53 protein-coding genes and 1 pseudogene (1 of these 54 running past the window's edge) are annotated in these 56,911 nt (G+C 61.8%); 28 read left to right on the top strand and 26 right to left on the bottom strand.

The genetic code is table 11. The features are described from left to right. From accB to coq7, 9 genes are all read left to right on the top strand, one after another. On the top strand, positions 1–314 hold a 314-nt coding region (gene accB / locus OQE62_RS09995; RefSeq protein ID WP_265721885.1), incomplete at its 5' end, for an acetyl-CoA carboxylase biotin carboxyl carrier protein. A gap of 15 nt (positions 315–329) precedes the next feature. After that, entirely contained in the window at positions 330–1,670 is a 1,341-nt protein-coding gene (gene accC / locus OQE62_RS09990; RefSeq protein ID WP_265721884.1) for an acetyl-CoA carboxylase biotin carboxylase subunit, read from the top strand. A gap of 265 nt (positions 1,671–1,935) precedes the next feature. Next, positions 1,936–2,817: a 50S ribosomal protein L11 methyltransferase gene (prmA, locus tag OQE62_RS09985; RefSeq protein WP_265721883.1), complete on the top strand. Its 882-nt coding sequence runs from the start codon at positions 1,936–1,938 to the stop codon at positions 2,815–2,817. 106 nt (positions 2,818–2,923) lie between these two features. After that, positions 2,924–4,048, top strand: a complete 1,125-nt coding sequence (locus OQE62_RS09980; RefSeq protein ID WP_265721882.1) for a DUF3426 domain-containing protein — start codon at positions 2,924–2,926, stop codon at positions 4,046–4,048. A 202-nt stretch (positions 4,049–4,250) separates the two neighbouring features. Continuing rightward, complete coding sequence (dusB, locus tag OQE62_RS09975) at positions 4,251–5,243, top strand: tRNA dihydrouridine synthase DusB (RefSeq protein WP_377535390.1); 993 nt, start codon at positions 4,251–4,253, stop codon at positions 5,241–5,243. Next, entirely contained in the window at positions 5,240–5,548 is a 309-nt protein-coding gene (gene fis, locus OQE62_RS09970; protein WP_250461435.1) for a DNA-binding transcriptional regulator Fis, read from the top strand. The genes dusB and fis overlap by 4 nt, the downstream gene beginning before the upstream one ends. Before the next feature lie 338 nt (positions 5,549–5,886). Next, a complete protein-coding gene (gene purH / locus OQE62_RS09965) occupies positions 5,887–7,461 on the top strand; it encodes a bifunctional phosphoribosylaminoimidazolecarboxamide formyltransferase/IMP cyclohydrolase (protein ID WP_265721880.1) in 1,575 nt (524 codons plus the stop codon). A gap of 131 nt (positions 7,462–7,592) precedes the next feature. Further along, positions 7,593–8,888 carry a phosphoribosylamine--glycine ligase gene (gene purD / locus OQE62_RS09960; RefSeq protein WP_265721879.1) on the top strand — a complete coding sequence of 432 codons (1,296 nt, stop codon included), beginning with the start codon at positions 7,593–7,595 and terminating at the stop codon, positions 8,886–8,888. Between the two features lie 52 nt (positions 8,889–8,940). Next, the gene (coq7, locus tag OQE62_RS09955; protein ID WP_449288956.1) at positions 8,941–9,585 is read left to right on the top strand and encodes a 2-polyprenyl-3-methyl-6-methoxy-1,4-benzoquinone monooxygenase; all 645 of its coding nucleotides are present in this window, start codon (positions 8,941–8,943) and stop codon (positions 9,583–9,585) included. 28 nt (positions 9,586–9,613) lie between these two features. Here the strand turns inward: coq7 and OQE62_RS09950 are convergent, their stop codons facing one another. Next, entirely contained in the window at positions 9,614–10,021 is a 408-nt protein-coding gene (locus OQE62_RS09950; RefSeq protein WP_265721877.1) for an OsmC family protein, read from the bottom strand. Positions 10,022–10,351: 330 nt separating this feature from the next. On the opposite strand from OQE62_RS09950, the gene crp reads away from it, so the two are divergent. Continuing rightward, complete coding sequence (crp, locus tag OQE62_RS09945) at positions 10,352–10,987, top strand: cAMP-activated global transcriptional regulator CRP (protein WP_265721876.1); 636 nt, start codon at positions 10,352–10,354, stop codon at positions 10,985–10,987. A 156-nt stretch (positions 10,988–11,143) separates the two neighbouring features. On the opposite strand, the gene OQE62_RS09940 is transcribed toward crp, so the two are convergent. The 3 genes from OQE62_RS09940 to OQE62_RS09930 all read right to left on the bottom strand — a co-directional run bounded on the left by OQE62_RS09940 (position 11,144) and on the right by OQE62_RS09930 (position 14,418). Next, positions 11,144–12,139 (bottom strand): beta-ketoacyl-ACP synthase 3, encoded by a 996-nt coding sequence (locus tag OQE62_RS09940; protein ID WP_265721875.1) that lies wholly within the window; start codon positions 12,137–12,139, stop codon positions 11,144–11,146. Positions 12,140–12,240: 101 nt separating this feature from the next. Continuing rightward, positions 12,241–13,833 (bottom strand): AMP-binding protein, encoded by a 1,593-nt coding sequence (locus tag OQE62_RS09935; protein WP_265721874.1) that lies wholly within the window; start codon positions 13,831–13,833, stop codon positions 12,241–12,243. Positions 13,834–13,938: 105 nt separating this feature from the next. Next, entirely contained in the window at positions 13,939–14,418 is a 480-nt protein-coding gene (locus OQE62_RS09930; RefSeq protein WP_265721873.1) for a lipocalin-like domain-containing protein, read from the bottom strand. Positions 14,419–14,651: 233 nt separating this feature from the next. Between OQE62_RS09930 and OQE62_RS09925 the strand changes: the two are divergent. Further along, a pseudogene (locus OQE62_RS09925) lies at positions 14,652–14,771 on the top strand (transcriptional regulator Crp); the annotation flags it as partial. Between the two features lie 139 nt (positions 14,772–14,910). On the opposite strand, the gene trpC reads toward OQE62_RS09925, so the two are convergent. From trpC to OQE62_RS09885, 8 genes are all read right to left on the bottom strand, one after another. Next, positions 14,911–15,705, bottom strand: coding sequence for an indole-3-glycerol phosphate synthase TrpC (gene trpC / locus OQE62_RS09920; protein WP_265721872.1), 795 nt, complete (start codon positions 15,703–15,705; stop codon positions 14,911–14,913). Then, positions 15,705–16,793, bottom strand: a complete 1,089-nt coding sequence (gene trpD / locus OQE62_RS09915; RefSeq protein ID WP_265721871.1) for an anthranilate phosphoribosyltransferase — start codon at positions 16,791–16,793, stop codon at positions 15,705–15,707. Before trpD ends, trpC begins: the two co-directional genes overlap by 1 nt. 39 nt (positions 16,794–16,832) lie before the next feature. Next, entirely contained in the window at positions 16,833–17,411 is a 579-nt protein-coding gene (locus OQE62_RS09910; protein ID WP_265721870.1) for an anthranilate synthase component II, read from the bottom strand. 12 nt (positions 17,412–17,423) lie between these two features. Next, a complete protein-coding gene (locus tag OQE62_RS09905) occupies positions 17,424–18,278 on the bottom strand; it encodes an ion transporter (RefSeq protein ID WP_265721869.1) in 855 nt (284 codons plus the stop codon). Further along, entirely contained in the window at positions 18,265–19,794 is a 1,530-nt protein-coding gene (trpE, locus tag OQE62_RS09900; RefSeq protein WP_265721868.1) for an anthranilate synthase component I, read from the bottom strand. The genes OQE62_RS09905 and trpE overlap by 14 nt, the downstream gene beginning before the upstream one ends. Before the next feature lie 340 nt (positions 19,795–20,134). Further along, the gene (rpe, locus tag OQE62_RS09895; protein ID WP_265721867.1) at positions 20,135–20,800 is read right to left on the bottom strand and encodes a ribulose-phosphate 3-epimerase; all 666 of its coding nucleotides are present in this window, start codon (positions 20,798–20,800) and stop codon (positions 20,135–20,137) included. A gap of 16 nt (positions 20,801–20,816) precedes the next feature. Next, positions 20,817–21,530, bottom strand: a complete 714-nt coding sequence (locus OQE62_RS09890) for a nucleotidyltransferase family protein (protein WP_265721866.1) — start codon at positions 21,528–21,530, stop codon at positions 20,817–20,819. Next, positions 21,527–22,594 carry an aminoglycoside phosphotransferase family protein gene (locus OQE62_RS09885; protein ID WP_265721865.1) on the bottom strand — a complete coding sequence of 356 codons (1,068 nt, stop codon included), beginning with the start codon at positions 22,592–22,594 and terminating at the stop codon, positions 21,527–21,529. The genes OQE62_RS09890 and OQE62_RS09885 overlap by 4 nt, the downstream gene beginning before the upstream one ends. A 259-nt stretch (positions 22,595–22,853) precedes the next feature. Here OQE62_RS09885 and OQE62_RS09880 point away from each other — a divergent pair, with 259 nt between their 5' ends. The 5 genes from OQE62_RS09880 (at position 22,854) to OQE62_RS09860 (ending at position 29,565) form a co-directional block, all read left to right on the top strand. After that, positions 22,854–25,430: an LPS-assembly protein LptD gene (locus OQE62_RS09880; RefSeq protein WP_265721864.1), complete on the top strand. Its 2,577-nt coding sequence runs from the start codon at positions 22,854–22,856 to the stop codon at positions 25,428–25,430. Between the two features lie 8 nt (positions 25,431–25,438). Further along, positions 25,439–26,779 carry a peptidylprolyl isomerase gene (locus OQE62_RS09875; protein ID WP_265721863.1) on the top strand — a complete coding sequence of 447 codons (1,341 nt, stop codon included), beginning with the start codon at positions 25,439–25,441 and terminating at the stop codon, positions 26,777–26,779. A 51-nt stretch (positions 26,780–26,830) separates the two neighbouring features. After that, positions 26,831–27,817 (top strand): 4-hydroxythreonine-4-phosphate dehydrogenase PdxA, encoded by a 987-nt coding sequence (gene pdxA, locus OQE62_RS09870; protein WP_265721862.1) that lies wholly within the window; start codon positions 26,831–26,833, stop codon positions 27,815–27,817. A gap of 111 nt (positions 27,818–27,928) precedes the next feature. Further along, entirely contained in the window at positions 27,929–28,753 is an 825-nt protein-coding gene (gene rsmA, locus OQE62_RS09865; protein WP_265721861.1) for a 16S rRNA (adenine(1518)-N(6)/adenine(1519)-N(6))-dimethyltransferase RsmA, read from the top strand. After that, entirely contained in the window at positions 28,753–29,565 is an 813-nt protein-coding gene (locus OQE62_RS09860; protein WP_265721860.1) for a symmetrical bis(5'-nucleosyl)-tetraphosphatase, read from the top strand. The genes rsmA and OQE62_RS09860 overlap by 1 nt, the downstream gene beginning before the upstream one ends. Here the strand turns inward: OQE62_RS09860 and OQE62_RS09855 are convergent, their stop codons facing one another. Together OQE62_RS09855 and OQE62_RS09850 are read right to left on the bottom strand one after the other, a co-directional pair. Continuing rightward, the gene (locus tag OQE62_RS09855; RefSeq protein WP_265721859.1) at positions 29,566–30,309 is read right to left on the bottom strand and encodes an anti-sigma factor family protein; all 744 of its coding nucleotides are present in this window, start codon (positions 30,307–30,309) and stop codon (positions 29,566–29,568) included. It lies immediately after the preceding gene. Next, positions 30,306–30,821 (bottom strand): RNA polymerase sigma factor, encoded by a 516-nt coding sequence (locus OQE62_RS09850; RefSeq protein WP_265721858.1) that lies wholly within the window; start codon positions 30,819–30,821, stop codon positions 30,306–30,308. The genes OQE62_RS09855 and OQE62_RS09850 overlap by 4 nt, the downstream gene beginning before the upstream one ends. 187 nt (positions 30,822–31,008) lie before the next feature. On the opposite strand from OQE62_RS09850, the gene OQE62_RS09845 reads away from it, so the two are divergent. Both OQE62_RS09845 and OQE62_RS09840 read left to right on the top strand, forming a co-directional pair. Then, the gene (locus tag OQE62_RS09845) at positions 31,009–31,413 is read left to right on the top strand and encodes a DUF4168 domain-containing protein (RefSeq protein ID WP_265721857.1); all 405 of its coding nucleotides are present in this window, start codon (positions 31,009–31,011) and stop codon (positions 31,411–31,413) included. 271 nt (positions 31,414–31,684) lie between these two features. Continuing rightward, a complete protein-coding gene (locus tag OQE62_RS09840; protein ID WP_265721856.1) occupies positions 31,685–32,071 on the top strand; it encodes a DUF4168 domain-containing protein in 387 nt (128 codons plus the stop codon). A gap of 1,034 nt (positions 32,072–33,105) precedes the next feature. Here OQE62_RS09840 and OQE62_RS09835 read toward each other — a convergent pair. From OQE62_RS09835 to galE, 7 genes are all read right to left on the bottom strand, one after another. Beyond that, complete coding sequence (locus OQE62_RS09835; RefSeq protein WP_265721855.1) at positions 33,106–33,909, bottom strand: CPBP family intramembrane glutamic endopeptidase; 804 nt, start codon at positions 33,907–33,909, stop codon at positions 33,106–33,108. Between the two features lie 294 nt (positions 33,910–34,203). Then, positions 34,204–34,611: a hypothetical protein gene (locus tag OQE62_RS09830; protein ID WP_265721854.1), complete on the bottom strand. Its 408-nt coding sequence runs from the start codon at positions 34,609–34,611 to the stop codon at positions 34,204–34,206. 53 nt (positions 34,612–34,664) lie between these two features. Next, a complete protein-coding gene (locus OQE62_RS09825; protein ID WP_265721853.1) occupies positions 34,665–34,862 on the bottom strand; it encodes a class IIb bacteriocin, lactobin A/cerein 7B family in 198 nt (65 codons plus the stop codon). A 34-nt stretch (positions 34,863–34,896) separates the two neighbouring features. After that, on the bottom strand, positions 34,897–36,501 hold the full coding sequence (locus OQE62_RS09820; protein WP_265721852.1) for a peptidase domain-containing ABC transporter: 1,605 nt from the start codon (positions 36,499–36,501) through the stop codon (positions 34,897–34,899). Between the two features lie 57 nt (positions 36,502–36,558). After that, positions 36,559–37,023: a cysteine peptidase family C39 domain-containing protein gene (locus tag OQE62_RS09815; protein WP_265721851.1), complete on the bottom strand. Its 465-nt coding sequence runs from the start codon at positions 37,021–37,023 to the stop codon at positions 36,559–36,561. 5 nt (positions 37,024–37,028) lie between these two features. After that, positions 37,029–38,249: an HlyD family secretion protein gene (locus tag OQE62_RS09810; protein WP_265721850.1), complete on the bottom strand. Its 1,221-nt coding sequence runs from the start codon at positions 38,247–38,249 to the stop codon at positions 37,029–37,031. A gap of 435 nt (positions 38,250–38,684) precedes the next feature. Next, a complete protein-coding gene (gene galE / locus OQE62_RS09805) occupies positions 38,685–39,713 on the bottom strand; it encodes a UDP-glucose 4-epimerase GalE (protein ID WP_265721849.1) in 1,029 nt (342 codons plus the stop codon). 362 nt (positions 39,714–40,075) lie between these two features. Here galE and OQE62_RS09800 point away from each other — a divergent pair, with 362 nt between their 5' ends. The 3 genes from OQE62_RS09800 to OQE62_RS09790 all read left to right on the top strand — a co-directional run bounded on the left by OQE62_RS09800 (position 40,076) and on the right by OQE62_RS09790 (position 45,023). Then, positions 40,076–41,998: a PrkA family serine protein kinase gene (locus OQE62_RS09800; RefSeq protein ID WP_265721848.1), complete on the top strand. Its 1,923-nt coding sequence runs from the start codon at positions 40,076–40,078 to the stop codon at positions 41,996–41,998. A 155-nt stretch (positions 41,999–42,153) separates the two neighbouring features. Next, positions 42,154–43,434 (top strand): YeaH/YhbH family protein, encoded by a 1,281-nt coding sequence (locus tag OQE62_RS09795; protein ID WP_265721887.1) that lies wholly within the window; start codon positions 42,154–42,156, stop codon positions 43,432–43,434. Beyond that, positions 43,434–45,023 (top strand): SpoVR family protein, encoded by a 1,590-nt coding sequence (locus OQE62_RS09790; RefSeq protein WP_265721847.1) that lies wholly within the window; start codon positions 43,434–43,436, stop codon positions 45,021–45,023. The genes OQE62_RS09795 and OQE62_RS09790 overlap by 1 nt, the downstream gene beginning before the upstream one ends. A 61-nt stretch (positions 45,024–45,084) precedes the next feature. On the opposite strand, the gene OQE62_RS09785 is transcribed toward OQE62_RS09790, so the two are convergent. Further along, on the bottom strand, positions 45,085–45,651 hold the full coding sequence (locus tag OQE62_RS09785) for a helix-turn-helix domain-containing protein (protein ID WP_265721846.1): 567 nt from the start codon (positions 45,649–45,651) through the stop codon (positions 45,085–45,087). A 492-nt stretch (positions 45,652–46,143) separates the two neighbouring features. Here OQE62_RS09785 and OQE62_RS09780 point away from each other — a divergent pair, with 492 nt between their 5' ends. The 3 genes from OQE62_RS09780 to OQE62_RS09770 are packed head-to-tail and all read left to right on the top strand — an operon-like array spanning position 46,144 to position 49,978. After that, on the top strand, positions 46,144–47,379 hold the full coding sequence (locus OQE62_RS09780; RefSeq protein WP_265721845.1) for a multifunctional CCA addition/repair protein: 1,236 nt from the start codon (positions 46,144–46,146) through the stop codon (positions 47,377–47,379). Beyond that, positions 47,372–48,100: a pteridine reductase gene (locus OQE62_RS09775; protein WP_265721844.1), complete on the top strand. Its 729-nt coding sequence runs from the start codon at positions 47,372–47,374 to the stop codon at positions 48,098–48,100. The genes OQE62_RS09780 and OQE62_RS09775 overlap by 8 nt, the downstream gene beginning before the upstream one ends. Before the next feature lie 57 nt (positions 48,101–48,157). Then, a complete protein-coding gene (locus OQE62_RS09770) occupies positions 48,158–49,978 on the top strand; it encodes a serine hydrolase domain-containing protein (protein ID WP_265721843.1) in 1,821 nt (606 codons plus the stop codon). A gap of 173 nt (positions 49,979–50,151) precedes the next feature. On the opposite strand, the gene OQE62_RS09765 is transcribed toward OQE62_RS09770, so the two are convergent. The 4 genes from OQE62_RS09765 to tsaD are packed head-to-tail and all read right to left on the bottom strand — an operon-like array spanning position 50,152 to position 52,475. Next, positions 50,152–50,523 carry a hypothetical protein gene (locus tag OQE62_RS09765; protein ID WP_265721842.1) on the bottom strand — a complete coding sequence of 124 codons (372 nt, stop codon included), beginning with the start codon at positions 50,521–50,523 and terminating at the stop codon, positions 50,152–50,154. Positions 50,524–50,562: 39 nt separating this feature from the next. Continuing rightward, the gene (folK, locus tag OQE62_RS09760; RefSeq protein WP_265721841.1) at positions 50,563–51,054 is read right to left on the bottom strand and encodes a 2-amino-4-hydroxy-6-hydroxymethyldihydropteridine diphosphokinase; all 492 of its coding nucleotides are present in this window, start codon (positions 51,052–51,054) and stop codon (positions 50,563–50,565) included. Positions 51,055–51,056: 2 nt separating this feature from the next. Then, on the bottom strand, positions 51,057–51,437 hold the full coding sequence (gene folB, locus OQE62_RS09755) for a dihydroneopterin aldolase (protein WP_265721840.1): 381 nt from the start codon (positions 51,435–51,437) through the stop codon (positions 51,057–51,059). 3 nt (positions 51,438–51,440) lie between these two features. Further along, positions 51,441–52,475, bottom strand: a complete 1,035-nt coding sequence (tsaD, locus tag OQE62_RS09750; protein ID WP_265721839.1) for a tRNA (adenosine(37)-N6)-threonylcarbamoyltransferase complex transferase subunit TsaD — start codon at positions 52,473–52,475, stop codon at positions 51,441–51,443. Between the two features lie 172 nt (positions 52,476–52,647). Here tsaD and rpsU point away from each other — a divergent pair, with 172 nt between their 5' ends. From rpsU to rpoD, 4 genes are all read left to right on the top strand, one after another. Further along, entirely contained in the window at positions 52,648–52,863 is a 216-nt protein-coding gene (gene rpsU, locus OQE62_RS09745) for a 30S ribosomal protein S21 (protein WP_265721838.1), read from the top strand. Between the two features lie 212 nt (positions 52,864–53,075). Next, positions 53,076–53,522, top strand: coding sequence for a GatB/YqeY domain-containing protein (locus OQE62_RS09740; RefSeq protein WP_265721837.1), 447 nt, complete (start codon positions 53,076–53,078; stop codon positions 53,520–53,522). Between the two features lie 30 nt (positions 53,523–53,552). Beyond that, a complete protein-coding gene (gene dnaG, locus OQE62_RS09735) occupies positions 53,553–55,514 on the top strand; it encodes a DNA primase (RefSeq protein WP_265721836.1) in 1,962 nt (653 codons plus the stop codon). A gap of 200 nt (positions 55,515–55,714) precedes the next feature. Then, positions 55,715–56,911, top strand: the 5' portion of a protein-coding gene (gene rpoD, locus OQE62_RS09730; RefSeq protein ID WP_265721835.1) for an RNA polymerase sigma factor RpoD. 666 nt of this gene lie beyond the right edge of the window; only the first 1,197 of its 1,863 coding nucleotides appear in the window; the start codon lies at positions 55,715–55,717; its stop codon lies off the right edge, out of view.

Here is a 56,911-nt window from a genome sequence, read left to right as displayed (position 1 = left end):
CCGCTCCGGCGCCGGCCCCGGCGGCGAGCGCCCCGGCCCCCGCCGAGCCCGCCGAATCCGAGTCGGTACCGGCAATAACCGGCCACCCGATCAAATCGCCCATGGTGGGCACCTTCTACGCCGCCTCCAGCCCCGGCGCCGAGCCCTTCGTCAAGGCCGGCCAGCAGGTCAAGGTGGGCGATGTGGTCTGTATCGTCGAGGCGATGAAGATGATGAACCAGATCGAGGCGGACAAGGCCGGCACCATCGACCAGGTCCTGGTGGAGGACGGACAGCCGGTAGAGTTCGACCAGCCGCTCGTGACCATCGTCTGAGCGGGGTGATTCAGTATGTTTGACAAGATCCTGATCGCCAACCGCGGCGAAATCGCCCTGCGCGTGCTACGCGCCTGCAAGGAGATGGGTATCTCCACCGTCGCCGTGCACTCGCAGGTGGACCGCGACCTGAAACACGTGCGCCTGGCGGACGAGGCTGTCTGTATCGGCCCCAACCCGTCGCCGCAGAGCTACCTGAACATCCCCGCCATCGTCTCGGCGATGGAGATTACCGACGCCGTGGCCGTACACCCGGGGTACGGCTTCCTGTCCGAGAACGCCGACTTCGCCGAGCAGGTGCAGAAGAGCGGCTTTACCTTCATCGGCCCGGACGCCGACACCATCCGCCTGATGGGCGACAAGGTGTCCGCGATCGAGGCGATGAAAAAGGCCGGCGTCCCCACGGTGCCAGGCTCCAACGGCCCACTGCCGGAAAACAGCGACCGCTGCCTGGAGATCGCCCGCGAGATCGGCTACCCGGTGATTATCAAGGCCGCCTCCGGCGGCGGCGGCCGCGGTATGCGCGTCGTGCACACCGAGGCGGCGCTGCTGAACGCCATCTCGGTGACCAAGTCCGAAGCGGGTGCCGCCTTCGGCGACAGCACCGTGTACATGGAGAAGTTCCTGCAGAACCCGCGCCACGTGGAAATCCAGGTGATGTCCGACGGCCAGGGCAACGCCGTACACCTGGGCGACCGCGACTGTTCCCTGCAACGCCGCCACCAGAAGGTACTGGAAGAGGCGCCCGCGCCGGGCATTCCCGACAATGTGCGCCGCGACGTGCAGGAGGCCTGTACCCAGGCCTGTGTCGAGATGGGCTACCGCGGCGCCGGTACCTTCGAATTCCTGTACGAGGACGAGCGCTTCTACTTCATCGAGATGAATACCCGCATCCAGGTGGAGCACCCGGTCACCGAGATGGTCACCGGCATCGACCTGATCAAGGAGCAGATTCGCGTCTGCGCGGGCGAGAAGCTGTCCCTGAAACAGGAAGATATCGTCGTCCGCGGCCACTCTTTCGAGTGTCGCATCAACGCCGAGGACCCGAAGACCTTCTTCCCCTGCCCGGGCAAGGTGAACAACTTCCACACCCCCGGCGGCCTGGGCGTGCGCGTGGATTCGCACCTGTTTTCCGGCTACACCATCCCGCCCAACTACGACTCCATGATCGCCAAGGTGATCACCCACGCCGAGGACCGCAAAGCGGCCCTGGCGCGGATGCGCGTGGCACTGTCGGAGCTGATCGTCGACGGCATCAAGACCAATATCCCGATGCAGGAAGAATTGGTCCGGGACGAGGCCTTTGCCGAGGGCGGGGTGAACATTCACTATCTTGAGAAGAAGTTGGGGATTTAGCTCGGGATCACGGAACCCGGGTCCGAAAAGAATACCCATGTCCGATGCGAAGGCCCTACTACCGGGGACTGTCTGCGAGAGGGACCTCGCGGACAAGCCTCCAGGGATGGATTAACGGGGGGACGCCTAGTCCGTGTCCCGCAAACAGCCCCCGGTAGTAGGGCCGCCACCCCATCTGCTTACAGGCACTTGCCAGACAAGGCCCGGCGGCCCACAGCGGCCACAATCCGCCCCTACACACACCACAAACCACCGATCACCCCCTATGCCCTGGCTCCAACTCCGAGTAGACACCGACCGCGAACACGCGGACAAAATCGAGGACGCGCTGCTGTTCGCCGGCGCCGTGTCCGTCACCCTGCAGGACAACGCCGACCAGCCGATCCTGGAACCGGGCCTGGGCGAGATGCCGCTGTGGGACCGGACCCGCGTCACCGGCCTCTTCGACGCCGAAGTGGACACCGCCGTGGCGGAGGCCAGGGCCGCCTCCTTTCTCTGCGAACTGCTGCCCAATGCCCGCTGGGAACAGCTCGAGGACAAGGATTGGGAACGGGAGTGGATGAGCCACTACAGACCCATCCAGTGCGCCGACAACCTCTGGATCTGCCCCAGTTGGTGCGAACCGCCGGACCCGCAGGCGGTCAACCTGCTGCTGGACCCCGGCCTGGCCTTCGGCACCGGCACCCACCCCACCACCTTCCTGTGTCTGCAGTGGCTGGCCGGTGAGGACCTGGCCGGCAAGAGCGCGATCGATTTCGGCTGCGGCTCCGGTATCCTCGGCATCGGCGCCCTGCTGCTCGGCGCCGAACGCGCCCTGGGTACCGATATCGATCCACAGGCTTTGATCGCCAGCCGCGACAACGCCGCCCGCAACGGCCTGGACCCGGAGCGCTTCCCGGTCTATATGCCAGACAGATTGCCACGGGAGCCGGTGGACCTGATGCTGGCCAACATCCTCGCCGGCCCGCTGGTGGAGCTGGCGCCGCAACTGGCCGGGCTGACCAAACCCGGCGGCCGCATCTGCCTCTCCGGCATTCTCGCCAGCCAGGCGGAAACGGTGAAAGCGGCCTACCGCCAGTGGATCGAGTTCGACGAGGACGGCCGGCGCGAGGAGTGGGTGCGCCTCAGCGGCACTCGCGTACACTAGCTCCCTGTGTGCCGTACGGAATTGCCCCAAACTGAGTGCCAATCAGGTTCGCCTGCGTACAGAGGGCTGATAAACTTGTCCGTCCGATAAACGCAAGCCAAATCGAATGTCGCAACTGGTCACCCGCTGCCCCCACTGCAGCACCTCATTCCATGTCAACGAGCAACAGCTGCGCGCGGCCCGCGGCGCCGTGCGCTGTGGCTCCTGCCTGCAGGTGTTCCGCGCCGATGAGAACATCGTCTTTACCGAGAGCGATCCCGGCGCAAGCCAGGATCTCGAGGCGCTGCTGGAAGACGACGACTTCCTGATTCACGACGATATCGATCTCGGCAGCGGCGACGGGGAACCGGCCCCGCCCACGATGCCGGTAGAGGAAGCCACCACCGAAGCCGGCCCGGACACGGGAAAGATTGAAGACGAGCCGCTGATCGGCGAGGCCTTCGGCGAAGAGCAGTGGCAGGAAACCAGCACCGCGACGCGGGCGGCCGCCAGCGGCGACGACGATATCGATGAGCTGATAGTGGACCCGGACGATCCCTGGGCCAACGAATCCCCGGATCCACCGGCCTCCACCCACGCCAATCCGTGGAGCGACGAGCCGGCCCGGGACGGAATGTCCGAGCGGCTGCAGCAGATCGGGCCCCAAGCCGCGCCCAGGGAGGACGGCGACATTTCCCCCCGGCACGAACGCAATCACCTGATCAGCGCCATCGAGCCGGCACCGCTGGAGGTGTCCTGGCAGCCGAAACGCGACAGGCGCGTGCCCGGCTGGCTCTGGACCCTACTGGCACTGGTACTGCTGGCGGGCCTGGCGGCACAAGTGGGCTATTTCCGCTTCGACAGCCTGAGCAAACAGCAGCCCTGGCGCCAACTCTACGCCGCGGCCTGCCCGACACTCGGCTGTGAGCTGCCGCCACTGCTGGATCGGCAGGCGATCCGTACCTCCAACCTGGTGGTGCGCAGCCACCCGGAACTGGCCGGCGCGCTGGTGGTGGATGCGGTGCTGTTGAACACGGCCCCCTTTGCGCAGCCCTTCCCCAGCCTGCAGCTCAGTTTCACCGACCTCAAGAGCCGACCGGTCGCCGGTCGCCGCTTCACCCCGCGGGATTACCTGCGGGGCGAGCTGGCCGGCAGCGAGCGGATGCCCAGCGGCAGCCCGGTGCATATCGCCATCGAGATCATCGACCCGGGCAGCGAAGCGGTGAATTACGAACTGCATATCGTCAGGTAGCGCTCACAGACGCGGCGAGACAGCAACGCCAATTGGCGCTTAAATCAGCAAAAATTGCCCAATTGACACACTAAACGCGCACTCCGCAACCAATTTGCGCGCTTTTTCGCTTTTCCAACGCCGGGGCAGCCGCTATCATAGGCGGCTCATTTTTGCGCAGGCGGAGCGTCACAACGCCCGCTGACTATCCACCGGAGCGACTGTGTCCACAGCCATTGGCCCCTACATTATCGGCACCCCGGTAATCCTGGCGCCGATGGCCGGCGTCACCGACCGGCCCTTCCGCCGGCTGTGCCGGCGCCTGGGCGCCGGGCTGGTGGTATCGGAGATGGTGACCTCGGACACGCGCCTGTGGAACAGCCGCAAATCGCGACTGCGCCTGGATCACGGCGGTGAGGCGGAGCCCGTTTCCGTGCAGATCGCCGGCGGCGATCCGGAAATGATGGCGGAGGCGGCGCGCGAGAACGAACGCCGCGGTGCCCAGATCATCGATATCAATATGGGTTGTCCGGCGAAGAAAGTCTGCAGGAAGGCGGCGGGATCGGCCCTGCTGCGGGACGAGAAACTGGTCGCGGATATTCTGGAAGCCGTGGTCCGGTCCGTCTCAGTACCTGTGACCCTAAAAATCCGCACCGGCTGGTGCCCGGATTCGCGCAACGGGGTCGCGGTGGCCAGAATGGCTGAAGACATAGGTATCTCGGCCCTGGCCGTACACGGGCGCACCCGCGCCTGCGGGTATCGCGGTCAGGCCGAATTCGATACCATTGCCGATATTGTATCCAGGGTGAAAATTCCGGTTTTCGCCAATGGTGACATCGCCGATGCAGTGCGGGCCCGCGAGGTGCTCGACTACACAGGCGCAGCTGCAGTGATGATTGGCCGTGCAGCACAGGGACGGCCATGGATATTTCGGGAGATCGGGCACTTCCTCGCCACGGGGGAGAGGCTGCCGGAACCCGCACTGGGAGAAGTCAGGGATATTTTGCTCGCCCATCTGGGCGAATTGCACCGTTTCTACGGTGAAATGATGGGGGTCCGTATCGCCCGCAAGCATGTGGGCTGGTACCTGAAGACACTCGCGGGGAGCGAGTCCTTTCGCAAGACCTTTTTCCAATTAGAAAGCGCTCGAGCACAACATGCCAGCGTTCAAGAGTGGTTTGAACGCCGAATAACGAGAGGGGCACAAGCGGCATGAATAATGAAGCACTGATTCCGGATGCCGGCAACGAAGAGGTATCCACCGGGGGGCAGACGCAACTGGCGCAGCCGCAGCAGCAGTCGCTGCGCGATGCGGTCGAGCAGGCGATGGAAAACTACTTCCGTCACCTGGACGGACAGATGGTCACCGATGTCTACGACATGGTGCTGTCCGAAATCGAGGCGCCGATGCTGGAAGTGGTAATGAAGTACACCCGCCACAACCAGACCCGCGCGGCACAACTGCTGGGCCTGAACCGCGGCACCCTGCGCAAGAAACTGAAGCGTTACGGGTTGCTGTAATTCAGCCGATTAAATTCTGACGATAGAAAGATAGAGCCGCGCGCAGCGCGGCTTTTGTGTTTCGGGCTTTGCTGCTCGTAAATAGAACCGGGGGCGGCCGTACTGCCGGGAGCCGTTTGCGGGACACGCCGTGAACCCATCCATGGGGGCTTGTCCGCGAGGTCCCTCTCGCAGACAGTCCCGCAAACGGCTCCCGGCAGCACGACCTTCGCATTAAGCCTCGGTATTCTTATCAGGCCCCGAATCGTAGGGTGCGCCGTGCGCACCATTGGCGCCCGAACACAAAACCACCCGACCACCACTAAACTCCTACCAATCTCAAACTGGAACGGAACCCAATGACCGACCAAACTCCCATCCGCCGCGCGCTGATCAGCGTTTCGGACAAAAGCGGTATTGTCGATTTTGCCCGCGCCCTCTCCGAACTGGGCGTGGAGATTCTGTCCACCGGCGGCACCCACCGCCAGATCAAGGAAGCCGGTATCCCGGTAGTGGAAGTCTCCGACTACACCGGTTTCCCGGAGATGATGGACGGGCGGGTGAAAACCCTGCACCCGAAAGTCCACGGCGGCATCCTCGGTCGCCGCGGCACCGACGACGGCGTCATGTCGGAGCACGGCATCACACCCATCGATATGGTGGTGGTCAACCTGTATCCCTTCGCCCAGACCGTCGCCAAACCGGACTGCACCCTGGAAGACGCCATCGAAAATATCGATATCGGCGGGCCCACCATGGTGCGTGCGGCGGCCAAGAACCACAGAGATGTGGCGATCGTTGTCAACGCCGGCGACTACGACGGTATCATCGAAGAAATGAAAGCCAACGACGGCGCGCTGAGTCATAACAGCCGCTTCGACCTGGCAGTGAAGGCGTTCGAGCACACCGCCGGTTACGACGGCGCTATTGCCAATTACCTGGGCTCAATCTCCGCAGACGGCGAGAAGCAGGCCTTCCCGCGCACCTTCAACAGCCAGTTCGAGAAGAAACTGGATCTGCGCTACGGCGAGAACCCGCACCAGAGATCCGCTTTCTATGTGGAACCGACCCCGGCGGAGGCCGGCATCGCCACCGCCGAGCAGTTTCAGGGCAAGGCGCTGTCCTACAACAATATCGCCGATACCGACGCGGCGCTGGAGTGCGTGAAGGGTTTCGATGAACCCGCCTGCGTGATCGTCAAGCACGCCAACCCATGCGGCGTGGCCATCGCGGAAGATCTGCGCAGGGCCTACGACCTGGCCTTCGAGACCGACAGCGAATCCGCCTTCGGCGGCATCATCGCCTTCAACCGCGAGCTGGACGGCGAGACCGCCAGGGCTATTGTCGAGCGCCAGTTCGTCGAGGTGATTATCGCGCCGTCCGTCTCCGACGAGGCGAAAGCGGCCGTGGCCGGCAAGAAAAACGTGCGGTTGCTGGCCAGCGGCCAGTGGGGCGGCGAGCGCGCGCCGGGCCTGGACTACAAGCGCGTCAACGGCGGGCTGCTGGTGCAGGATCGCGACAGCGGCCTGATCGCCGAGAGCGACCTGAAGGTGGTCAGCAAACGCCAGCCGTCGGAAGACGAAATCCGCGATCTGCTGTTCACCTGGAAGGTGACCAAGTTCGTGAAGTCCAACGCCATCGTCTATGGCGCGGGCGGCCGTACCATCGGTGTCGGCGCCGGCCAGATGAGCCGCGTCAACTCGGCGCGTATCGCCGCCATCAAGGCCGAGCATGCGGGCCTGGAGGTGAAGGGCTCGGCGATGGCGTCCGACGCCTTCTTCCCCTTCCGCGACGGTATCGACAACGCCGCCGCGGTGGGTGTGCGCGCAGTGATCCAGCCGGGCGGCTCCATGCGCGACGAGGAGACCATCGCCGCCGCCGACGAGCACGATATGGCCATGGTGTTTACCGGCATGCGCCATTTCCGCCATTAACAGGCGGCACTGACCACAAATCGGTCACAAAAGCCGGCGCACAATGGGCCGGCTTTTTTCTTGTCCGGTGGGCAATCGGGCTAGAATAGGCCTCCAACAGGAACCACCGGCCGACTGAGGGGAAATAAAGAATGAATGTACTGATTATCGGCGCAGGCGGTCGCGAGCACGCCCTGGCCTGGAAAGCGGCCCAGAATCCCGCCGTCGACACCGTATTCGTGGCGCCGGGCAACGCCGGTACCGCGCGCGAGCCCAAGCTGAAAAATGTCGCCATCGGCGTCGACAACTTCTCCGCGCTGTCGGATTTCGCCGAGGAAAACAGCGTCGAGCTGACCATCGTCGGTCCGGAAGCGCCGCTGGTCGACGGTATCGTCGACTTCTTCAACGGCCGCGGCCAGGCCATCTTCGGCCCCGACAAGGCGGCGGCGCAGTTGGAGGGCTCCAAGGCCTTCACCAAGGATTTCCTCGAGCGCCACGACATCCCCACCGCCGATTACCGCAATTTCACCGAGGTGGAGCCGGCGCTGGAGTACATCCACAAGATGGGCGCCCCCATCGTGGTCAAGGCCGATGGCCTGGCCGCTGGCAAGGGCGTGATCGTCGCCGAGACGGAGCAGCAGGCGGAGCTGGCGGTGCGCGATATGCTGTCCGGCAACGCCTTCGGCGACGCCGGCTGCCGGGTGGTGATCGAGGAATTCCTGACCGGCGAGGAGGCCAGCTTCATCGTCATGGTGGATGGCGAGCATATCCTGCCGATGGCCACCAGCCAGGATCACAAGCGTGTCGGCGACGGCGATACCGGTCCCAATACCGGCGGCATGGGCGCCTACTCGCCAGCACCGGTGGTCACCGGTGACGTCCACCAGCGCATCATGGCCGAGGTGATCGAGCCCACGGTCCGGGGCCTGGCATCCGAGGGCATACCCTACACCGGTTTCCTCTACGCCGGCCTGATGATCGACGCCAAGGGCGCGCCCAGGGTGATCGAGTACAACTGCCGCTTCGGCGACCCGGAAACCCAGCCGATCCTGATGCGCCTCAAGTCCGACCTGGTGGACCTGTGCGCCGCGGCGGTGGAGAAGCGCCTGGACGAGAAGACGGTCGAGTGGGATTCGCGCCCGGCACTGGGTGTGGTGCTGGCGTCGAAGGGCTACCCCGGCAGCTACCGCAAGGGCGATGCCATCTCAGGCCTGGAGCGGGCCGATAGCGAAGATGCCAAGGTCTTCCACGCCGGTACGGCGCTGGACGGCGAGCGGGTGGTCACCAGCGGCGGCCGCGTACTCTGCGCCACCGCTCTGGGCGACACTGTCGCCGAGGCCCAGGCCAACGCCTACAAAGCCGCCAGGGCCATCTACTGGGACGGTGTATTCTTCCGCAAGGATATCGGCTACCGCGCCATCGCGCGCGAGGAAGCCGCCACCAGCTGACCCGGCGTAGGGTGCGCCGTGCGCACCCTAGTCGACAATGAAGGACAAACTCGTGAGTGAACGCAAACTGACCGGTATCGACCGCCTGCTGCTACAGGCGGACCGCGCACTGCGCACCCTGAGCCCCGGTGCGCCCTGTCACGGGCGGCCCTCGCCGGCCCGGGACGAGCGGGACGCGGCGCTGGACGAGGCCGAGCGCCGCCGCGCCGCGGGCCTGATGCGGGTCAACCACAGCGGCGAAGTCTGCGCCCAGGCCCTCTACCAGGGCCAGGCGCTGACCGCGAAACTGCCGGAAGTGCGCGGCGAGATGGAGCAAGCCGCGGACGAGGAAATCGATCACCTGGCCTGGTGCGAGCAGCGCCTGGACGAGTTGCACAGCCACCCCAGCCTGCTGAACCCGCTCTGGTACGGCCTCTCCTTCGGCCTGGGCGCGGCCGCCGGCAAGGTCAGCGACCGCGTCAGCCTCGGCTTTGTCGCCGCCACCGAGGAACAGGTGTGCAGGCACCTGGAGAGCCACCTCGAGCGACTGCCGGAGCGGGACCGCAGGAGCCGCGCGGTGGTGGAGCAGATGCTTGAGGACGAGGAAGCCCACGGCCACGCCGCCCTGGAAGCCGGCGGCGCCCGCTTCCCGGCGCCGCTCAAGGGGCTGATGACACTGGTGTCCAGGGCCATGACCTCGGCCAGCTATCGGGTATGAGGCGCGGTCACCGACCACCCGCCACTGGTCAGACTTCCTCGATACGGTAGCTGTGCACTATCTCCACACCGGCATTCTTCAGCATGATCGAGGCCGAGCAGTACTTGTCCGCCGAAAGCTCCACGGCCCGCTTGACCTGGGTTTCCTTCACCTTGCGGCCGCGCACGACAAATTTCATCTCGATGCGGGTAAACGGGGAGGGCGTCTCGTCCGGGCGCTCGCCGTTCAGCTCACAGTGGCAGGAGATCACCTCCTGGCGCGACTTCTGCAGGATGCTGACCACGTCGTAGGAGGCGCAGCCGCCCACCCCCAGCAGGATCATCTCCATCGGGCGGATGCCGTTGTTCTTGCGCCCGCCTTCCATCACCACCGAATTGCCGCTGCCGGCCTCGCCGACAAAAGTCAGCTCGTCTACCCAGGTAACTTTGCCCTGCATTGCCTAACTCCTTCAGAATGAGAGGGCGCGAAGCTTATCATATAGATCCACGCTCCCCGCTCCGGCCGCTTTCCGGTATAGTGGTGCCAACTGGATGTCATCAAAAGACAAGCAACCGGTCGCAGAATCAAAGCGGTTGCCACTGGACCCCACAGCCGCTATAAGGTCAGTCTTGGCAGGGCCACAGTGTTCCAGATCACACTGCGAGCGTTTGCCGGACCCGGCCACTGTTGGGGACAGGCTTTTAGCGCCATAATTCACCTGTTGTGCTGTGGCGTCTTCTTGGTCGGGATCAGGCACACAAGTCCAAAAATTATAAGGAGTAGATCCGTGACGGTTGCTACCGAAGAACCCATGTCTATCGGCAATATCGAAGATTTCCTCGCTCACTGCCACCGGCGTCGCTATCCGGCCAAGAGCACCATCATCTACGCGGGCGACCGCTGCGAATCGCTCTACTTCATCATGCGCGGCTCCGTGACCGTGCTGATCGAGGACGACGAGGGCCGCGAGATGATCGTCGCCTACCTGAACGACGGCGACTATTTCGGCGAGATGGGGCTGTTCGACCAGGACACCCGCAGCGCCTGGGTACGCACCAAGACCGAGTGCGAGGTGGCGGAGATCTCCTACAGCAAGTTCCAGGACCTGACCCGCCAGCACCCGGAATTCCTCTTCTCCCTGGCTACGCAGATGGCGGGCCGCCTGCGCAACACCACCCGCAAGGTGGGCGACCTGGCCTTCCTCGACGTGACCGGCCGCGTGGCCCGCACCCTGCTGGACCTGTGCAACGAGCCGGATGCCATGACCCACCCGGAAGGCATGCAGATCAAGATCACCCGCCAGGAGATCGGCCGTATCGTCGGCTGCTCGCGGGAGATGGTCGGCCGCGTGCTGAAGACGCTCGAGGAGCAGGGGCTGGTATCGGTGAAGGGCAAGACGATGGTGGTTTACGGGACGCGCTGAACAGGGCAGCAACCGTGGACTGCCCAGTTCCTGGAAGTTGGCGCTAGGCCATCAAAGCCGAAACTGGCCAACTATCGAACAGGTCAATTTTCACCCAAATCACTGCAGCGCGCTCCGGACAGGGAGCGCCCCCTGCACGCGCCCTTGTGACAGTACCTATACTTGATACAGGGCTGCCCCCCAAGTTGCTCCGGAACCATACGCGATAAGCAGCAATAGCTCTCCAGGCTGAATCTCCGGCCACTGCATAGCCAGGGTGACCGGCAGCGATGCGGATGCCATATTGCCCAAACGGTCCACAGTGATGGGCAACTTCTCATCCGGTATCTGTAGCTGCCTCTGTACGTCATCCAGGATACGTAGGTTGGGCTGATGGCATATCACGCGGCAGATATCGCCAACTTCCAGATTGTGCGCCACCAACAACTCCCGGGATATACGCACCAAGGTACTACTGGCATGAGAGAACATCTGCCGCCCCTGCATACGAAAGTGGTGGCGCATTTCCAGCAAATCGTCATCAGATAAAAACGAGGGGCCGGCACTGCCGGGTTTCAACGTTTTCAACAAGTCGAAATAATCGCCATCGGCACCCAACCTGAGATCTTTCAAACCGCCATCGACGCATGCCCTGGAAACCACCGCCGCCGCCGCGCCATCGCCGAGTAGAATTGCCAGGTTGCGGCCGTCATCGGAACAGTCCAGCCTCTTGGAGAGGGCCTCTCCGCAAATTATCAGAATATGCTCGTAGCTACCGCTCGAAACCAACGACCTCGCCAGTTCAAGCGCGTACAGAAAACCACTGCACTGTGCACGAATGTCGAAGGCCGGGATTTTTCCAAGGCCCAGTTTCGCTTGCATCAAGCACGCTTGCGCCGGATCGTGCACATCCGGCGACAGAGTATTCACAATGAGCGCGTCTATGTTGTCGACTTTCAGGTTCGCGTCACCCATGGCGTCCTTGGCCGCGGGCAGCATAAGACTGCTGACTCCGTCGCTCCCGGAAACATATCGGCGCGAATGCACTCCCGTCCTCTCGACGACAAACTGCTCAGAGGTATTCATGCGCGCAACCACATCAGAATTGCCGATCGACTCTTCCGGCAAAGCATAACCAAGACCACTGATCACCAGCCCGCCCCGTTCATTCATTAGCTCAACTCCCTGGCGAGACACAAACAAGCCGCTCTTGCTGTCGACCCAAGAAGCTGCTTTCCCGGCTTGCCAGCAATCTCACCGTGGACACAAACTCACTAAGGCTTAACCGACAACTCTGACCGCAGAAATGCAAGGGCTTTTTTCTGGGCCTCTTTCCTATCCAGCTTCCCATTATCATTGCGAGGCAAGGCATCCACAGGAAGTATTGATCTGGGAACCATCTGCGGCTCACACTCCAATTTTATCCAACTCTCTACCTTATCGATAAACCCATCTGATAAATCACAGCCGGCAATAAAAAGCGTCGGGTTATACTGATCGTCCTGCATATCGCTCGCCACCAGTGCAACCTCTGTAATTTCTGAGAAACTTTCAAGCAAACGCTGCTCTACCATTTGCGGTGTCACCCAGCGCCCCCTTACCTTGAAGAGGTCATCAACACGGCCGCGAAAGTGATGAAATCCGTTCCGATCCCGACTGAAAAGGTCACCGGTTTTGTACCATCCGTGCGCGAAACGTTCGTCTGTAACTTCAGGCATTCCCCTGTAACCTGCTGCCATACCGGGCCCCCGCACAAAAAGTACGCCCTCTCGGTCGTTTTCCACAACAGGGACACCTGCCTGATCTCGCAATTCACACTCGTACCCTGGAAGCGGCGCACCCGCGCAACTGTATTCACGCAAAGAATGGGGTTGCGCCATAAAAATGTGCCCCATTTCAGTTGCCCCCAGACCATCACACAAATGCAGACCTTTTTGTGCCCAGAATCGATACTCCGGCTCTGGAAGGGGGGACCCGGCCGAGATGGCAACCCGAACTTTTTCGAGACAACCCTCATGGCTTTTTAAATGACTGTAAATTACGGGAACAGCAAACAACAAATCCGGACAGAACGCCTCAATCGATTCCCGCACACATTCCGGCGTCGGCCATCCAGGGTGTACCAAAGCATGCCATCCGGCGTAGAGCGGGAAAAACAGGCTGTTCCCCATGCCATAACCGAAAAACATTCTCGGAGCGGAATAACTTCTCCAGCCAATCTCACCTCCGATATAGTTAGTCAGAGCCCTGCAGAACCCCAACGTCGACGCCACGCTGTGCATCACTGCCTTTGGCTTCCCGGTAGAGCCGGAGGTATATTGTAAATAACAGCACTCATCCATTTCAGTCTTGTAAAACTCCTGAACGGGCAGGCATCCCCCGGAGATCTCATGCAAACCAAAGCTTGCAAATGATATATCGTCGGCGCCCTTATCACAGAACACCTGCACACCTGACTCGCGGACAGAACCTTCAGCGCGGTCCTCAACAAGGAAAATCCCCTTCGCTTCACTTTGAGCCAACAAGTCACAAAGCGTAGATTCCCGGCACCGTGGATTCACAATAGCCGGAACCGCGCCAACGGCAACCGCTGCCAGAAAAAGGCTAACCAGAGAACAGCTATCATTCAGGCAAATGACTATACGATCACCCGGACTGAAGATCTTACCAAGAGCCACGGCCTTCCTGGCTACGTCTTCTTTCAACTGGTGGCGATAGATAGTTTCTCCGCGAAACTGGTATACGGGAATATCGTCGGGAAATTCCGTACCCCAAAGAAGCAGAGCGGAAAGATTACTCGGCTCGGATAGAGAAAGCATAAAATCCCCCTTGCAATTATTTTTGGAAATAGCGAGCAAATACTGCACACCTATCCAGCAATCCTGAGTACTTTATAGTGGTGAGAAGGGTAGCGGAAAAACCCGGCAAGATTGTTCAAAGCAGTGCGATAAACGCCGGATGCTGCCTCTACTTCAAGCTTTACGCCGCCACACGAGACGGCTTCTGTAGGACCTGCCATCCGGCCCTACACGCGGCTCCGGAGCAGCAATAATCAATATATGTCCCTCCAGAGAAAATGGCCTCTTAAATACAGATCCCACCCAATCCGGATAAAAGGACACTTCGACACTATGATAAATCACGCCTTTCCTAACTGGATCGCCCTCTTTGGAAAACCACTCGACGGTATAGCATCCGCTATAACCGATGTATTCATTGCGAAAAACTTCATTCTGACCGCCCTCTCCATCGACATACTCTATGCGGCCATTTGATAAGGACCTGTTCCGGGAGACGATATTTGCGCTCATATACCCATCCGGGTTGTAAATTAAAGCGCCCGATGGATTTTCCCCAAAAGGATAGAACCGATCTCCACCTTCGGAATCAGATTCCATGCTCACCAAGGCATAAGATCCACAAACTCCGACAGGCTCCGCAATTTCATTCATCCCAACCCTCTCACGAAAACTTCGGGGCCATAGCACTCAATACCGACAGAAACCCCAGCACCAGAATCGGAAGCATTTAGACGACAGAATCAGGAATCAGAAAAAACTCTAAACCTGACAATAAAAAGAGGCTATATTTTTAAACGCATGCGGTGCAATAAACTTCTGCATTGTCGCGCAAGGGTTCTGGAAATTATTTAGCAGTTAGCATGCCTGTCTTTTGTTTCCACACAATCATCCACCGGGATATCAGCCGTATCGTCGGCTGCTCGCGGGAGCTAGTTGGTCGGGCGGGTACTGAAGACCCTGGTGTGGTGAAGGGCAAAACGATGGTGGTTTACGGACCACGCTGAAGGGGTGGCTGGAAGGACGAACATAGGGCTCACCATTTGCGATAGGGGACTATCGCCTGCGGGACAGGCTCCCAGGGCGGGCCTTCGGCCCGCAAGCGGAGCTGGAGCTCCGCGCTCCCGGCGTCCCGAGTCCCACTTATCAGTTAAACATCTCCATCAACCTGCGCCCCGGCTCCGGCTCACGCATGAAGGCCTCCCCCACCAGGAAGCTGTTGACGTTGTGGCCGCGCATGGCGGCGACGTCGTCGGTGGTGTGAATGCCGCTCTCGGTGATTACGATGCGGTCGTCCGGCACCAGCTCCAGCAGTTTGAAGGTGGTTTCCAGCTGTACCTCGAAGGTGTGCAGGTTGCGGTTGTTGATGCCGATCAGGCGGTTGGGCAGCTTCAGGGCACGCTCCAGTTCTTCCCGGTCGTGGACCTCCACCAGCACGTCCAGCCCCAGTTCCAGGGCCAGGCCGTTCAGGTCCTGCATCTGCGCATCCTCCAGGCAAGCGGCGATCAGCAGGATACAGTCGGCGCCGATGGCGCGGGCCTCGCAGACCTGGTAGGGATCCACGGTGAAGTCCTTGCGCAGCACCGGCAGGCGCACGGCGTTGCGGGCCTGCTGCAGGTAGGTGTCACTGCCCTGGAAATAGTCCACATCGGTCAACACCGACAGGCAGGCGGCACCGCCTTTGGCGTAACTGGTGGCGATTTCCGCAGGGATGAAGTCCGGGCGAATGACGCCTTTGCTGGGCGAGGCCTTCTTGATCTCGGCGATCACCGCCGCCTCGCCCGCGTCCAGCTTCGATTCCAGCGCGGCGACAAAGCCGCGCGCCGGCGGCTGATCCGCGGCTTTCGCCTGTAGCTCCGCCATTGGACACTGCTGCCGGCGCTGGGCCACCTCTTCCCATTTGCGCTCGACAATGGTTTTCAAGATCGTGGGCGTGGTCATCAGCGCTTCTCCCCGGCATCGCCCGCGGCTGCCTTTTCTCCTTCGCCCGGGGTCTCCGGTCGGAAGGCGCTGGTAAAGGCCGCCAGCTCTTTTATTTTCTCCCCGGCGAGACCGCTGCCGATGGCATCCTGGGCCATGGCCACGCCCTGTTCGGCGCTGTCCGCTACACCGCTGACGTAGATGGCCAGGCCGGCGTTCATGGCGATCACATCGGCGGCCTTGTCCGCCGCCGCACTGTCGTCGCCCCCCAGGGCCGCCCGGATCAGGGCCAGTGACTCGGCGGCGCCGTCGACGGTCAGGCCGGACAGGTCGCGGCGCTCGATGCCGAAATCCTCCGGGCGAATACTGAGCTCGCGCAGTTCTCCGTCTTTCAGTTCCACCGCGTGGGTGTCCGCCGCCAGGCTGACTTCGTCCAGCCCGTCCTCACTGTGGACCACCAGCACATGCTCGGCACCGAGGCTCTGCAGCACTTCCGCGAGGATGCGGCAGTAGCTGCGGTCGTAGACGCCGATCACCTGGCGCTTTACGCCGGCGGGATTGGTCATGGGCCCCAGCAGGTTGAAGATGGTGCGCAGCCCCAGCGCCCGGCGCGCGCCCACCGCGTGACGCATGGCGCTATGGTAGCTAGGGGCGAACATAAAACCGACGCCGACGGTGTCGACGCAACGCGCCACCTGCCCGGTATCCAGTTCCAGGTAGATGCCGGCCCGGTCCAGCAGATCCGCGGCGCCGCTGCTGGAGGACACGGAGCGGTTGCCGTGCTTGGCCACCCGCGCGCCCGCGGCCGCGGCGACAAAGCTGGCGGCGCTGGAGACGTTGAACAGGTTGGCACCGTCGCCGCCGGTGCCGACGATATCCACGGCGTTGGTCAGGTCCAGGTCCACCTTTTTCGCCAGCTCGCGCATCACCTCCACCGCACCGGCGATTTCCTCCACCGTCTCGCCGCGCAGGCGCAACGCCACCAGCAGACCGCCGATCTGCGCCTCCTCGGCCTCGCCGCGCATGATCTGGCCCATGGTATCGCGCATCTCCGCGCGGGTGAGGTGATCGCCGTCCACCAGTTTGGCGATGGCCTGTTGGATATTCATCTGTTCTCCCTTTTTGTTCTTCCCGCTGCAGGAGCCTGCTCAGGCTTCCAGAAAGTTTCTCAGCATATCGTGGCCGTGTTGCGTGAGGATGGACTCGGGGTGAAACTGCACCCCTTCCACCGGCAGTTCGCGGTGGCGCAGGCCCATGATCTCATCGATCTCGCCGTCTTCGCGCTCGGTCCAGGCGGTGACTTCCAGGCACTCCGGCAGGCCGCCCTTCTCCACCACCAGCGAGTGGTAGCGGGTGGCCTCGAACGGGTTCGAAAGGCCGTGGAACACCCCCAGGTTGTTGTGCACGATGGGCGAAGTCTTGCCGTGCATCACCTGCCCGGCGCGCACCACGCGGGCGCCGAAAACCTGGCCGATGCTCTGGTGGCCGAGGCAGATCCCCAGGATCGGTATCCGCCCGGCGAAGCGGCGCACGGTGTCCATGGAGATGCCCGCCTCGTTGGGGGTACAGGGCCCCGGCGAGATCACGATCTTCTCCGGTTCCAGCGCGTCGATATCGGCCACACCGATCTCGTCGTTGCGCACCACCTTCACATCGGCGCCCAGCTCGGCCATATACTGCACGACATTCCAGGTAAAGGAGTCGTAGTTGTCGATCATCAGAATCATTGTGCGGCTCCCTTATCCAGGCCTCTCTCTCTGTTGCATTTCCGGATCCATGCGTTTCTGCATGCGCGCCAGGGCCTCCTGGGTCGCGCGCAGCTCGCGCAGGATTTCCGTCTGGCTGGGCGGCACCTGCAGTTCGTCCAGGCGGCGCAGCTTGGTCTCTTCCAGGTTGTTCAGCACCACGCCGATAAACAGGTTGATCATCACGAACGCGCCCATGACCACAAAGCTGATGAAGTAGACCCAGGCCCAGGGCATGGCATCCATGGCGGTATACATGATATCGGTCCAGTCCTCGAAAGTGACGATACGGAACAGGCTCAGCAGTGCAATCGGCAGGCTCCGCCAGTGGGTCGGGTCTATCTCGTGGAACAGGAAATAGCCGGCCACGCCGTAGATATAGAAGATGATGCTCATCAGCAGCGCGATATGGAACATGCTGGGCAGGCTGCGCAACAGTGTATCCACCAGCAGGCGAAGCTCCGGGAAGGCCGACACCAGTCGCAACACCCGCAGCACGCGCACCAGGCGCGCGAGGGTCGCCATGGGGCCGGCGGCCGGAATCAGGCTGAGCGCGATGATGCTGAAATCGAAGCAGTTCCAGCCCCTGGCGAAATAGCGCCAGGGGCGGTTGCCGCAAGCGGCCATCTTGATCGCCGCCTCGACCACAAACGAGACCAGGATCAGCTGGTTGACACCGGCGAGCAGGCCGCCGAAGCGGCCCACGATCCACTGCGAGGTCTCCAGGCCCACGGCCACGCCATTGAGCAGAATCAGGCCGATTACGATCTGGCTGAACAGCGGCGACTCGGCCACCCGCCGGCACAGCTCGGCCGGGGACAGCTTCTGCGAAAGACTAACTTCGTTCATTGCTGGCAATTTTTTCTCTCTGGTCGCGGCCCTTGCCGCCCTTCCCCGCCGACAGCGCCATGGCCGCAGCGCGGAAGAGCGCGCGCGCCTTGTTCATGGTTTCGTCCCACTCGGACTGCGGGTCGGAGTCGGCCACCAGGCCGGCACCGGCCTGGATATACAGCCGGCCGTCCCGGATCACCGCGGTCCGGATGGCGATGGCGGTGTCCATATTGCCGTTCCAGGCCAGGTAGCCGACGGCGCCACCGTAGATACCGCGTTTCTCCGGCTCCAGCTCGTCGATGATTTCCATGGCGCGGATTTTCGGCGCACCGGATAAAGTCCCTGCCGGAAGCGCCGCGCGCAGCGCGTCGATACCGGTGAGGCCCTGTTTCAGTTTGCCGGCGACGTTGGAGGTAATGTGCATCACGTGGGAATAGCGCTCCACCACCATCTGCTCGGTCACCCGGACGCTGCCGGTCTCGGCCACGCGGCCGACGTCGTTGCGCCCCAGGTCGATCAGCATCAGGTGTTCGGCGATCTCCTTCGGATCCGCCAACAGCTCCCGCTCCAGTGCCGCGTCCTCTTCCTCGGTGGCGCCGCGGCGGCGGGTGCCGGCCAGCGGGCGCACGGTCATTTCGCCGTCTTCCAGGTGCACCAGGATTTCCGGGCTGGAGCCCACCACCTGGTGATCGCCCAGGTCGAGGAAATACATGTAGGGCGACGGATTGAGACTGCGCAGGGCGCGGTAGAGGTTCAGTGGCGGCGCATCGAAGGGGGTCGACAGCCGCTGCGACGGCACCACCTGCATCACATCGCCCGCCAGCACATACTCCTTGACCCGGTCCACCGACTGTTTGAACGCGGCCTCGCCGAAGTGGGACTGAAAGGCCGACTCATCGATACCACTGCCGTGCAGGTCCAGCGGCGGCGTATCCGGCAGCGGCTGCGCCAGCCTGTCCACCAGTTCGTCCAGCCGCCGCTGGGCCCGATCATAGGATCCGGCGACAGCGGGATCCCCGTGCACGACAAAGATCACCGCCCCGGCCAGGTTGTCGAACACCACCAGCTCGTCGCTGACCATCAGCAGGATATCCGGGTTGCCGAGCGTATCCGGCGGCGCGCTGTCCGCCAGGCGCGGCTCGATATAGCGCACACAGTCGTAACCGAAGTAGCCCACCAGGCCGCCGTTGAAGCGCGGCAGGTCCGGCAGTTCCGGCACCCGGTAGCGCTGCTGGAATTCCTCCACGAATGCCAGCGGATCGGCGGTCTCGTACTGCTCCAGCACCTCGCCGTCACGCTCCACAGTGATAGTGTGATCGCGAACTCGCAGCAGGGTCCGCGCCGGCAGGCCGATAATCGAGTAGCGGCCCCACTTCTCGCCGCCCTGCAACGATTCCAGCAGGTAGCTGTAACGGCCCGCCGCCAGTTTCAGGTAGGTGGACAGCGGTGTCTCGATATCCGCCAGCACGCGGCGCACCAGCGGTACGCGGTTGTAACCCGCAGACGCAAGTTGGGCGTATTCACTTGGGGTCATGGCGACTCCAGTCAGTTTGCAGAAATTCGGTTGGCGGGCGGGTAGATACAGCGGGCGCCCACGGGAAAGGCGGCCAGGCGGCGTCGGTGCCGGTGCCGGTTATTGGCCTCAGCGGACTAGCGGCGCCATCGCCAGCTGTTGATGTGGGGGGCAGTGTGGCTCACGGGTATTCCCTCGATTAGGCGCATAAGTGTACAAATCCATTGTGGGGGCGGCAAGGGTTTCCCGGGAGCGCGGAGCTCCAGCTCCGCTTGCGGGCCGCAGGCCCGCCACGGGGCATCTTGTGGGCGCCCTCTCCCCCAGCCCCTCTCCCGGTGGGAGAGGGGAGCTTCGTAGGGAGTTACCGGGCAAGTTCACGCCGCATGGCTTCGATCGCCTCCCCGTAGTCGTCGGCGCTGAAGATGGCCGAGCCGGCGACGAAGGTGTCGGCGCCGGCGGCGGCGATCTCGGCGATATTGTCCTGTTTGACACCGCCGTCGATCTCCAGGCGGATATCCAGGCCGGAGTCGTCGATCAGCTTGCGCGCCTCGCGCAGTTTGTCGAGGGTGGCGGGAATGAATTTTTGCCCGCCGAAGCCGGGGTTGACCGACATCAGCAGAATCATGTCCAGCCGCTCCATCACGTATTTTGCCGCCTCCAGCCCGGTTGCCGGGTTGAAGACCAGACCCGCCTTGCAGCCCAGGCTCTGGATCAGCTGCAGTGAGCGATCCACATGGCGCGAGGCCTCCGGGTGGAAGGTGATCGAGGTGGCACCGGCATCGGCGAACAGGCGGATCATATCGTCCACCGGCTCCACCATCAGGTGTACGTCGATGGGCGCGGTCACGCCGTGCTTGCGCAGCGCCTTGCACACCATGGGACCGATGGTCAGGTTGGGCACATAGTGGTTGTCCATCACATCGAAGTGCACCCAGTCGGCACCGGCGGCCAGTACCGCATCCACTTCCTCGCCCAGGCGGGCAAAATCGGCGGAGAGGATGGAGGGGGCAATCTTGTAATCCGGCATGGCGATTTCCTGTCTGTCAGAATTTGAGGCGCTCTTCGAGGCGCTCCAGGCGCTCGGGGGTGCCGACGTCGCACCAGTCGCCGTCGTAGAGCTCCGCCTGCAGCCGGCCCTCGTTGTGGGTGAAAACCTCACCCAGGCCGAAGCGGGCGCGCGCGCGAGGGTACCCGCTCAGCACTTCGGGATCCAGCCAGCTGATGCCGGCGAAGGTATAGCGGGGACTGGCGCTGCCGGACAGCAGGCCCTTGTCGATACCGAAGTCTCCCCCCGGGTTGTGGGGCGGGTTGGGCACCATCAGCAGGCGACCGGGACAGCCGTCGGGCAGCGGGCGCCGGCGCCACAGATCCAGGTCGAAGTCACACCAGACGTCGCCGTTGACCACCCAGAAGGGCTGGTCGCCGAGCAGCGGCAGCGCGCGCAGGATGCCGCCGGCGGTTTCCAGCGGTTCTTCCTCCACGGAGTACTGGATCTCAAGCCCCCAGCGGGCGCCGTCCCCCAGATGCTCGCGGATCCTGTGGCCCAGGTGGCCGAGGTTGACCACGGCGCGGCGCACGCCGACTTTCGCCAGCCGCTCGATGGCGTGCTCGATCAGGGGCTTGCCGGCGACCGGCAGCATGGGTTTGGGCAGGCGGTCGGTCAGCGGACGCATGCGCCGGCCGAAACCGGCGGCCAGCACCATCGCTGCGGGTGCCTCGGGCAACGGGGAATTCTGCTCTCTGTCGATATCGCTCATTCGGACTGTTCGTGCAATTGTGTACTGTGGCTGCCGGCGCTGCGGTAGTCGCGATACCAGTCCTGCGTCTCGGCCAGGGGCAGCAGCCGGGCGCGGAACCAGTCCGCAAAGGGTTGCAGTTCGGGGTAGCGCCCGGCGACCTCCAGGGTATAGCGGATCACCAATGGCAGGTCCGGCAGGTAACCGCTCTTGCCGTCGCGCAGGTAGAGGCGCGGGAACAGGCCCAGCACCTTGATATGGCGCTGCAACCCCATCCAGTCGAACCAGCGCAGGAAAGTTGCCGGCTCCAACTCTTCCAGCACGCCGACGGAAGCTGCCATGGCGGCATAGGATAGCGCCCAGCGCTCGACCTTTTCCCGGGGCCAGCGCACATAGCAGTCGCGCAGCAATGAAACCAGGTCGTAGGTCACCGGCCCCCAGACCGCATCCTGGAAATCCACCACTCCCGGCCGCTCGCCGTCGTGCAGCAGCAGGTTGCGGCTGTGGTAGTCGCGATGCACCAGTACCCGGGGCTGTTCCGCGGCGCTGTCCAGCAGCAACGCGAAAGTGTCTTCCAGCAACTGCCGGTCCGCATCGGTGAGCGTATAGCCGAGTAGCTTTTCCGCCAGCCAGTCCGGCAGGATACGCATTTCGGCCAGCAGCAGTTCGCGGCTATAGCTGGGGAAGAGATCACCCGCCGGTGGGATCTGCTGCAGGCACAGCAGTTCGCTCAACACCTCGGCGTAGAGGCCCTCGACGCTGTCGTCGTCGAGTTCGCCCAACAGCAACTGATCGCCCAGATCCTCGAGCAGCATAAAGCCGTGCTCGACATCCGCCGCAATCACCAGCGGCGTGTGAATCCCGTGGCGGCGCAGGTAGTCTGCCACGGCCACAAAGCGCGCGGTATTGGTGCGCTCCGGCGGCGAGTCCACCGCGACCAGGCGCGGCTCCGTATCGGTGCGGAAATAGCGGCGGAAACCGGCGTCGCCGGCCAGCGTGTGCAGGGTCAGCGGTCCCCCGCGCTCAAGCGCGCGCCCGGCCCACTGGCCGAGCGCCCGCTGTCGCTGATCTGTTCCGTCTGTCAAAGGCTCGTTCATCTGCCGCTACTACTCTATCGTGGGGCGTCTGGGCCGGCCCGCATTGTAACCGTGGCACCCACGCCGTCCAGCGGGGCGACACTATTTGCTCCAATTCCCGGGCCGCCGAAAAAAAGGTAGAGGGCACGGCGGCCCGGGTCAGTGTTATCGGACTCTACATTCAAGTAGAATCAGCCGTTGATTTTCGCGGGGCTCTGCCGCGCTCCCCTCTACGGAAACTCTAAAGATAGCCGGAACTATTCACCTGATGCTGCAAGCTTCCCGGTGGCGCCGCCTGGCGCTGGCCATTGGAAAAATTTCGCGCCCGCGCTCCGTTGCCACAGGCCTGGCCACCGGCCTGATCGCCGCACAGCCGCTGTGGGCGCAGACCGCGGACAACAGTGCCGCCGACAATCCGGGCTACAACCCCTACCTGTACCTCGACTGGCTGCCCCGGCAACAGCTCGGCCCGCAACGGCGCGCGACCCTGCCGGCGGCCTGTACCGGGGCCTTTGTGGCACCGCCGCGCAATTACAGCGACGCCGACCGGCTGCCGGACGAGGCGCCCCTGCGCGCCACCGCGGACGAATCCGAGTGGCTGGACGACGGCACCGCGCAGTTGCGCGGCAATGTACACGTCACCCAGGGCTACCGGCAGCTGTCCGCCGACCGGGTGGATGTGAACCGCGCCGAGAGCACCGCCTACCTCAGCGGCGCCATCGAGATACGCGAGCCGGGTATGTTGGTCCGCGGGCGGGCGGCAGAAGTTCACACCGACAGCGAGGCGGCGGCGATCGAGGACGCCACCTACGTGCTGCACGAAGATTTCATCCACGGCAGTGCCCGCTACGCCGCTCGCGAGGCCAGCGGTGAGCTGACCCTCACCGAGGGCGACTACACCCGCTGCGAGCCCGGCGACGAGTTCTGGCGCATGACCGGTGGCGAAATCAACATCGACAATGTCGAGCGCCAGGGCGTGGCGCGCGATGTGCGCCTGGAAATCGCCGATGTACCGGTGTTCTATTTTCCCTACCTGCGCTTCCCGGTGGGCGATGCGCGCCTGTCCGGCCTGCTGTTCCCCTCCCTCAGCCACAGCGACGAGAACGGCTGGGATATCGCCGTCCCCTACTACTGGAATATCGCCCCACAGTTGGACGCCACCATCGTGCCGCGCTATATCCAGCACCGCGGCAGCGGCGCCGAGGTGGAAGTGCGCCACCTGAGCAACTGGTTCAACAGCGAACTGCGGGTCGCCGGCCTGCCCGACGACAAGGGCGGCGACGACGAAGACGCCCGCGAGCTGATTCGAGAGGGTTTCCCGGAAGACCTGGTGCTGCCGGCCAAGGGCGAGGACCGCTGGCTGCTGAACTTCGAACAGCAGGGCGGCAACGACAGCTTCTGGCACACCGATATCGACTACACCAAGGTCAGCGATCCCGACTACTTCCGCGACCTGGATACCGCCAACCTGAGTGTGGCCGCGGAGCGCAAGGTCAACCAGACGGTGCAGGGCCGCCTGACCCTGGGTGAAAACTGGCGGGCCAAGCTACGCGCCCAGGAGTACCAGCTACTGGAAAAGGACAAGTTCGACACCTTCAGCCAACTGCCGCGCCTGGACTTGGACGGCGCCTACCGCTGGGGCGACTGGGCGCTGGCACTGAATCACGAACTCACCCGCTTCGACCACGAAGACACCCAGACAATCCGCTTTATCGAAGACGTGGGCGATCCGGAGAGCATCACAGAGCGGACGCGCAACTTTATCAATGCCGACCGCGCGCGCCTGGACTACGAGCTCGACTGGGACAAACAGTGGCTCTGGGGCTATTTCACCCCCGGCATCGCCCTGCGCCATCTCGGTTACCAACTGGACGACCAATTCCTGGCGCCGGGCACTACCGATTCCCCGGAGGCCTCCGCGGCGCAGCTCACGCTCAACACCGGCCTCTATTTCGAGCGCGACGGCAACGCCTTCGGCCGCCACTATGTGCAGACCCTGGAGCCGCGCCTGTTCGCGCTGGCCAGCTCCGAGGCGGACCAGAGCGACTTCCTGGAGCTGGGCAACAGCGACATCAGCGGTATCGACCCCAAGAGCAACAACCTGTTGTTCGACACCTCCCTGTTCACCCCCAGTTTTCACCAGCTGTTCCGCGACAGCCGCTTCAACGGCAACGACCGCATCGACGACGCCGACCGCATCGCCCTGGGCCTGACCAGCCGCCTTGTCGATCCCGCCAGCGGCCGCGACCTCTTCTCCGCCAGCGCCGGGCAGATTTTCTACGCCGAGGACACCCGTATCGAGCTGGACGAGCCCATCGAGGACTCGCCGCGCTCGGAGTTCGCCGTGGGCATCGAGAGCCGACCGATCCAGTCCCTGCGCGCCAGCAGCACACTGATCTACGACGAGCAGGAAAACGAACTCAACCGCGGCAGCTTCACGCTACGCTACCTGGACAGCGATTTCCGCCTGTTCAACCTCGGCTACCGCTACCTGCGCCGGGAGGGGCGGTTCGACGTGGAGCAGTTGGACGCCTCCGCGGTGGTGCCCGTGAGCGCCAGTACCTCGCTCCTGGCCCGCGCCAACTACGATGTCACATTCGAGCGGGAACTGGAGTACCTGGCCGGCGTCGAATATGACAGCTGCTGCTACCGTGCGCGCCTGGTCTGGCGCCGCTCGCTGGACAACGATCTGGCCGACGTGGTAACTCCAGAGGAGCTGGAGTTCGACGAAGGGGTCTACCTGGAGATACAGCTCAAGGGCCTGGCTGGCCTGGGCACTACGGTCACCCGTATGCTCAGCCAGGGCATCGCCAATTTTGATCAGAGAGAAGTACTGAAACAGTGATGAGAATAATGACCAAATCCGCTTGCAAACAGGGTCTACTGACACAGGTCGCACTCTGTGCACTGGCCGCACTTTTCACCATCGGCGCCCACGCACAGGTGCAGACACTGGACCGCGTGGTGGCCGTAGTCGATGACGACGTGGTCATGGCCAGCGAGCTGCAGGAACGCCTCGACACCATCTCAGCGCAGATCCAGTCGCAGGACGTGCAGGCGCCACCAGAGGACGTGCTGCGCCGCCAGGTACTGGAGCAACTGATCGTCGAGCGGCTGCAGCTGCAGATGGCCCAGCGCGCCGGCGTCACCGTATCCGACGCCGAACTGGACCAGGCCATTGCCCGCGTGCAGCAGAACGCCGGCGCCAGCCCGGAGCAATTCCGCCAGCGCCTGGCCGCCGATGGTATCTCCGCGGAAGCCTTCCGCCGGCAGATCCGCCAGGAACTGCTGATCCGCCGCGTCGAGCAGGGCAGCGTCAACCGCCGCATCGAGATCACCGACCAGGACATCGACAACTTTCTGCGTTCCAAGGAAGGCGAATTCTGGAAGTCACCCCAGTACGAACTGGGCCACATCCTGATTCCGGTCAATTCCAGCGCCCCCGCCAACGAGGTCGACGAGGCGCGGCAGAAAGCCGGACAACTGGCCGAACAGGTGCGCGGCGGTGCCGACTTCCGCCGTCTGGCGATCGCCAACTCCGCCGGCCAGAACGCCCTGGAGGGCGGCGACCTGGGCTGGCGCAAGACGGTGGAACTGCCGACGCTGTTCGCCGACGCCCTGGAGAACCTCGAGGTCGGCGACATCACCGAGCCCTTCCGCAGTGACGCCGGCTTCCACCTGCTGAAGATCCATGCCGAGCGCGGCTCCACCGAGCAGGTGGTGGAGCAGACCAAGGTGCGCCATATCCTGGTGAAGACTTCCGCCATCCGCGACGACGACGCCGCCTACAACCTGCTGGTCGACCTGCGCCAGCAGGTCCTCGACGGCGCCGACTTCGGCGAACTGGCCCGGGAGCACTCCGAGGATATCGGCACCATGCTCAACGGCGGCGACCTGGGCTGGTCCAACCCCGGCCAGTTCGTGCCCGAATTCACCCAGGCCATGGACAACACCCCGGTGGGTGAAATCAGCATGCCGTTCCACAGCGAGTTCGGCTGGCATATCCTGCGCGTCGACGACCGCCGCAAACAGGACATGACCGACCAGTACATCCGCAACCAGGCCGCGGACCTGCTGCGCAATCGCCGCTACGAGGAAGAGCTGCAGAACTGGCGCCGCGAGATCCGCGACCAGGCGTATGTGGAAATCAAGCTGCCGGAACTGCAGGACGAGCAGTCCGAGAGCACTGACTAGCCTGCAGGCGAACACCGGGCGCGCGGCGCCCGGTCAGCCCCCGAGCAACCCATGATTCCGAGAATTGCCCTCACCCCCGGCGAACCCGCGGGCATAGGCCCGGAGCTGGCGGTCAAACTGGCCGCCGGCGGCCACGCCGCGCAAATAGTCACCGTCGCCGATCCGCAACTGCTGGAGGATACGGCGGCGCGGCTGCGGCAGCCGCTGGAGCTGATTCCCTTCGACCCCGGACAGGCCGCCACCGAAACACCCGCCGGCAGCCTCCATATCCTGCCGGTGGAGATGGCCAGTGCGGCGGCGCCGGGGCAACTGGATATCGCCAACGGTCCCTATGTGCTCGAGACGCTGCGACGCGCCGCCGGGGGCTGCCTGTCGCGGGAGTTCGACGCGCTGGTGACCGGGCCGGTGCACAAAGGGGTCATCAACGACGCCGGTATCGCCTTTTCCGGCCATACGGAATTTTTCGCCGAGCAGGCCGGAGTCGAACGGGTGGTGATGATGCTGGCGGCGGAGGAGCTGCGCGTGGCCCTGGTCACCACCCACCTGCCGCTGAAGGATGTCAGCGCCGCGATTACGCCGCGGCGGCTGGAGCAGGTTGTCACCATCCTGCATCGCAGCCTGCGCGACCAGTTCCGTATCGGGCGGCCGTGTATCGGCATCTGCGGCCTCAACCCCCACGCCGGCGAAGGCGGCCACTTGGGGCGCGAGGAAATCGACATCATCGAGCCGTCGCTGGAAAAACTGCGCGCGCGGGGAATCGAACTGATCGGCCCCCTGCCGGCGGATACGCTGTTTACACCGCCGCAACTGGCCCGCTGCGATGCCGTTCTGGCCATGTACCACGATCAGGGACTACCGGTGTTAAAATTCAAGGGATTCGGCCACGCCGTCAACATCACCCTGGGGCTGCCGTTTATCCGCACCTCGGTCGACCACGGCACCGCCCTCAATATCGCCGGGCGGGGCATTGCCGATGGCGGCAGCCTGCGGGCCGCACTCTCCCAGGCCGTAGAACTTGCGCAATTGCGCCAGCCGTAGCACCCCACACTCTTCTGCAGGAGCCTGCTGTGACCGCATGGATGGCGGAGTGCCGCCCAGCGGAATGCAGAGTTTGCAGGAACAAAAAATCTGTCAGGCGAATATTTATCGATGGACAACTTCTTCGATCACAGGGCGCGCAAGCGCTTCGGCCAGAATTTCCTGGTCGATGAGAATATTATTGAAAAGATCGTGCGCGCAGTCGCACCAAAGGAAAGCGACAACCTGGTGGAAATCGGCCCCGGCCAGGGCGCCATCACCCGGCTGTTGCTGCAGCACTGCCCGTCGCTGACCGCGCTGGAACTGGACCGCGACCTGATCCCGATGCTGCAGTTCAAATTCCGCGACTACCCGGAATTCAGGATCCTCGAGCGGGATGCGCTCAAATTCGATTTCGACACCCTGAGCGGAGAAGCCGGCGAGCGGCCGCTGCGTATTGTCGGCAACCTGCCCTACAACATCTCCACACCACTGCTGTTCCATCTGCTGGGATTTCGCGGCAGGGTGCAGGACATGCACTTTATGCTGCAGAAAGAAGTGGTCGACCGCCTCAACGCCACACCGGGCAATAAATCCTATGGCCGCCTCAGCGTGATGGTGCAGTATCACTGCCGCGTGCAGGGGCTCTTCCCGGTGCCGCCGCAATCTTTCCGCCCGGCTCCCAAGGTGGAATCCGCGATAGTGCGATTGATTCCCCACGCGGAGCCGCCGCGCCCGGCGAAAGACGAACCCCTGCTCGGGCGCATTGTCAGTGTCGCCTTCCAGCAGCGCCGCAAGACACTGCGCAACGCGCTCAAGCCACTGTTCCCCGAACTCGACGCGGGCGGCCTGCCGGTGGACGCGAGCCGCCGGCCGGAGACTCTGAGCGTGCAGGAGTTCGTGGATCTGGCAAATTATTTGGGGACCGGGAAACAGGAAACGGGGAAGGGTAACTAATGGCCACCTACGCGATCGGCGATATCCAGGGTTGTTTCGAGCCGCTGCAGCGGCTGCTGGAAAAAATCCACTTCCGCCCTGACCGCGACAAACTGTGGCTGGCCGGCGATATGGTACACCGCGGCCACGACAGTCTCGGCACTCTGCGCTTCCTCTACGAGCACCGCCACCAGGTCACCGCCGTGCTCGGCAACCACGACCTTCATCTGCTCGCCCTGGCCCACGGCGCCAAACGCCTGACCGACAGGGAACAGGACCTGGCAAGAATCCTGCGCGCCCGGGATGCGGACAAACTGCTGACCTGGCTGCAGGACCTGCCGCTGGTGGTGCATAAAAAGGGCTTCACCATGGTGCACGCCGGTATACCGCCGATCTGGAGCGTCAGCAAGGCACTGGAACTGTCGCGGGAGGTCCACAGGGCGCTGTCCGACGAAGCCCTGGCGAAGGCGTTTTTCTACGGCATGTACGGCAACGAGCCCCACTGCTGGAGCGAGCACCTGCTGGGTATCGAGCGGCTGCGCTCCATCACCAACTATTTCACCCGCATGCGCTTCTGCAGGGCCGACGGCACCCTGGACCTGGTCACCAAGCGCGGCCCCCAGGCCGAGCACGGCGAATATAAACCCTGGTTCAGTTTTCCGGAGAGAAAAACCGGGAATGACAAAATCATCTTCGGCCACTGGGCCGCACTGGAGGGGCGCGCGGACACGAAGAATGTGTACGCACTGGATACCGGCTGTGTCTGGGGTGGCTACCTGACCGCGATGCGGCTCAGTGACGAGGCGTTCTTCTGCGCGGACTGCAGTCTCTGATCACATTTTGCTGACGCCCGACGGCAGATCCTTCTCCTGAATCGGCTGCAGTGCTGGCCCATCTGCCGGTGGAGCAGCCAGCATGTCACTACCTGAAGACACGGCCGGGGGGGAAGACAAGTGGCGGCGCAGGCTGACGGCCAGGGACATCAGCTCCGCGGCACCCCGCCCGCCTTCGAGTGCAAAGTGCCTGCCGCCTTCAACCCACTCGACGCGCGCTGCTCCCCGCTGTGAGCCACTATATCCGGCTCCCACGCCCTGAGCGGCCGTTTCGTATAGCACCAGGCTGCTGCCGTCCCCGCCGCTGAAGTGATATTCGACCATACCCTCTTCCATCGGATGCTGCCCGGGCTCCAGTTCCAGTCCGGCGTATGAGGGCCCGGCCTGTTGTGTTTCGGCCGGAGCGGGTAATACCACCCCCTGTGTCGAGCCGTTTCTGTCCAGTACCAGCCAGGGAACAACGACAGCGAACAGCGCCGCCGCGCCGGCGATAAAAAGCGGCCCGCGGTACGGCGATCGCGGATTACGCGCTGCGGGCTCGGGCTCCCCCTCCCGATCCGTAGCAAATACGCTGTGCAGCTCCGCCTCCTGCTTCCAGTAAGCGTAAATTCGATCGGCATCCTGCGGGTTGGCGCGCAGGTAGGCGGCGACCCGGGCACTATCTGCCCGTGACAATTGACCGTCGGCAAAAGCACTCAGGTCCTCGTTGCTCACAGATCGGTCGTTGCGATTTCCGCGCATCATTTGACCCTCCTGAGGTGATTGTCGTCGCGCTCGGTGACGCCTCGGGCGCAGTGACGACGCAGTGATTCCCGCGCCCGCGACAGGCGCGAACGCAGGGTGCCGATATTGATATCCAGTATTTTCGCGGCCTCCTCGTAGCTGGGGCTCTCCAACACCATCAGCATCAGCGCGGCGCGCTGCTCGGGCGGTAACACCTCAATGGCGGCGACCGCTTCGCGACACTGCATGTGGGGATCGTGCCCGGCCTCCACCGTCCAGTCCTCGCCCGCATCTGCAACCGCCACCTCCCGACGCGCCCTCGCCGTCACCCGCTGGTTGAGATAGATCCGATAGAGCATGCGAAATAGCCAGGAGCGGATCGCCCCGCTGCTTCGCCACAGATGGCGCTTGTTCAGCGCCCGCTCCAGGCAATCCTGCACCAGATCCTCCGCCGCCAGTCGGTCCGCGCAGAGGCTCAGCGCATAGCGGCGCAGATGGGGAATCTGATCGCATACTTTTTGTTCAAATCTCATGGGTTGCCAACAATCGTACGATATCTTTATATTCCGCTTACTCTATATACAGTTCCCGATCCATCAGGTTCCTGCCCACCCTCAAAAAAAATGTGAAAATTCCCGGAACCGACCCGCCGCGACTCCTGTTATTACCTGTGATGGCCAACCATCAGCAAACTTACAATAGACTCAGGAGTATAAATCTATGAGCAAACGGACAATCCACCAGTCCAGCCGATTCGTCTCCGCGATCGCCGCCCTGTTGCTGACCGCCGGCGCCGCCGCCCAGGCCCAGCAGCCGCAGCAACCGCCGCAACCCCAGCAGCCGCCGCAGCCACAGCAGCCCGCAGCCACAGCGGCGGACTTCAGCGACGCGGAGCTGAAATCCTTTGCCCAGGCGCGCGCGGAAGTGGAAACCATCCGCACGGAAATCTCTACCAAACTGCAGAACACCCAGGATCAGCAGGAAATGCAGAAACTGCAGGAAGAGGCCAACGTGAAGATGATTGCCGCAGTAGAGTCTGCAGGGCTGTCCCGCGAGAAGTACAACGCAATCGCCCGGGCCGCCATGAACGATCCGGAGCTGGCGGAAAAGCTCTCCAAGCTGTAATGAGCCGATATCCGGGGCCTCGCGGCCCCGGTCCGGTCCCCGCCATCAACAGCCAGCCCGGACTTTTCTGCCGCCCCGTGCAGAAATTACGGGATCTCCGGAGACTTACCCCCTCGACGTCGGTGCATCGCGGTATTCCACCAATCGACCCCAATCAAAAATTAATCAGAAAGATTCCAATCTTCTGGAACCCGCCGGCGGTGGCCGCTGTTGGCGCACTCGAGGGTATCGATCGTAATACCCGCCTATAAAACAACCGGGAGTAAAACCGATGATCAAATGGACCCAACCGCTCACCGCATTCCTGCTCGCCCTGGCCGTATCCACAGGTGCCGGTGCCCAGAGCGACGCCACCGACAGCGGTGCCAAGCAGGCTTACAAACCGGCAAAGGCGATAGCCGCGACCGACTTCAGCGATTCCGAACTGAAAATATTTGCGGAAGTCCAGGCCGAGGTGGAGCAGATGCGCACCACCCTCCAGGGCAAGCTGAGCGGTACACAGGATCCCGAAACGGCCAGGAAGGTGCGCATGGAAGCCAACGAGGAAATGGTCTCGGCGGTACAGAGCAGCGACCTGAGCCCGAAACGCTACAACCAGATCGCCCGGGCCGCGCTGAACGACCCCGAGCTGGCGGAGAAAATCCAGCAGATGGAGTGACTCTGCGCGTGTCGGCGGCCCATTGGGCCGCCTGCCGCATCAGCAACCCAACAAGAGGTACCGACACACGTCGGTTCAGGCGGGTTTCCGCGACTCGGGCAACGTCAGCGAGGCCGAATAAAGCTTCTTCAATACGATTCCCGCCCAGAACAGATAGGCGATCAGGCCAACGGAGGCCGGCCACCACTGGGACGGGGAAAAACCGGATACCGTCCCGAGCCCGTCGACGGTGTCGAAAAGAGACAGCATCCCGAGCGCGAATGCAATCAGGTTTGAGGAAGCGACCAGAAAAAAAGTTCTATTTTAAGGCTCATATCATTCGCCATCCTTACATACCGCATATCGACATTCTACTCAGTCCGACCTTACATTTAGCGCCTTCCCTGGATAGTGCGATATACGAAAAAAATACCCGTTAAAAATAGATAAATTGCTGCATAGACCCCAATGTCGACAGCTAAGCTTGACAGTCTGAAGCCTTCTTCAAAAAAATTATGATTAATGGATAGAGTTCTCATTAAAACAAGGTGGATAATTGCTGACAATACCGCAATAGCTGCATAGCTCATCACGCTTTCCCATTAAGTGTTTTTTGAAAAGTACGTCCGCCGCGGCGCACATAAATTCCCGCACGGTGCGCACCGCGCACCCTACTCGCTGGAATAGCCATTCGGATTACGCGGCTGCAATATTAAAGGCTTGACCCCGCTGATCACTCAGCGATTCCGAACTGAAAATGTTTGCGGAGGCCCAGGCCAAGGTAGAGCAACGCGCACTACCCTGCAGGGCAAGCTGAGCAACGCACAGGATCCCGAAGCGGCCAAGAAGGCGCGTATGGAGGCCAACCAGAAAACGGGCTCGGCGGTACAAAGCAGCGGCCTAACCCCGAAACGCTACAACCAGATCGCCCGAGGCGGCCTATTGGGCCCGGACCGCTCACTGAATCGCGCCCGGCGGGCTGTCCACCGACCCACCATTACAGACGCCGGCCCGGCCGCAGGCCGGATCGACCACACCTCACGGTGCCAGTGGCACTACAGAATCCCCAGATAGATAACCAGTATCGCTGCGCCGAGATTGTTCAACGCATGCAATAACATGGGCAGTAGCACAGATCCGCTCCTTTCCCGCGCCATCCCCAACACCAGCGCGAGCACGAAAACGAATCCCAACTGTAACCAGTGATACTGTCCCCAGTGCAGCAGCGTGAACAGGGTGGATGTCAGCAGCAGGGTACCGCTGAAGCCCAGGCGCGACTGCCGCCAGGCCCGGAACAGATAGCCGCGGAACACCAGCTCCTCCAGCAGCGGCGCCGCCAGCACCAATACCAGCGCCAGCGGCAGGTTTCGGCTGCCCGCTATCGACTGCATAAACTCGCCCTGCTCGATACCGAGAGCCTTCACCGTCAGCATCTGGGCGACCAGGAATACCACCAGCACTGGTAGCCATCGCCACAGTGAGCTCAACTCGAAAGCACGCAGGGCCAAGGTCGCGCGTCGAGTCTGCGTATCGAACTTCGATGCAAACAACAGCACCGGTAGTATCAGGCAGAACTGCGCCAGATACATCCCCGTCAGCGCGGCCGGTGTCTTTATGTGCGCCTCTACCGATTTCTGAATCGACGCCGGATCGACGACTTCTCCATTCGCACCGAATTGCGCACCCAGATAGCCACCGTAGCCAGCGATGTACAAAAACACGCCGACAAAGTGCAGGATAGCAAATAACGTCAACCAGCTGGTGGCGTACCAGGGACTCGGCAAAAGCCCGGCTTGCGTTGATTCCGCTCCAGAATCATCTTCGCTTGTACTGGAGATATTTTTTTCTACAGACTCCATTTCAATCCGCCCCCGCATTTTCTTGATTCCGAAATAATATATTCAACCACTTTCAGCTCGCCAATCCGTCTTTCCTTCGCCACCCTATCGTTATCACGCTTACAACATAGCCTGCAGCTGTTTTGTCAAGACTTGACCCCTTCGTTCTTTGGGATAACTATTCTGAATAGAACCATCCAACAACGATTCTTCCATATTCATACTTATTACTTGAATCCAAGTCATTTTACAAAAATATATAACTCTTTATTTCGCTCCCACTTCTTTCAGGTGTACGTTACCTGTATGATCCCGTTATTTGTGATTAGCATCCTTATGTGCTGCAACTCTATCACCGCTGCTTTCTATTAAAATAGCTCGCTGTTGTGCTAACACCCAAATCAAGACTACCATCAAATACATTATTGCTGTCATCAGCAAGTCCATAATATCGAAAGTCCCCTCTGGCAGAACCACTTGTAAAAACTCATACAACAAAATTCCCAACGTATATGAAGAAAAGTGTGGCAAAAAATTCCTTCCCTCATAAAGAATGACCACCAGTATGGCGCTAACAATTATAGCCAGAGAATTGGGATATGTATCCGATAGAAACGCTAACATTCTTGAATCATACACCTTACTCCTCAAGCAGTCGGCTAGAAGCCCCTGAGAAATCAGCATTGCAAAATCTAAAAAACTAATCAAAGATATTTTTTTCATGAATCAATAAAATAGCCACAAGGAAGACTCCCTGTGGCTACCACATGTTTAGGTTAGCGTTGATACAGGCTGCGATATCCTGCCCCGGCGCCTTGCGCACTAGAGAACCCACTCATAAATGAGTCAATTCCTGCTTTTCCACCGATAGAATCATATACATAGCTTCCGCCAATGCCGGCTGCTGCGCCGGCGACATAATTCCAAACTCCGGCATTTACTTGCTCCACTTCCTGAGTAGTAAGCTCTTTCATAATTATATCTCCTAAAAGTTTCAATAAAAGACAGCTAATGACTAGACAACTCAATCCGCCTCCCTGCAGATCCGACCGTCTCCGGCCTATGAGCCACCAATACCCGAGTAATGGCGAGCCTACTGATATGGTCGTTGACCACAGACTCGTTCGCCACATCCAGGTGACTGGTCGCTTCATCCATGAACAGTATGCGCGGCGCGCGGTACAGAGCGCGCGCCAGCACGATTCTCTGCTTCTGGCCACCGCTCAAGCTGGTGCCCATATCGCCCACCAGGGTGTTGTACTGCATGGGCATTTTGACAATTTCTTCGTGGATACAGGCCATCTGGGCGCAGTGCGCGATGTGCTGTAAATCCGGTTGCGGTTCGAAACAGGCGATATTGTCGGCAATGCTACCGGCCAGTAGCTGATCGTCTTGCATAACGCCGGCGATCTGGCTCCGATAGCCGGGCAATTGTTTCAGGGGCTGGCCGTCGATCAGTATTTCGCCCTCGCTCGGTTCCAGCAGGCCCATCAGGCACTTAAGCAGTGTGGTCTTGCCGCAGCCGCTGGGACCGACGATAGCGACGGTTTCCCCCGCCTCGATGGCGAAGTTCAGGCTCCGAAAAGCAGGCGCTTCGGCCTCGCCGTAGCGGAAACCGAGGTTGCGCACTTCGATCCGTCCGCCGAGCGTTTGGTCGGACCCGCCGCTGTGGATCGCCAGCGCATTCTCCTGATCGAGTTTTTCCGTTTGCGTAAAAACGATATCAGACAGGCGATCCAGGTGCAGACCGAGCATCTTGATTTCAATCCACTTGACGATCAACGCGTCCATGGATTCCACAAAACGGTTCTTGTAGCTCATGAAGGCGTAGAGCATACCCACGGTGAAGATATTGCCCATCACCGCGGTAGCGGCAAAATAGATCACCAGCAGGTTTTCCAGCCCGAACAGTAGGCGATTGATGGTGTCGTAGCCGATATTCCAGCGTGTGATGCGGATATCCTTGTTGATGCTGTCCGCAAGGCAATTGTGCCACTGGCCCTGACGGTCATTTTCTCGCTGGAACAGCTTGACGGTCTGGATGGCTCGAACGGATTCCATAAAGTGGGAATCGTGTTTCGCCTGGGCGACAATCTTTTCCTCGGTGAGCAGCCGCAGCGGCCGAAAAAGTAGCAGTCGCAGGACAGCGTAAAGCACCACTACCAGTAGGACGATCAGGGTCAGCTTTACGTCATAGAAGAACATGGCCGCTAATGTGATCAGTGCCATGATTCCGTCGACCACCGCCGATACCAGCCCTGTGGTGAGTAGCTCGCGCACCTTATTCAATGATCCGAATCGGGATACCACATCGCCCATATGTCGTGTGGAGAAATAACTCATCGGTAGGCGAATAAGATGGCGGAAAAGGTTGGCGGCCATCTGCATATTGAGCCGGCTGGAAATATGCAGTATCACCCACTCCCGCAGGGCATTGGTTCCAGTCTGTATCAACAGCAGCAGGCCGAAGCCGATGGCCAGAACCAGCAGCAGGTTTTCGTCGCCGCGGAGGATGACGTCATCCACCACCGTCTGCATATAGAATGGCGTTACTACGGCGAATATCTGCAATAGCAGGGACAGCAGTAATACCTGGATCAGGCTGCGCTTCAACCCACTGATGCGGGACCAGAAATGGCTGAGCTTCAGGCGCTGGCGATCTTCACCGGTCTAAAACGTATCTGTTGGAGTAAGCTCCAGCGCAATACCGGTAAAGTGCTGCCCAAATTCTTCTCGGGTCAGTACCCACTCCCCCATCGCCGGATCGTGAATGGTGATTTTGGAACGCTGTACAGACTTGAGCACCACGAAGTGGTTCATGTCCCAATGCAGTACACAGGGCAATTGCAGCTCTTCCAGGCGCTCCAGTTCCAGGCGCAGGGCACGGCCCGACAGGTTCAGTCGGCCGGCCATATCTATCAGGGTCTTGAGGTTGGTGCCGTGGCTGGAAATACTGAAGCGCCGCCGCAGGCCGGCCAGGTCTGTGTGATAGCCATGATAGCCGGCGATCATCGCCAGGCATACCAGACCGCACTCTGCCGCCTCCGTCTGCTGTATCACCGGCAGCCGCCGGCCGGTGGCGAAATGCAGTAGCCATTCCGGGCGCGCCTGGCCGGATGTTTCTTGTGCAGGCACTTCCATCACAGCCTCCCCTTCAGGCTATAGATCGGTTCGAGCAGCCACTGCAGCAGACTGCGTTCGGCCAACTGCACATCAGCGGAGAGGGTCATGCCCGGCTTGAGGGAGAAGTCCTTGCCGTAGGCGCGGACTGAGGGTCGCCCGAGTTCGGCGGAAACCTGAAAGACCGGTTCGCGAACCGTAACGGGCGCATGGAGCAGTTCGTCGGGCAATATCACGGTATCGGACACCTCCACTACCGAACCGTCGTGGAGACCAAACTTCTGGTAGGGAAAGGCATCGTAGCGAATATTCAGGGCCTGCCCGGCATCGAGGAAACCCGCGGACCGGACGGGCACCAGCAATTCGGCCTTCAGCGCATGGCCATCGGGCACCAGGGACAAAACCGGAATGGTGGACTGGGCCTGCTGGCCTTCCCGCGCCTGCAGATTGCTGACAATCCCCGCCCTGGACGCCTTGACGACATAGGCCCGCTGGCCGTGTAGCTGGGCAATCTGTTGGGCGAGATCGGAGAGGCGCGCTCGCAACTGGTCGGCGGTATTGGCGTGCTCCTCGGGCAACAGGGCTCGCTCATTCTCCAGTTGCTGAACCTGGTTGCGCAACTTGATCCGACTGCGCGCCAGACTCTGGCGTTCGGTACTCAGCTCCAGCTCCTGAGCGACTACGCCTTCCAGCTCGGAAGAGGAAATATGGCCGCGCTCCTCGAGAAGCCGGTAGCGCTCCGCCTGCTCCGCAATCAGGGTGTAGCGCCGGCCCTGGGTGGCGATCTGCTTTTCCAGTAAAGACAAATCTTCTTTCGTGGCCGCGATACGCTGCTCAAGATCCCGGCGCCGCTGCCGATAGATTTTCTCGCTGCGCTCCAACTGTTCGCTGAGCAGTTGGCGCTGGCTTTTGTACTCGGCCAACAGCAGGGATTCCAGGTGTTTTCCGTCGGCGAGGATACGATCGCCATTGACCACGATCAGAGGCTGATCTTCTACGACCCGCTCGCCCTCCTCGACCAATACTTGCTTGATAATGCCGGACCGTTCGGCGTAGATACGCACCACACCCGAGGCCGGCTCCAGCCAACCCTGCACGGTTTCCTTGCGGGCATAATCGCTGGCGGCAAGCCAGACAACAGCGGCAAACACCCATGCCAACAGCAGAGCCAGTATCGCGACATGGGAAAAGCGGGGCAGCAGAAGAATATCGCCGTGCAGGCGATCTGCTTGCCGTTCCATGGCTTTCTGACGAAACAACCCTGTCACTACTAAATCCTTCGATTACATCGTTTCCCTGTGGTGACGCATTTTTTAACAAAGTCGTGGCGGCACATTCAACAACAATCTGATTACAAGCCATTACACAAACCGAACAATACTACGGTTTTCGTCATCCAAACTGAGAACTCGATGGGCCATGAAACCCGTTGTCGGATTGTCCCCGCAGGCTATGTAATGGCCAGCCGCGAATCAGGGAAGGGGATGGCTCGCGGCCATCAGAGGGATGGAAAGGGATTTTTTGGGCTGGTGCTAGAGCGCTACAGAAAAGGCAGAGGAGCACAGCAACGCGCCCTCGACAGCCTCACTGGATGGGATTGATAGGCAGGCTCCGCTTTGCCCATCTATCGGCCAGCGTAGGGTGCACCGTGCGCACCGGACCCGACACGGCGCACCCTACCCGCCTGAATAACCGTTCGGATTCCGCGACTGCCAGCGCCAGGTATCCTCGACCATCCGCTCCAGGCCGAACTCCGCCTTCCAGCCCAGCTCCCGCTCGGCGACCGCCGGATCGGCATAGCATTCGGCAATATCGCCCGCGCGGCGCGGCGCAATTTTGTAGGGAATCTCGCGACCACTGGCCTTTTCGAAGGCGCGCACTATTTCCAGTACCGAACTGCCGCGACCGGTGCCCAGGTTGTAGGTGTAGCAGTCCGGTTGCGTCTCCCCGCGACGCAGTTTTTCCAGTGCCGCCAGGTGGCCGCGGGCCAGGTCCACCACGTGGATATAGTCGCGCACGCCGGTACCGTCGGGGGTGTCGTAGTCGTCGCCGAATACCTGCAGTTGCGGCAGGCGCCCCACCGCCACCTGGGCCACGTAGGGCAGCAGGTTGTTGGGGATGCCGCTGGGGTCCTCGCCGATAGTGCCGCTTTCGTGGGCGCCGATGGGATTGAAGTAGCGCAGCAGGCTAACGGCCCAACCGCTGTCCGGTGCCGCGCAGAGGTCGCGCAATACATCCTCCACCATCAGCTTGCTGGCGCCGTAGGGATTGGTGGCACCGGTGGGGAAGTCCTCGCGGATGGGCACACTGGCCGGGTCGCCGTAGACGGTGGCGGAGGAACTGAAGATCAGTTGCCTGACACCAAACTCTTCCATCACCCGGCACAGGTTCAGGGTGCCCGCGACGTTGTTCTGGTAATAGCGCAGCGGCTGCGCCACGGATTCTCCCACGGCCTTGAGACCCGCAAAATGCATCACCGCATCGATCCGGTAACGGGAAAAGATTTCCCGCAGCCCCTCGGCGTCACCGATATCCACCCGATGGAAGGGCAGCCGCTGCCCGGCAATGGCTTCCACCCGCAGCAATGCCTCCTCGCTACTGTTGCTCAGGTTGTCTACCACAACGGGCTCCCAACCCGCCGCCAGCAGCTCGACGCAGGTGTGACTGCCTATATAGCCGGCACCGCCGGTCACGAGAATAGCCATCGGGGCTCCCTGTTAATGTCTTTCGGTTCTCAGGAGGCCGCCTAGTAGATCGCAAAACTGCCACTTATTTCAACCTGTGTTCGTGCCAGTTCGATGCCGGGTTTTGAGGGAAAGCTATGCTGGAGATGCGGGAGCGGAATTCGGACTGCCCCAACCGCGGCAGAAGCAGCCGCCACTGGTAATAAAGATAGTGTTAGGCGCACAGGCGCATTTCAGCATCGGCGCAATCCGCGGCGCGGGTTCGCATCAGGTCGCCAGCCCGACAGGTTTAGCAGTACTTTTTGGTGCGGGGAGTCCGCGGCCCCAATGCGGACACCCGGAATGCCGGATACTGTACGACACGCTACAGGGAGCTGTACATCATGACGATTTTCAACCACTACCTGGAAAGGTATGAATCCATCCAGGACGAAGAACTCAGCATCCAGGAATACCTGGAGCTGTGTAAAAAGGACCGCAGTGCCTATGCCTCCCCGGCCGAGCGCATGCTGATGGCCATCGGCGAAGCGGAACTGATCGACACCTCCCTGGATCCGCGCCTGTCGCGCGTCTTTTCCAACAAAGTCATCAAGCGCTACGAGGCCTTCAGCGATTTCTACGGCATGGAAGATGCCATCGAACAGATCGTCTCCTTCTTCCGCCACGCGGCCCAGGGCCTGGAGGAGAAAAAACAGATTCTCTACCTGCTTGGCCCGGTAGGCGGCGGCAAGTCATCCCTGGCCGAAAAGCTCAAGTCACTGATGGAGAAGATTCCGATCTACGCCATCAAGGGGTCGCCGGTGTTCGAATCGCCGCTCAGCCTGTTCGATCCGGACGAGGACGGCCAGATCCTGGAAGAGGATTACGGAATTCCGCGCCGCTATGTGAATACCATCATGTCGCCCTGGGCAATGAAGCGGCTGCACGATTTCAAGGGCGATATCAGCAAGTTCCGCGTGGTAAAAATCCGCCCGTCGATTCTCGACCAGGTCGCCATCGCCAAGACCGAGCCCGGCGATGAAAACAATCAGGATATCTCCTCGCTGGTGGGCAAGGTCGATATCCGCAAGCTGGAGGACTTCCCGCAGAACGACCCGGATGCCTACAGCTTCTCCGGCAGCCTCTGCCGCTCAAACCAGGGGCTGATGGAGTTCGTGGAAATGTTCAAGGCGCCGATCAAGGTGCTGCACCCGCTGCTGACCGCGACCCAGGAGGGCAACTACAACAGCACCGAGGGGCTGGGCTCCCTCCCCTTCAACGGCACCATCCTCGCCCACTCCAACGAATCCGAGTGGCAGTCCTTCCGCAACAACCGCAACAACGAGGCTTTCCTCGACCGCATCTATATCGTCAAGGTGCCCTACTGTGTGCGGGTGCAGGAGGAGATCAGTATCTACCGCAAGCTGCTGGAAAACAGCTCCCTGTCGAAAGCACCCTGCGCCCCGGACACACTGCGGATGCTGGCGCAGTTCTCGATACTGTCGCGGATAAAGATTCCGGAAAACTCCAGCATCTTCTCCAAAATGCGTATCTACGACGGCGAGAACCTGAAGGATACGGACCCGAAGGCGAAGACCATCCAGGAATACCGCGACAATGCCGGCGTCGACGAAGGCATGACCGGTCTCTCCACCCGCTTCGCCTTCAAGATTCTGTCCAAGGTCTTCAACTTCGACGCCACCGAGGTGGCGGCCAACCCGGTGCACCTGCTCTATGTGCTCGAACAGCAGATAGAACAGGAGCAATTTCCACCGGAATTACAGGAGAACTACCTGGGATTCCTCAAGGAGTACCTGGCGCCGCGCTATGTCGAGTTTATCGGCAAGGAAATCCAGACCGCCTACCTGGAGTCCTACGCCGAGTATGGCCAGAACCTGTTCGACCGCTATGTGACCTACGCCGATTTCTGGATCCAGGACCAGGAGTACCGCGATCCGGAGACCGGCGAAATCCTCGATCGCGGTGCACTGAACGAGGAACTGGAGAAAACCGAAAAACCAGCGGGCATCTCCAACCCGAAGGATTTCCGCAACGAGATCGTCAATTTCGTGCTCCGTGCCCGCGCCAACAACCAGGGCAAAAACCCCGACTGGCGCTCCTACGAGAAATTGCGCGCAGTGATCGAGAAGAAGATGTTCTCCAATACCGAAGACCTGTTGCCGGTCATCTCCTTCAACACCAAGGCCTCCACGGACGACAAGAAGAAACATGCGGACTTTGTCGACCGCATGGTGGAGCGGGGCTATACCGAGAAGCAGGTACGGCTGCTTTCGGAGTGGTATCTGCGGGTGCGCAAATCGCAGTAGCAGCTCAATCCGCCATGGCGTTGAATCCAGAAGTGGCGGCAGATGTTAGAGCGGATCACAAGCTGTAGGAGCCTGTTTGCAGGCGAATGGAGCACCGCAGAGGCTCCTACAGGAACGGCCGCGACGCCGCCGCGCTCCCGACTAAAGGCAGTAATATGAGCTATATCATCGACCGCCGACTGAACGGCAAGAAGAAGAGCACCGTGAACCGGCAGCGGTTCCTGCGGCGCTACAAGGCCCATATCAAAAAGGCCGTCGGCGAAGCCATGAACAGCCGCTCCATCACCGATATGGACAAGGGCGAGCGGATCAGCATTCCCACCCGCGACATCAGCGAGCCGGTCTTCTCCCACGGCCCCGGCGGCCATGTGGAACAGGTGCTGCCCGGCAACCGGGAATTCGTCACCGGCGACCGCATTCCCCGCCAGGGCCAGCAGGGCGGTTCGGGTGGTAGCGGCAGCGGCGCCAGCGACAGCGGCGAGGGCGTGGACGACTTCGTCTTCCAGATTTCCCAGGAGGAATTCCTCGACTTCATGTTCGAGGGCCTGCAACTGCCCAACATGATCAAGCGCCGCCTGGCCGGCAACGAATCCTTCCAGGTGGTGCGCGCCGGCATCAGCGAGGAGGGCACGCCCGGGCGGATCAACGTGGTACGCTCCATGCGCGCCGCCAATGCCCGCCGCATCGCCCTCACCAGCGGCAAGCGGCGCAATATCCGCGAACTGGAAACGGAACTGGAGCGGGAGGAAGACAAGGATCCCGCACTGCGGGACATGCGCAGGATCGAACACCTGCGCGGTAAAATCGACGAGATCCGCCAGCGCATAGCGCGGGTCCCCTTCCTCGATGATTTCGACCTCAAGTACAACCTGCTGATGCGACAGCCGCGGCCCCGCTCCAAGGCGGTAATGTTCTGCCTGATGGATGTCTCCGGTTCCATGAACCAGGCCACCAAAGACATGGCCAAGCGCTTCTTCCTGCTGCTGTACCTGTTCCTGCGGCGCAGTTACGAATACACGGAAGTGGTCTTCATCCGCCACCACACCAGCGCCAAGGAGGTGGACGAGGAGGAGTTTTTCTACTCCCGCGAGACCGGCGGCACCATCGTTTCCAGCGCACTGAAACTGATGCGCCGGGTCATGCGCGAGCGTTACCCCGCCAGCGAGTGGAATATCTACGGCGCCCAGGCGTCCGATGGCGACAACTGGAACGACGACTCCAGCACCTGCCACAAGATCCTGATCGACGACATCATGCCGGAGGTCCAATACTACTCCTACGTGGAAATCACCCCGCGCGACCACCAGGCGCTGTGGGAGGAGTATGAGAGCGTGCGCGGGTTGTTCCCCGATCACTTTGCGATGGAACAGATCGTGGACATACAGGATATCTACCCGGTATTTCGCCAACTATTCAGCCAGAAGGTAGCCGCCTGATGCTCGATACCTACCCGACGGGAACCACGCCGCCCGATACGGAGTCCAGCGGGCCCATTTCCACCAGTTCGGAGTGGACCTTCGAACTGGTGCAGAAATACGACGCCGCCATCGGCGAGCTGGCCGAGGAATTTGGCCTGGACACCTACCCGAACCAGATCGAGATCATCAGTTCGGAGCAGATGATGGACGCCTACTCCTCGGTGGGCATGCCGGTGGGCTACAACCACTGGTCTTTCGGCAAGCAGTTCATCAGTGTCGAGAACAGTTACCAGCGCGGCCTGATGGGGCTGGCCTACGAGATCGTCATCAACTCCAACCCCTGCATCGCCTACCTGATGGAAGAGAACACCATGACGATGCAGGCTCTGGTGATCGCCCACGCCAGCTACGGGCACAACTCCTTCTTCAAGGGCAACTACCTGTTCCGCAGCTGGACCGATGCCGGCAGTATCATCGACTACCTGATCTTCGCCAAAAACTATATTTCCCGCTGTGAGGAACGCTACGGGCTGGATGAAGTGGAAGCGATCCTGGATTCCTGCCACGCGCTGATGAATTTCGGCGTGGACCGCTACAAACGGCCCTACCCCATCTCCGCCGAGGAGGAGGAGCGCCGTCAGAAAGAGCGGGAGGAATACCGCCAGCGTCAATTGAACGACCTGTGGCGGACCATCCCGAAAATGGGCGAAGGCGAAGAGGAGAAACCCGTAAACCACTTCCCGGAAGAACCGCAGGAAAACCTGCTCTACTTCGTCGAGAAGCATGCGCCACTGCTGGAGAACTGGCAGCGGGAGCTGGTGCGCATCGTGCGCAAGCTGGCGCAGTATTTCTACCCACAGCGCCAGACCCAGGTAATGAACGAGGGCTGGGCCTCCTTCTGGCACTACACACTGCTGACGGAACTGCACAAACGCGGGCGCGTGACCGACGGCTTCATGATGGAGTTCCTGCAGAGCCACACCAATGTGATCTACCAGCCGCCGTTCGACAGCCCCTACTACAGCGGCATCAATCCCTACACACTGGGCTTCAGCATCTTCAGCGACTTGCGGCGCATCTGCGAAAACCCCACCGACGAGGACCGCCAGTGGTTCCCGGATATCGCCGGCAGCAACTGGAAGGAGACGCTGCAGTTCGCGATGCGGGACTTCAAGGACGAGAGCTTTATCCTGCAATTCCTGTCGCCAAAGGTAATGCGCGACATGAAGCTCTTCTGCATCAATGATGACGACCGGGAGAACGACATCGTGATCGGTCCCATCCACGACGAGGACGGCTACCGCCAGCTCCGCGCCAACCTGGCCGGGCAATACAACCTCGGCAATCGCGAACCCAATATCCAGGTCTTCTCAGTGGACACCCGCGGCGACCGCTCGCTGACGCTGCACCACACCCAGCACCGGCGCCGTCCGCTGGGCAAGGACAGCAGCGAGGTCATGCGCCACCTGCACCGGCTCTGGGGCTTCGACGTGCACCTGCACAGCCTGCACGGCGACGAAATCACCGCCAGCTATCATTGCCCCGAACAGGGACGTGATCGCGCCGAAGGGGAAGAGGAATCGATGTTGATTCCCAAACCAATCTAGTGTGGCCAGTGGCTGGTGGTGAGTGGTCAGTGACATCTAACCACTGGCCACCAGACACTGATCACACCTCGAGCAGCAACTTCACCTTGGCCGCCAGCTCGCCGCGGTCGGTCGCCTGGGCGATGAGCGCGTCGGCCCCGGCGTCCAGCCAGCGTTGCTGGTCGCGGTCCCCGGCGGGCGCCACCACCAGCACGCGGACATTGGCGTAGTCGCTGTTGGAGCGCAGGTGGTCGAGAATCCGGAAACCCTCGGCACCCACCAGGTTGGCGTCCATCAACATCAGGGCCGGCTTGCAGCCGGCCAGCAGGGTGCCGGCAACAAAAGCGTCGCCGGCGACATCCACCTCACAGCCATCCTGCAGCAGGGCCTGGCGCCCGCTGCCGGTCAGCTCCGGATCACCGGCGAGCATCAGCACCTTGCGGCTGGCACCGGCCAGTTCTCCGGGCACCGGCATGGCGTTGTCGCGCAGAAAGCCGACAAAATCCTCCACACAGATGCGGTGATCACCGCGCCCCGGCAGCTTGTACGCCTTGAGCTGACCCCGCTCGATCCAGCGGATCACCGTGCGAAAATTGACCCCGCAATACCGCGCAGCTTCCCCGGTGGTCAATACATGCAGTTCATTCATCTTATTATTTCCCCCAAACATCCCGCGATTAGCGACAGGTACTCTCACAGGCATTTTCACAGTCCGTTTCCGCACGCAAACCGCTGAAAGAGACAGTCTGCCGCGAATTTATCCTGTTTTTGTGGAGCACACTTATAAATTATGCTGCCGAAGACTGCAAAGCCAGTCTTAAACTCGGCCCCTTTACTGTATTGACGAACGGCGAGCCAAGCCCCTCAAAAAATATCTCGAAAGATAGTGTTGACAGTTATGACAGGTTCAATAGAATGGCGGCCATTGAATGGTGAATGGTTATTCTCAACACGAATACCCTAAGACCCTGGGCCCCCTTGTATTTTCGGGGCCTTTTTTTTATCTTGCCGAAACTCCCGTTTCACCTTTCCCCTATATACCGCGGCCGCGCAAAACGGCGAGCGGCGCCGGAATCAACGGACTTATGGCAGTAGAGCGCTTATCCCGGCAGACTCCTCCCCACCGCGCGGGACAGAACCGATGAAGATCTACCTGGTGGGCGGCGCCATCCGCGACAGACTCCTCAAGCGTCCGGTGCACGAGCGCGACTGGGTGGTCACAGGCGCCGACGCCGCAAAAATGGAGGCCCTCGGCTACCGCCCGGTGGGCAAGGACTTTCCGGTATTCCTGCACCCCGACACCGGCGAGGAGTACGCCCTCGCCCGCACCGAGCGCAAGAGCGGCCACGGTTACGGCGGTTTTACCGTCTACGCCGAACCCGACGTCACCCTCAAGCAGGACCTGCTGCGCCGCGATCTCACCATCAACGCCATGGCCGAGAGCGAGGACGGCGAACTGATCGATCCCTACGGCGGGCGCGCCGACCTGGAAGCCCGCCTGCTGCGCCACGTCTCCCCGGCCTTCGCCGAAGACCCGCTGCGCATCCTGCGTGTGGCGCGCTTCACCGCCCGCTACCACCACCTCGGTTTTACCATCGCCGACGAGACTCTGACGCTGATGCGGAAGATGGTGGATGCAGGCGAAGTGGAACATCTGGTGCCGGAACGGGTGTGGAAGGAAGTGAGCCGGGCGCTGACCGAACCGGATCCGGATATCTTTATCCGCGTGCTGCGCGACTGCGGCGCCCTGAAAGTACTGCTGCCGGAGGTGGACTGCCTGTTCGGCGTGCCCCAGCCACCCAAACACCACCCGGAAGTCGATACCGGCGAGCATGTCCTGATGGCCCTGCGCGCCGCGCCGCCGGAGTTGCCCGTGCGCTTCGCAACGCTGTTGCACGACTTGGGCAAGGGCACCACCCCGAAAGAGATTCTGCCCAGCCACCGCGGCCACGAAGTCGCCGGCCTGCCGCTGGTCCGCGATGTCTGCAAACGCTGGCGCGCGCCCAAGCAACTGACCGCACTGGCCACCGGCGTCTGCGAATACCACCTGCACTGCCACAAGGCCTTCGACCTGCGCCCGCAAACACTGATGAAGGTGCTGCGCGCGCTGGACGCACTGCGCCGCCCGGAGCGCTTCGAGGATTTTCTCAAGGCCTGCGAAGCGGACGCCCGCGGCCGCGAGGGGCTACAGGACCGCGACTACCCGCAGGTGGACTACCTGCGCGCGGTACGAGAGGCCGCCGCCGGCGCCTCCGCCGAGGCGCTGATGGAACAGGGCTACCAGGGTGCCGAGCTGGGCAAGGCGCTGGATCGGGCCCGCATCCGCGCTATTGCCGAGATAAAGAACCAATACCTTGAGAACGACGGCAATGCGTAACGCCCTGATCACCGGCGCCGCCGCCCGACTGGGCCGCGCCATCGCCCGCGACCTGCACCGGGACCACCGTGTCATCATCCACTACCGCAACTCCGCCGACGCCGCGCGCGAGCTGGCAGACGAACTGAACGGCATCCGCCCCGACTCCGCCGCCGCCCTGCAAAGCGACCTGGGCGCCGTAGCGGACTGCGAAAAACTGGCCCGCGAGGCAACCGACCTCTGGGGCGGCATCCAGGTACTGATCAACAACGCCTCGGCCTTCTACCCGACACCAATCGGCGAAGCCAACGAAAACGCCTGGGATGAACTGATCGGCAGCAACCTGAAGGCCCCCTTCTTTCTCAGCCAGGCACTGGCGCCATCCCTGTCGGAAAACGGCGGCTGCATCGTCAATATGGCGGATATCCACGCCGAGCGGCCCATGCCAGGACACACCATCTACTGCGCCGCCAAGGCCGGACTGGTGATGCTGACCAAGAGCCTGGCCCTGGAGCTGGCTCCGGCGGTGCGCGTCAACGCAGTAGCGCCCGGCGCCATTCTGTGGCCGGAGCAGGAAGAAGTGGATACAGAAACACAGCGTGCGATTGTCGAGCGGATTCCGCTGGCCCGCACCGGCACCGAGACGGATATCGCGCGCACGGTGCGCTTTCTGGTTGGGGACCCTTCCTATATCAACGGGCAGGTGATTGCGGTGGACGGGGGGCGAAGCCTCAACATCTGACTCGCCGCCACAGCGCGAACTGGACCGCAAAAAACAAACTCAACGGAAGAGTGGCCTATGACAATAACTCCCATCTCCCGGCTGCTGCTGGCAGCATTCCTCTGGTTCACGACCACAGCCGTCTCAGCCGAAAACCTGCACACCGAAATAAAAAAATTGCTGCAGCAGGAGGATCTGGTCGGCGCCACTTGGTCACTACTGCCGGGCGACGGCTCCGTCTCGGTCTCGGCCGCCGGCTTCAGCAACGCCGAAAGCCGCGAACCGATGACTCGGGGCCACCGGGTTCTGGTCGGCTCCATCGCCAAAGTGGTGCTGTCCACCGGTGTCTTGAGGCTCGTGAGCGAAGACAGGCTGTCGCTTGAGACACCGATCAAAACACTTCTGCCAGAGCTTCCCCTCGATAACCCCTGGAACCAGAAACACCCGATCCGTGTTCAGCACCTGCTGACCCACACCGCCGGCCTGGAAAATATACGCCTCTGGCAAGCCTTCAGCCTGGAGGCTGACAGCGACACACCGCTGCGGGAGACCGTTACTCGCTATCCGTCGCAATTACGGATACACACCCGACCGGGGGAGCAATATCTCTACTCTAACCTCGGCTACACTCTGCTGGGCATGGTCATCGAAGCAGTTACCGGCGGACGCTATGAGCAGTATCTCGACAAAAATTTACTCAAACCACTGTCGATGCACAACAGCAGCTTCCGCTTTGCCTCACAGACAGGTCCGGATACCGACCGCCACCTCGCCATGGGCCATTTCGAGAAGGGACAGACACAGAGTGCCACGCCCCTGTACCTGCGCCCGGCGGGCCAGTTCATCACTACCGCTTCAGATATGGCCGTGTTTGCTCACTTTCTGATGAGCGATGGCAGCATTCGCGGGCAGACCTTTATCCGCCCGGAATTACTACAAGCCATAGGCTGGCCAGAAGGCACAGCGGCGGAGCGGGCGGGGCTCGCTGTCGGCCACGGCCTGTCACTGGCAGTGCGAGACAGACACGGAACCGTCGGCCTTTGCCATCCAGGTACAACCATCGGCTTCCGCGCCATGCTGTGTCTCTACCCGGAAGAAAAGAAGGCTTTCTTTATCGCCCACAATGCCGACAGTGAAAATGCCGATTACGAACGCTTTAATAGTGTATTGATTCGACACCTGAAGCTCGATCCCACTGCGACGATCCCACAGACGACACCCGCCACCCCTGCCTCCGAGTGGAGCGGTATCTATACGCTCAAACCTAACGGTATAGCGATGTTTTCGTGGGTCGATACCCTGTTCAATTTTGTCCGTATCCATCCGCAGGGAGCACGATTGCAACTAACCCCTTTCCAGTCAGAAACACAGCTTCTGGCTCCCGTCGGCGGCAACCTTTATCGCGCCCAGGCACGCAACATCCCCTCGCATGTCTTTTTCCGGGATTCCGCGGGACGGCGAACCATGAGTAATGGACTGCGCACCTACAAACAGATAGCGACCCCGGTACTGGTACTGCTTTGGTTGAGCCTGGGTTTCGGACTGGCGGGGATACTCTACATCTGTTTGACGGGAATACTCCGGCTGATCTCGGGCAATCTCGACCACAAAAACCCACTGCTCGTGCCACTCCCTGCCTGTCTGGCACTGGCTCTGCCGATACCATTTTTCTTCAACCAGTCTTTCCTGCAACTAGGCGATATCACGGTCGCCAGCCTGCTATTGGCAGTGTTCACAGCGACACTTCCCGTCGCGCTACTCGCAGGCCTGACCATTCAATACCGGCAGAGACGCTACTCAGGGTGGGGAACCCCGGATACAGTGGCAATGCTACTCACGCTACAGTGGACCGCGGTACTCGTCGCCGAGGGCATGGTGCCGTTGCGGCTTTGGGGATAGGAGCAAAATCGGGGTTCACCCCACAGCCCAGTATCGTCATTCCGGCGCATGCCGGAATCCAGATACCCCCGGACAGGATACCCGGCCCTGCAGCAGTATGGCGACTCAACGGAGAGAGGCCCGCCCCGCCTGTGCCGCCCCCCGCGGCATGGCGTTGAGACGCACCAACCTAATTAGTTGTGCGTTGACCCAACCTCTCGTCCGTAGTGGTTAATTGCCTCGCAATCCCATTCTTCCAGTCCCGAGCTCGCTGCCGCATTTTTATATAGAGAATATCGGGCAGAGGGTGGCCCATTACGGATGGCTTTCCATGCCAGGTAGGCATCACTATCTAGATCGAGACTGTTTGCAAGCATGGCATCAAGCTTACGTGCCCGCTCTTCATTATTTAATTTCTGAAAAGTGTCAGACATCGTCAATTGTGTGAACTGTTCGCACAATATATCAAAAGAGCTCTGGCCTCCGTTTTTCTTTTTATATTCCTCTTCTGGCGAGCATCCTGGCAGTGCCAAAAGGAGCGTCAGAAAAGTGTAGAATCTATTCATCTCCTAATGCTTGATTTATAACAGAGTATTTACAGGCACTTAGGGCCAGGAGAACTTCACCGGCCACAATTTCTGCTTCGACTTGTCGTACTCCACCCACATCTGAGCAAAGGTTTCGCCAGTTATGGGGTGTCGGTGCCCCGGCGCCAGCTCCGCCAGCGGCTGCAGTACGAACGCATTCTTCTGTATCTCGCCGCGCGGCAGTTTGACGCCGTCGATAGTGCCGGTCAGGTCATCGTAGAGAAGGATATCGATATCCAGGGTGCGCGCACTGAATTTGGGGCCGGCGCGGAGGCGGCCGTTGTCGTCCTCTATTTTGCGCAGATGCAGAGCCAGTTGCCCTACCGGCAGGCGGGTGTGAATGCCCACCACCAGGTTGTAGAAGTCGTCGCCGTCGAAACCCACGGCCTCGCTCTCGAACACCCGCGACACCCGCAGCGCGCCAAACTGTTCCGTCAGCGCATCGAGACCCGCGCGGATATGGCGCTCGCGATCGATATTGCTGCCGAGACTCAAAAATACCTCTGCCACAATCAGCCTCCAGACGCCGCGCCAGTAGCGGGACGCTCGCCGCGCTCGATGATGACGCCCACATCGCGGGAACCGCGTACGGCGCCGGGCTTGGACAGTCGCAACCGCAGCCAGCCCACATGAAACTCGTCGCGCACGATCGCCGCCGCCTGTTCCGCCATGGTTTCCACCAGCAGGAATTCGCTGCCCTCGATAAAAGCAATCAGCCGCTTGGCCACGGCCTTGTAGTTGAGTGTGTGCTCTATATCGTCGGTGCGGGCCGCCTCGCTGATATCGAACGCCATTTCCAGATCCAGGCTGACGGTCTGGCGCACCTCCCGCTCCCAGTCGTAGATACCGATGATGGTATCCACCTTCAGGTCCCGTATATAGACAATATCCATGGGCTAGTTGAGACTCCCATCCAGTTCGGTCATCGGCCAGCGCGGCCGCACTTCGATATCCAGGCCGGCGTTTTCGCCAGCCTTCAGGCGCAGGCTGCCGGCGTAGGCGATCATGGCGCCGTTGTCGGTGCAGAATTCGTGGCGCGGGTAGAAGACACTGGCGCCCTCTTGCCGCAGCCTGGCTTCCAGCCGGTCCCGCAGCACCTTGTTGGCGGAAACACCCCCGGCGACCACCAGCGTCTTGTGGCCGGAGGCCTTGATGGCGCGGCGACACTTGATCACCAGCGTGTCGACCACCGCCTCCTGGAAGGCCGCGGCGATATCGGCGCAGGTCTGTTCGTCCGGCAAGCCGTCGGCCTGTGCATGGTCGCGCACCGTGGTGAGGGTATAGGTCTTGAGGCCGGAGAAGCTGAAGTCCAGGCCGGGCCTGTCGGTCATCGGCCGCGGGAAGGTGAAGCGCTGCGGATCGCCCTTTTCCGCCAGCGCCGCCAGGCGCGGGCCACCGGGGTAGTCCAGGTCGAGCATCTTGGCGGCCTTGTCGAAGGCCTCGCCGGCGGCGTCGTCGAGGGATTCCCCCATCAACTGGTAGTCGCCCAGGCCGCGCACATCCACCAACTGGGTGTGGCCGCCGGAGACCAGCAGCGCCACGAACGGAAAGGCCGGCGGCTGTTCCTCCAGCATCGGCGCCAGCAGGTGGCCCTCCATATGGTGAATCGCCACCGCCGGGATGCCCCAGCCGTAGGCCAGCGCGCGGCCGGCGCAGGCGCCCACCATCAGCGCGCCGATCAGGCCCGGGCCGGCGGTGTAGGCAACGCCGTCCAGGTCCGCGGGCGCGGTGCCGCTGCTGTCCATCACCCGGCGCACCAGCGGCAACAGCTTACGCACATGGTCGCGGCTGGCCAGTTCCGGCACCACGCCGCCGTAATCGGCGTGCAGATCCACCTGGCTGAAGAGGGCGTGACCCAGCAGTCCCCTGTCGCTGTCGTAGATGGCGACGCCGGTTTCGTCGCAGGAGGTTTCGATACCCAGAATTCGCACTTGGTCTCTTTCTCGCGGCTGTTTGAAAGGGCGCCTATCATACTGGAAAACAGGGTTGCGATCCCCCGGGGGAGTGTTTAGAATTTGCGCCCTCGCTGTGAACCGGCCGCCGGATAGCAGCTTTTGAGCAATCGCCGGAATGGCCGAAGAAACGAATTTTACAGGTAAACGAATGCCCTCAGTACGAATCAAAGACAACGAACCGTTCGATATCGCCCTGCGCCGCTTCAAGCGCTCCTGTGAGAAAGCCGGTGTGCTGTCTGAAGTACGTCGCCGCGAGCACTACGAAAAGCCCACCGCCGTTCGCAAGCGCAAAGCTGCCGCGGCCGTGAAGCGTCACGCCAAGAAGCTGCAGCGCGAGAATCGCAAGTTCAAGCGGCTGTACTGATCAATTGCAGGCACTGCTGTCGCGTTTTCCGCAACGGGGAAAGCGCTGAAAGACAGTAGCGTCGTTACGCGGGCCGGGCCCGTGGCGATTACCGAAACGGCGTGCGAGCCCGACTCGCGCGCCGTTTTTGCGTTCTGGGCCGCCATTCTCCAGTACCGGCAGACGCGCTACCCTATAGCCGCCCAAACCAATAACAACCCGGATCGACCACTATGAGTACTCTCAAGGACACCCTGGCCCAGGCCACCAAAGACGCCATGAAAGCCCGCGACAAGGAACGCCTGGCGACCCTGCGGCTGATCAACTCGGAGATCAAGAAGGTGGAAGTGGACGAGCGCATCGAGCTGGATGACGCCCGCATCCTCGCCCTGATGGACAAGATGACCAAGCAGCGCCGCGACTCCATCGCCCAGTACGAGAAGGCCGGTCGCGCCGAACTGGCCGCGGTGGAACAGGCCGAGATCGACGTTATCCAGGAATTCCTGCCGGAGCAGTTGTCCGAGGCGGAGATCGGTGAGATCGTCAGCGCTGCGGTGAAGGATACCGGCGCCAGCGGCATGGCGGATATGGGCAAAGTGATGGCCCAGGTGAAACCGCAGGTCCAGGGCCGCGCCGATATGGGCGCCGTCAGCAAGCTGGTCAAGGCGCAACTGGGCTGAACACCCCGATTTCCCCGATAGCGAGACTCCATGGCCGGCAAGATCCCCCAGCACTTTATCGACGACCTGCTCGCGCGGGCAGACGTCGTCGAGCTGATCGACAGCCGGGTCAAACTGCGCAAGACGGGGAAAAACTATTCCGCCTGCTGCCCGTTTCACGATGAAAAAACGCCATCCTTCACGGTAAGCCCGGACAAGCAGTTCTACTACTGCTTCGGCTGCGGCGCCAACGGCACCGCCATCGGCTTCCTGATGGAATACGACCGCCTCGACTTCCCCGAAGCGGTGGAAAAGTTGGCCGCCTCCCAGGGGCTGGAAGTGCCGCGGGAGCAACTGGCACCGGGCGTGGAGAAGCGCCGCCAGGAGAGCCAGTCCCTCTACCAGTTGACCGAAAAGGCCGCCGACTACTACCAGCGGCAGCTGCGCAGCCATCCCGCCGCCAATGCGGCCATCGCCTACCTGCGCAACCGCGGCCTGTCCGGCGAGATCGCGCGGGATTTCGGCATCGGCCTGGCGCCACCGGGCTGGGACAACCTGCTGAACGCACTCGGCGACAGCGCGCAGAAGGCCGACCGGCTGGAACAGGCCGGCCTCGCCATCCGCCGCGGCGACAGCGATGGCCGCACCCGGCCGGATCGACGCCACCACTACGACCGCTTCCGCAACCGGATAATGTTCCCCATCCGCGACCGGCGCGGCCGCACCATCGCCTTCGGCGGCCGGGTGCTGGGGGACGACAAGCCCAAATACCTCAACTCGCCGGAAACCCCGATCTTCCACAAGGGCCGCGAACTCTACGGCCTGTGGGAAGCGCGCCAGGCCAACCGCGACCTCAAGCGGCTGATCGTGGTGGAAGGCTATATGGACGTGGTGGCACTGGCCCAGTACGACATCCGCTGCGCCGTGGCCACTCTCGGCACCGCCTGCGGCGAGGACCATATACAGCTCGCCTTCCGCCACACCGCCGAACTGGTGTTCTGTTTCGACGGCGACCGGGCCGGCCGCAACGCCGCCCGCCGCGCGCTGGAAGCCGCCCTGCCGCAGATGCAGGACGGCCGCAGCCTGCGCTTCCTGCTGCTGCCGGAGGGCGAGGACCCGGATACCCTGGTGCGCCAACTGGGGGGCGAACGCTTCGAGCAGTTGCTGGAAGAGCAGGCCCGACCGCTGGAGGACTTCCTCTTCGACCTGCTGGGCGAGGGCATCAATTTGCAGACCATGGACGGCCGCGCGCGCCTGTCCAAGGCCGCCGCGCCGCTGCTCGACCGGCTGCCGGACGGCGTCTACCGCCAGTTGATGTTCCAGCAACTGGCGGCGCGTACCGGGCTCGACCGGGAGACCCTGCAGGAGGTCATCAGCGCCGAGCAGGCCAGGGCCCGCGCCGCACAACCGGCGCCGCGCCCGCCGCAAGCGGAAACGACGCCGACCCCCGGCGAAATGCCGCCGCCCGACGACGCCCTGCTGCCGGACCTCGACCCCGGTACGGCGGAATACGCGCCAGATCGCGGCCAGGCCCCGCCGGCGGAACAGCCGCGCCGCAGCCAGTACCGCCTGCCGGCGGAGCGCATGCTGATTGCTCTGGTGCTGCACCACCCGGAACTGGCGGCCCGGATCGAGGATCCGGAACCCTACCGCACCAGCAGCGATCCGGACCTGCAGCTACTCGGCCGGTTGGTGGAAGTGATCCAGTCCCGCCCCGGCCTGTCGAAGTTCCAGCTGATCGGCCACTGGCGCGGCAATTTCCGCGACGGCACCCACGAGATTCTCGAGGAACTGGTCAACGCCCCCCTGGTCAGCGGGGTACAGCAACTGGCCCAGGGAGATGCCAAACTGGAATACGACCCGGCAGCCGAATTCGCCGACTGCCTGCAGCAGCTGGACCGCACGGCGCAGAAGCAGCGCAATCGCGGCCTGCTGGAACAGCTGAAGGGCAGCAGCGGCCAGTTGACCGAGGAGCAGCGGGCGCTGCTGGCCAACTGGCAGCGCAAAAACTGAACAGTCACCGGTGCCGGGCCTTGAAAACAGGACTCCCGGCACCATATCCAAACACCCCCCGGACGGGGATCGGGAACCGAGCACAATTCACACTGCACCGACGCCGTCGCTTGACAGCCAGGGTGGTTATTGCTATCGCAAATACGCTATAATCCCGCGTCTTTGTCCCCTATTTTTAACCCCAGATTTCAGGGTTGTGCATGACCGACAAGACCCAGCACCAGACTTCCCGTATCAAGGAACTGATTGCCCGCGGTAAAGAGCAGGGCTATCTGACCTACGCAGAAGTAAACGACCACCTGCCCGAGGACATTTCCGATCCCGATCAGGTAGAAGACATCATCGGCATGATCAACGACATGGGCATCAAGGTGTTCGAAGCAGCACCGGATGCCGAAGAACTGTTGATGGCCGAGGGCGACAGCTCCGCCGATGAGATCGCCGCCGCCGAAGCCGCCGCTGCCCTGGCCGCGGTGGAATCCGACGTGGGCCGCACCACCGATCCGGTACGCATGTATATGCGTGAGATGGGCACCGTAGAGCTGCTCACGCGCGAAGGCGAGATCGCCATTGCCAAACGCATCGAAGAGGGCCTGCGCGAGCTGATGGCCGCGCTCGCCTACTGGCCCGGCGCCGTGCAGCACGTCCTCAGCGAGTACGAGCTGATCCAGAAGGAAGAGCGCCGCATTCCCGATGTGATCGCCGGCTGGCTCGACCCGGCCGACGAAGTGCCCCCGGGCGCGCAGACCGGCCAGGCCGCCCCTGCCAGCGCCAGCAGCAGCGATAGCACCAGCAAATCCGACGACGATGACGACTCCTCTGAAGAAGAGGAGGAAAACACCGGCGGCATCGACCCGGAAGAGCTGGCCGCGCGCATGAACAAGCTGATTGCCGCGCAGAAGAAAGCCGACGCCGCCATCAAGAAGCACGGCCGCGACTCCAAACAGGCCGGCGAGGCACTGGAAACCGTGGCCGAGGTATTTCGCTACTTCAAGCTGGCCCCGCGCCAGTTCGAACCGCTGTACCTCCAGGTGCGCCGCATTCTCGATGAGGTGCGCGTCCAGGAACGCGCCGTGATGACCCTGTGCATCCGTCGCGCGCGGATGCCCCGCAAGACCTTCATCAAGGAGTTCCCGGGCAACGAAACCAACGAGGAATGGATCCCCGGCGTCGTCAAGAAGAAGCGCGACTACTCCGACAACCTGCGCCAGGTGGCCGACGACATCATCCGCCGCCAGCGCAGGCTGGCCCAGTGCCAGGAGCGCGCCGGCCTGGAGATCGGCCAGATCAAGGAGATCAACCGCCGCATGTCCATCGGCGAGGCCCGCTCCCGCCGTGCCAAGAAGGAGATGGTCGAGGCCAACCTGCGCCTGGTGATTTCCATTGCGAAGAAGTAC

The organism is Microbulbifer halophilus, assembly GCF_026183675.1.
In the GTDB taxonomy this organism is placed as follows: Bacteria; Pseudomonadota; Gammaproteobacteria; order Pseudomonadales; family Cellvibrionaceae; genus Microbulbifer; species Microbulbifer halophilus.
Note: the sequence above shows the minus strand (reverse complement) of the source record. Positions and strands in the feature narration are given on the sequence as shown.

Bases quoted from the DNA above. Each gene is read 5' to 3' on its own strand.
- fis (WP_250461435.1), top strand. From the start codon at position 5,240: ATGAATAATGAAGCACTGATTCCGGATGCCGGCAACGAAGAGGTATCC.
- OQE62_RS09775 (WP_265721844.1), top strand. From the start codon at position 47,372: ATGCGTAACGCCCTGATCACCGGCGCCGCCGCCCGACTGGGCCGCGCC.
- OQE62_RS09840 (WP_265721856.1), top strand. From the start codon at position 31,685: ATGATCAAATGGACCCAACCGCTCACCGCATTCCTGCTCGCCCTGGCC.
- OQE62_RS09890 (WP_265721866.1), bottom strand. From the start codon at position 21,530: ATGAGCGATATCGACAGAGAGCAGAATTCCCCGTTGCCCGAGGCACCC.
- trpD (WP_265721871.1), bottom strand. From the start codon at position 16,793: ATGAATATCCAACAGGCCATCGCCAAACTGGTGGACGGCGATCACCTC.
- OQE62_RS09740 (WP_265721837.1), top strand. From the start codon at position 53,076: ATGAGTACTCTCAAGGACACCCTGGCCCAGGCCACCAAAGACGCCATG.
- OQE62_RS09835 (WP_265721855.1), bottom strand. From the start codon at position 33,909: ATGGAGTCTGTAGAAAAAAATATCTCCAGTACAAGCGAAGATGATTCT.
- galE (WP_265721849.1), bottom strand. From the start codon at position 39,713: ATGGCTATTCTCGTGACCGGCGGTGCCGGCTATATAGGCAGTCACACC.
- OQE62_RS09860 (WP_265721860.1), top strand. From the start codon at position 28,753: ATGGCCACCTACGCGATCGGCGATATCCAGGGTTGTTTCGAGCCGCTG.
- OQE62_RS09930 (WP_265721873.1), bottom strand. From the start codon at position 14,418: ATGAATGAAATTGCGGAGCCTGTCGGAGTTTGTGGATCTTATGCCTTG.
- folB (WP_265721840.1), bottom strand. From the start codon at position 51,437: ATGGATATTGTCTATATACGGGACCTGAAGGTGGATACCATCATCGGT.
- OQE62_RS09780 (WP_265721845.1), top strand. From the start codon at position 46,144: ATGAAGATCTACCTGGTGGGCGGCGCCATCCGCGACAGACTCCTCAAG.
- OQE62_RS09855 (WP_265721859.1), bottom strand. From the start codon at position 30,309: ATGATGCGCGGAAATCGCAACGACCGATCTGTGAGCAACGAGGACCTG.
- OQE62_RS09795 (WP_265721887.1), top strand. From the start codon at position 42,154: ATGAGCTATATCATCGACCGCCGACTGAACGGCAAGAAGAAGAGCACC.
- rpe (WP_265721867.1), bottom strand. From the start codon at position 20,800: ATGCCGGATTACAAGATTGCCCCCTCCATCCTCTCCGCCGATTTTGCC.
- OQE62_RS09765 (WP_265721842.1), bottom strand. From the start codon at position 50,523: ATGAATAGATTCTACACTTTTCTGACGCTCCTTTTGGCACTGCCAGGA.
- OQE62_RS09950 (WP_265721877.1), bottom strand. From the start codon at position 10,021: ATGCAGGGCAAAGTTACCTGGGTAGACGAGCTGACTTTTGTCGGCGAG.
- OQE62_RS09880 (WP_265721864.1), top strand. From the start codon at position 22,854: ATGCTGCAAGCTTCCCGGTGGCGCCGCCTGGCGCTGGCCATTGGAAAA.
- trpE (WP_265721868.1), bottom strand. From the start codon at position 19,794: ATGACCCCAAGTGAATACGCCCAACTTGCGTCTGCGGGTTACAACCGC.
- OQE62_RS09940 (WP_265721875.1), bottom strand. From the start codon at position 12,139: ATGAATGAACGGGGCGGGCTGGTGATCAGTGGTCTTGGTTATGCTTTG.
- OQE62_RS09770 (WP_265721843.1), top strand. From the start codon at position 48,158: ATGACAATAACTCCCATCTCCCGGCTGCTGCTGGCAGCATTCCTCTGG.
- OQE62_RS09850 (WP_265721858.1), bottom strand. From the start codon at position 30,821: ATGAGATTTGAACAAAAAGTATGCGATCAGATTCCCCATCTGCGCCGC.
- OQE62_RS09905 (WP_265721869.1), bottom strand. From the start codon at position 18,278: ATGAACGAAGTTAGTCTTTCGCAGAAGCTGTCCCCGGCCGAGCTGTGC.
- accC (WP_265721884.1), top strand. From the start codon at position 330: ATGTTTGACAAGATCCTGATCGCCAACCGCGGCGAAATCGCCCTGCGC.
- purH (WP_265721880.1), top strand. From the start codon at position 5,887: ATGACCGACCAAACTCCCATCCGCCGCGCGCTGATCAGCGTTTCGGAC.
- OQE62_RS09875 (WP_265721863.1), top strand. From the start codon at position 25,439: ATGACCAAATCCGCTTGCAAACAGGGTCTACTGACACAGGTCGCACTC.
- rsmA (WP_265721861.1), top strand. From the start codon at position 27,929: ATGGACAACTTCTTCGATCACAGGGCGCGCAAGCGCTTCGGCCAGAAT.
- OQE62_RS09910 (WP_265721870.1), bottom strand. From the start codon at position 17,411: ATGATTCTGATGATCGACAACTACGACTCCTTTACCTGGAATGTCGTG.
- purD (WP_265721879.1), top strand. From the start codon at position 7,593: ATGAATGTACTGATTATCGGCGCAGGCGGTCGCGAGCACGCCCTGGCC.
- trpC (WP_265721872.1), bottom strand. From the start codon at position 15,705: ATGACCACGCCCACGATCTTGAAAACCATTGTCGAGCGCAAATGGGAA.
- OQE62_RS09800 (WP_265721848.1), top strand. From the start codon at position 40,076: ATGACGATTTTCAACCACTACCTGGAAAGGTATGAATCCATCCAGGAC.
- OQE62_RS09790 (WP_265721847.1), top strand. From the start codon at position 43,434: ATGCTCGATACCTACCCGACGGGAACCACGCCGCCCGATACGGAGTCC.
- OQE62_RS09785 (WP_265721846.1), bottom strand. From the start codon at position 45,651: ATGAATGAACTGCATGTATTGACCACCGGGGAAGCTGCGCGGTATTGC.
- dnaG (WP_265721836.1), top strand. From the start codon at position 53,553: ATGGCCGGCAAGATCCCCCAGCACTTTATCGACGACCTGCTCGCGCGG.
- OQE62_RS09810 (WP_265721850.1), bottom strand. From the start codon at position 38,249: ATGGAACGGCAAGCAGATCGCCTGCACGGCGATATTCTTCTGCTGCCC.
- prmA (WP_265721883.1), top strand. From the start codon at position 1,936: ATGCCCTGGCTCCAACTCCGAGTAGACACCGACCGCGAACACGCGGAC.
- OQE62_RS09825 (WP_265721853.1), bottom strand. From the start codon at position 34,862: ATGAAAGAGCTTACTACTCAGGAAGTGGAGCAAGTAAATGCCGGAGTT.
- pdxA (WP_265721862.1), top strand. From the start codon at position 26,831: ATGATTCCGAGAATTGCCCTCACCCCCGGCGAACCCGCGGGCATAGGC.
- OQE62_RS09830 (WP_265721854.1), bottom strand. From the start codon at position 34,611: ATGAAAAAAATATCTTTGATTAGTTTTTTAGATTTTGCAATGCTGATT.
- rpsU (WP_265721838.1), top strand. From the start codon at position 52,648: ATGCCCTCAGTACGAATCAAAGACAACGAACCGTTCGATATCGCCCTG.
- OQE62_RS09980 (WP_265721882.1), top strand. From the start codon at position 2,924: ATGTCGCAACTGGTCACCCGCTGCCCCCACTGCAGCACCTCATTCCAT.
- OQE62_RS09845 (WP_265721857.1), top strand. From the start codon at position 31,009: ATGAGCAAACGGACAATCCACCAGTCCAGCCGATTCGTCTCCGCGATC.